Genomic DNA, 57,671 nt, shown 5'->3' on the forward strand with positions numbered 1-57,671 from the left:
CTCATCACAAGAATAGCTTTGCTCCGATCTACCGACGTATGGATGTCAATAACGTCTGGGACTTCATCTATGACCATTTCACTAAAGGTTTTCTTTTGAATATCATAAACCTTCATGTTGTGCTGACCATAATATGCGCTTTCATTGCCTTTAAATACGCCTAAAAGTACTTTGTGATTGTTTAAGAATCTTCCCGACCAAAATTGTTCATTAAGGCCGCTCAGCTCTGCACTCTCAATTTCTTCATAAGTCACAGCGTCGGCAAACGTTACTTTATTATCGCGAATTATCAAGAGTTGCTCGCCATCGGGGGATATATCTAAACCAATTGCCTGAGCGTAGGGAAAGTCTGGCATCGCTAACCATTCGCCATCTTTAAATTGTACAGGTAACCACTTACCATCATTTCGAATATACAAAATAGTATTTCTATTGTCGTAAATAGAAGGCCCAAAGTCAGCGTCAAATACATCTGACTCGTTAACATAGGATTCAAAAACTTGAGGCTCTATGACGGTTAGCGTTTTATCTAAAGCGAGTGATGCATCTTTTTCTATGGTAAACGTGACATCACCTGCATTGCTTATAGGTTCAGCAATAATTTCAACTTCAAATGGATTGCGATATGTTTGTTTAGTTATAGTTAAACCGTTTAAGGACATTTGTTCGCTTTCAAAGTTTTGTAAACCGCAACCTCGAACGGTGAACTCTGTGGGTTCGTCAACGTATTGAATTGCAGGCATAACGGAGATGCTAGCAAAGGTAGAAGAATTTAATGATAACGTAACAGGGATATGCATTTCGTAGTTCATGCCATTTAGGCGAATAAACAAGTCGGCAGCGTAAACACCACATTGCATATCATCATCAATAACAAAGTCTAATTTGGCTAAATTTGCGTCAGATGTTTCGGTAGTGGCTAACCAATCCTTTGGCGCGTAAACGTAATCAACCTCGAATTCCCATTCTTTATTAGCATAGTTTTCTAAACTAAAGGTAATGGAGATATCAGTGTTAGGATTATCTTTATCGTAGTCTATATCAAGGCTATTGGCAGATATTTCAGGAAGAGGATGAACTGTCAGCTGTTGAGTGTATTCCACAGTGTCAAATTCTAGTGTACAAGCAGAGTCGTAGCACCCTTGAATAGTTATTTTATCTTCATATGTTCCCGCTTCAAGACTAGCAATATCTTTGCTTTCAATCTTTAGCTTCCCGAATACTGTCTCACCCGTGACAATCTCAGTTTCGATTTCAAAAACATCGCCATTGGTATGAGAGACATAAAAGTAAATTGCGCCGTTTGCGACTGCTTTTTCTTGCGCTTCTGAGGATAAATATACATTTACTTCCTGATACGTTCGAAAATCTTGACCAACGATTCGTTCTTGTTGTCCCCTAGCTTTTTCTAATGTTAAGTACTCTAAAGAAATAGGTTCAGTAGAGGTTTTAGAGCCCGCACTAGTGGAACCGCCTCCACCGCCTCCGCCACAAGCGGAAAATATAAAAATCGAGATCATCGCTATTAGCAATGCCCCACGTCGAGAGCGTGATAAATTCATCCTTTTAATACCTTTTTTATTATTATGTATTCGTTGCTTTTATTATCCTAGGAGCGGCATGATTAACCCTTTGTTAACCAAAACCATTTGGCGCCTATGTTAACACAAGAAGTCAATCAGGCACTCACTTTGTTACAACGACGTAAACTTATACGATATACAATGCATCCTCATCGAGATCACAGTCACTCGCAGCAATACTTCCCAAGCCCTTTATCGGCAATTTGGCAAAGCCTAGCCTGTAACATACATTTAACCAGCCCGTTACTGATAGTCCTCTAATTTTAACTTCTCTTTTTCACAGACCTTGATAATTGCGTCGCGTTTAGCCAAGTTTTTAAGGTAACGAGATAAGTTACTAAATGACAAAGGTGGCCTTTTAAATTCATCGGCCCATATCGCCAGCATAAACAAGAAGAAGTCGCAGGCGCTGATAGAGTTTCCAACGAGATAATCTTTATCTTGTAGCTCGTTATCTAATAACTCAAGCATCGCCGTCACCCGCTCTTCTTGTGCTTGCACAATTAATTCAGCACTTTCACCATTTTTAATGTGCTTTTCAGGATAAAAGTAAACCATCAATTCAGCCTGAACAGTATTGGTTAAGTACATCATCCATTGAAAAAACAATGGTCGGTTTGGCGAACCTATTTCAGGTATTAAGTTGGACGACGGATTTGATTCAGCTAAATGAATACAAATCGCGGGGCTTTCAAATATAGGCACACCATTATCAACAAGTGTTGGAATTCTGCCTGCTGGGTTTAACGCTAAATACTCTTGAGATTTTTGTGCATCACTCTTTCGATCAACTAAGACTAATTCAAAATCAACTTTCAACTCTTCCAAGATGAAGTGCGGTGCCATGCTGGCATTTAATGGGTAATAATATAGTTGGTACAACGCTGAATCCTTTTTACATTTTGTAGAAACATTCATTTAAAGAACCAGATTGTTTATTCAGCAATAACTGACGGGGTAATTAGGCGACTAAGCTTTAGACGCTTCCTAAAATTCCCATGCAATTTGGTTTCTTAACTTTTCAACTAATTTTACGTCAGAACCAGCCACTGCGATATAGATAAATGAATTTTCAGACATTTTTACACACTTTAGCGCAGCCCTATTGTCAATATAGTTGCCATAGGCATACAGGCCATTTTTAACGACTGAATTAAAGCCTAGACTTTCCAGCGTTAACATCGCTTTATTCGAGCATTGCTCAGCGCTCATTTTTAATAATTTGTGATGCGACCAAAGTTGCGGAGGCGAAACTATGCTTTGCGCTGTATCTAAAGAGTCTAACGTTTCATCAGGCCCTGTTTCTTGGTAAATGTAATCTAAGATCAGCGTGCTAATAATCGTGATAACAATGCCTGCAATAATAGCTGAAATTATCTCTTTACTGTGATTAATAACTATTTTCAATGTCGCCTACTCCTTTGGCAAAGGCTCTCGTAAGTAGCTGATGTATTGTTGTTCAAAAATGTAAAGCTAATCGAACAAAGCCACTAACCAACTGTCGAGCCTAGAGCGAATTAAGCTGTTAGTTAAGCGTTTCATTGTAACTTTAAGAAAGATATAAATGCATCAGCTGTATCTTCAGGACTTTCTATCATGGGTAAATGACCGATATCATTCATTATAGAAAGTTTTGCACGAGGGATAACCTGCTTTAGACCATCAGCCCCTGAAACATGTAAAACCCTATCTTTATCCCCCCACGAGACAATAAGCGGTCCATTGTAACTTTTTAAAGCTACATCTAATGGTGACTCGGGTTGTGGCTTTCCATTTTTCATCCTATGTATTTGATGAAATATTTTTGTGTTTAAATCTACTCTTTCTTCAGCCCTCAATGCCAAAAATTTGATGATAGCACCCGGTACATAAGGAGGCTCAGCAAACAAGAAGTCAAAAAGCTGTTTAAACTCTGATTCAGCTCTTGGCAAAACCATTGGGTTTGCACCTTTCATAACTGCTGAAAACATTTCACTAGTTTCTGAATTTTTGATACCAAATGGACTAATGAGCCACAAGCTTTCAATTTTCGAAGGAAATTGTGCAGCATAGTTTCCAGCAATGTAACCCCCCATAGAGCTACCAGCTAAATGAAAGGTATCAATTTCTAGTGCAGATATTATTCTATTCAGCCTAGTTACCTGAGAAAACACATCATAGTCTAGGTTAATATTACTCGTACTGTTGCCAAAACCGGGTAAGTCAATCGCGACTACATCAAAATGTTCAGTTAAGTGCCTTGAAATTCTATTCCAGTTATCTTTATCAGCACCAAAACCATGTAACAATACTAATGTAGTGCCACTACCACCTCGAAGATACTCAACGGTTAAATCTTCGGTTTTTAGCTGCTGTACCTTTAAGCCTGCAATACTTCTCTCTGCACTTATCATATACTTAAATAGTGTTGAGGTTGGTATAGCCGCATAAGCTAATAAGCACAAAACAATCACCCCAAGAAAAGCGAACGACAATTTCTTCTTCATGCACATTCCTATTGTTTTGGCTTTTGTTTAATATTTTTAGTACGTTAGCAGTAATTCATACAATCTTCAACGTCATATTGGCTCCGAGAAATCGAGCCATCTATCGCACTTTTGTTAATATTTATTTATACCCAAAACCACGACAATTTTCCGAATAGCTTTTGCTCGCAAATGGTCGAAAACTATTGTAACCACACCAGTAAATAAACTCTGCCAATTCAAGTAAACTTTATTTTCATTTAACGTCGGTAAACCATAGAAAACTCACTTGTTTAAAGATACACTAGCCCGCCTTAAAACAAGGCGTAAACATTAGGTTGTTGTAGTGAAATTTGCAGATAAAGAAGTATTAATATTTGATTTGGATGGAACGCTTATTGATAGCGTGCCAGATTTAGCCTTGAGTATTAATCAAATGTTGTCCAAGTTAGGCATGGCAACCTTTTCTGTTGATGAAATTAGAAGCTGGGTAGGAAATGGCGCTTTGGTGTTAACTCAAAGAGCGTTGTCAGGTAGCATCAATATAAGCCCAAGTCTTGATCCTATTTTTGTAGAAAATGCACTTTCGATCTTCTTAGAGTTTTACGAGCAAAATGTTTGCGTCGATACCAGCGTATACCCTAATGTAGCAAGCACGTTAGAAACGCTGCACAGCCAAGGTTATCGCTTGGTAATCGTAACCAATAAGCCAGAGCAATTTGTACGTCCTATCCTAACTAAACTAGGTTTAAATCATCTATTTGAAATGGTGGTTGGCGGCGACAGCTTACCTAAGCGAAAACCTGATCCTATGCAATTAGAGTACGTTTGTGAAAAACTTGCAGTTAGTCCTGGCAAGTGCATCATGATAGGCGATTCCAAAAATGACATTTTTGCAGCAACTGCGGCAAAAATGGAAAGTATTGGGCTAACCTACGGCTATAACCATGGTGAAGACATCAACAGCCACGGCGCTACAATAGTGTTTGACGACTTTGCCGATATTCTTGGGTCGCTAGCAGCTATACCTAGTGTTGTGAGCTAAACGGCTTCATAAATCGTACAAACATATTTCGTTTTTTAGAATTCTCACTTACTCATTAGAATATGCATTTTCAACATTCTGAACCTGTTAAAACACGTATAGGTATTATCGGCGGTGGTGTTGGTGGCGCTACTATCGCATTACAATTGAGCCAACAAGGTACCGAAGTTTATTTATTCGAAAAGGAATCAAGCTTAGTAAACGGTCCTCCTATGTGTCACCTACACGCTGGTGGTAATTTGTATCGCGAAATCTCTGACGAACAATGTGTAGACTTATTAAAGCAATCAGTTAAAACAGCACGACTTTATCGAGATGCAATCGACTATCGACCGACTATAGTTGCAGTTCCACAAAAAGATAACGGGCATCCCGACGATGTAATTACGAGACTAAACATTCTTCAGCAAGAATATGCAAAGCTAATTGAGGCAGACCCTCGAAATCAAGTATTAGGCCCTGCCTCACAATACTTTACATTATTTCAACGTGAAGACATCGAGCAATTAGCAAAAGAGCCCACACCAAAGAAACCAGAAACGCCAGCCCAATGGATGATCGCTTTTGCTAAAGCCGCCGATTTAAATCAGTTAAAGTTCCCGTTAATTTTAGTGCAAGAATACGGTATCAGTGTTTTTAGGCTTGCCGCAATTTCTAGTCTCACGTTGGAAAAAAGCGAAAATTGTCAGCTTCTAACTAACACACAAGTAACCGCTGTTACTCATAATAATTCTAATGATCATAAACAAGGTACTTGGACAATAAATGCTGCACATGAAAGCACTAATAAAGAGTATGAAGTAGACTATCTAATCAACGCCTGTGGCTTTAGAACAGGTACTATCGATGACATGATAGGCCTATTACCAAAGCGAATGGTGGAGTTTAAAGCGGCTTATATTAGCCAGTGGTCGAACGACAATAGCTATTGGCCGGAAATTATTTTTTATGGCACACGCGGCACGAAAAATGGCATGACTCAGCTAACCCCGTACCCTAATGGTTACTTTCAAATTCATGCAATGACGCCAGACATCACCTTATTTGAAGACGGTTTAGTATCAAGCCAACAAAAAAGCGCACAGCCTCAGTTACCCACCAAGTTTTTAGCGAAAGTAAATCACAACTGGGACCCGCTCGTTATTAGCAAGAGAACAGTAAAAGCGATAGACAAAGTCGCTGGCTTTATTCCTACTTTTGGAAGTGCGACTTTAGGCGGGCCACCTATGTATGGCGCTCAACAAATTCCTGGAGTAGATTCTACTTTACGTGTTGCAGATGTTTCTTTTCATCAAGGTAACTATGCACGATGCGAAATCGTTAAAGCGTCATCAGCTTTACCTGCCGCAGAAACTATTATTGATAAATTAGTAGAACAAGGAATGCTATCTAAAACAGCAGCCGTAAGCAGTGACTCACACGATACAATCGTTTCTGTATCTGAACACCTGACAAAAACAGAGATTAGTGAACGAGCAGAACAGCTTGCGATAGCAAGGAAGTTTCCAAAAGATTTAGCCGGACTTACAAACGCTAAAAACCATTAAGTTTTGCTTGAAGTATTAGATACAAAGATTTGTCCTTTAGCATAAATAATTCGTCTAATAGCCATTAGAAAAACTACGAGCAAAAAACTGTTAGGTTCATTAATGGCTATAACCTCGATTGGTTGATAATCATTGTTAAAAGCAAAACTTAAAATATCATGATCGCCACCTGCTGCACCTGTCCCTGAACTAAACCCAACATACGCATAGTCAGTGCCCAAGGTATCGCTTAAATCTACGCTGGCACTAACAATGGGATCATCTGGCCTATCGCTTCCTTGAGACAACCGAACTTCGACCACTTCAAGCAAACCGTCATAGTCAACCCAAGCGGTCCAAACGGCACCATTATTCATTCGCGCTTCGACAGGTGTCATAGCAATTGAATGCAAACTGCCGTTGACGTCGATGCCAACGTGATTTCCATCAGCACCATCAAAAGCGCCATTTCGCCACGTATCAAATTCTATTGCTAAGCTGTTGCTAACGCCGCCATAACCAATTGCACCGCCTAATCCACCAACAGTGTTCGAATTGGATTGCACGACAAAGGAAATACCGTCAGCCCCTTGCCCATCATTGTCTGAAATTCCTTGAGGATCGGTAATTTGAAATTCAAAGGCGGCACTAAAAGAGGCAAGATTTTGTAGTGTAATTGGGTTCATTAAATAAGCGCTACTCGATTGCCATAAATCATCAGTCAGGCGCAGAACATCATTAGAGTTAGGGTTTAATGTAGCAGCCTCTCCATTTAGCTGAATATTGGTTAGATCTGAAAAGTCATAAAAGACAAAGGAATCTTGCGCTCTGGATAAAGATGAGAAAAAAACCACGGCAAGCAATACGAAATACTTCATGTCGAAAACTCCTCTTTAAGTACTTAAACAACTGCATTAAATGCTCAAAGACCGGCGATTTACGTCGTATTGGTCCAACTTGCCGCTTTATAATGCTAACGTCCAAGTTAGCTCTACTTACAGGCTTGAGAACCTATTAAAGCGAATATAGTGCCGACAACTACCCTTTCAAAACAAAAACATAACCATATGATTATATTGAAATAAAATAGTTAAAGTAGATAACATTACGTTGTGAGATATGGCGAGAAATTGTAGAACGCGATGCATATTGCAAGAATTTTGCAAAATGCATCGCGTAACGTTTTACGAAAAAAGCGGGTAGTAAAATAAATGAACGACTATTCAGACAAGACTTTAAATTGCGGCTCTAATTCGCTATACCCTAGCCCACTTTTCTTAAACACTTTCAGTTGCACTGGAATACGTTCTTTTAAGGTTTCAATGTGACTAATAACACCAATCATTTTGCCACTAGCATTTAAGTTGTCTAATGCATCAAGAGCAATTTCCAATGTTTCACTGTCAAGAGTGCCAAAGCCTTCGTCTAAAAACAGTGAATCTATTTGCGTTTTAGCACTGGCAAGTTCAGACAGCGCCAGCGCCAACGCTAAACTCACCAAAAAGCTTTCACCACCAGATAAGGTTTTGCTATCGCGTATGGTGTCGGCTTGCCAGGTGTCGATAACGGAAATAGCCAGACTTTCTTGGCTGTCACACGTAAGTTGATATCGAGCGTGCAACCTCACAAGCTGATTGTTTGCTAAGTGTACAAGGTGCTGTAACGTTAAACTTTGCGCAAAGCGTCTAAATTTGTCACCTGTAGCCGAACCAATCAAGCCGTTTAGTATCGACAAATCTTCGACATACTGTTGTTTCGCCTCAGCTTGCTCTATCAGTTTAGCTTGCTGTTTTTCTTGCTCTTGATGGTTCTCAAGCTTTTGCGTCAACTGACCAATGCCAATTTGAGTGGTTTGTATACTCGTGTTGAGTGACTCGAGTCGCTCATTTAACAGCGCTAACGACGCTTGGTTATCTAAAGTCGAATCCGTAAATATTTGCTCTAATTGCTGTCGAAGCTGCTCTTGCTGTTTTTTGTATTCTGACTGTTGCGTATTTAGCGCCACTAAGCTCTGTTCTAACGCCTGCTGTTGCTGCCTTAACTGTTGCTGCGTTTCAAGTGGCATGAGCGCCGATATAAATTGCTCATGTTCGTTAAAGGTACTGTTGTTAAACGCCTGCTGCCAAACATCTTTTGCTTCAACTAAAGGCTCATTTAATGCTTCCAGCTGTTTATTTACGCTGGCTATTTGCATTTGAGATGCATCAAATGCTTGTTTAACGTCTAAATGCTTTTTAGCTAACTGTTGATGAGCCGCCTCTGCGTTTTGCTGCTCACCTTTAAGTTGAGCAAGCAACTCGGTTGACGATTGCGATTGAGCGATATCAGCTTTCTTCGTTAACAACTCAGCTTGTTTATTATTTAACTGAGTAAGGTGTTCCTTCATCTCAGTAAGCGTATGCCCTTGTTGCGTTAATTCAAATTCAGCTTGTTCGATTAACTTTGTTACTTCTTGTTGCTGACTCTCCATTAATGTGCGTTTATCCATCAACGCCTGTAACGAAGCTAATGCATGTAATTGTTGGGAGCACCAATCAACAAGTTCATTCGCAAGCCAGTTCTCGTTGGAAAGCGCTGCAATAGGTTCAGCATTGAACACCTGGCTAATTTGACTGTGTAATTCAGTTCGCAGCCCGCTGACCTGTTGCTGCAATTGCTCAAACTTTTGTTGTGATTGCTGTAGCTGTTCTTGTGCTGTTTGTATGCTTGAATTGAGTAATTGCTGTTCATGACCCACTTGTTGCCACTGAGATTGCAAAGTAGTCAATTCTTGCTGCTGCTGCTGTAAAGTCAGTTTAAATTCAGAAGTTTTCTGTTGCAGTGTTTCAACTTGCTGCTGCCTTTGCTGCAAGTTATTAATTAAAGATGTAACATCTTCGAGTGTCGATAAATGACCATACACTGAAAGGCGTTGAATTAGCTCGTTAATTGTAGCTTGTTGCTCATTGTTTTGGCTCGTCAACTCTGCTAGCTTTTCTTGAATACCATCAATTTCCAGTTTTAGCTTTTCACTTTGTTGGCGTTGCTGGTCACCTTCTCGTTTAATACTTTCTAGCTGTTCTTGTTGCTCGTTAAGTCGCTGTTGATGCGGCCCCACACTGGGCTCAGAATATTCAGCTACTAACGGGTGCTCTGAAGAGCCACATAACGGACACGGACTGTTTGGCTGCAGTTTTTGTCTGTGCTCTGTCAGCGAAGCAATCGCTTGTTGCTGCTCTACGATTAAGCTTAAATCTTTAACTTGTTGCAGACAGTGCTTATAGCGCTCTCGGGTAGAATTTAACGTATTCTCAACGGCTAATAACTGTGAATTTTTTTCGCTTAAAAGCTGCTTTTGCTCCGAGGACTTGTGCAACACGTTTGAATTTTCATGTTGTAACTTACTTAGCTCTTGCGCTTGCTGTAAATGCTCAGTATTGGTTTGCATAAGAGCAAAAACACCGTTTTCGTCTTGAATGTTCCAGTGTTGAAATAGTGCATTTTGCTCAACCGTTATGCTGTCTATTAACTGTTGCTTATCTTTAACTTGCTGATCACTTGCCGCAAGCTGCTGCACTTTGGCTTGTTGTTCCTGTACAGACTGCACCAGCTTTTGATCAAGTTGCTGAATAAATGTTTGCTGCTGAGCAAGTTCTTCTTCGTTGGTTACTATAGTTTGAGATTGATGAGCCCAAACGTTCCAGAATTCCGCCCCAACTTGCGCGACTTTGTATTGTGCTTGTTCTTGGTCTATTACCTGAAGTTGTTGCTGTAGCTCTTGAAGTTGTACTTTCTGTTTATGTACGGCATCATTTGCAGAATCAAGGTGTGTCTGCTTTTGCGACAATTGTTGTTGCCGCTCCGCTAGCTCTTTAAGAACAAGCTCCTGTTCATTTTCTAACGGGATCAATACTTGAATTATTTGTTCATTTTTCGCCTGCCATTGTTCACGATCTTTACTCAGCTTTTCTGCACTTTGCAACTCAACCTCTCTCGCTTCAGCTAGGTGAGCGGCTAGCGTTTTCTGGCTTGACTCTAATGCTGAAAGTTCCGCGATAAGTTTTTCATGCTGGCTTTCTTTTTGCTGAAAGTCTTGATGCAACGCACGTAAAGGTTCGGCTTTTTCGGCTAAGGTAAGTCGTTCTATTTTCGGTAAAAAATCGGTTTTCTCTTGCTCTGATTGATTAAGCTTTTGTTGATTGTGATTAATCGCAGTTTCAATTTTGTTTAGTTCAGTCGTCGCATTGACTTGCGCTTGCAACTGACTTTGCTCTTGTTGCAGCGCTTTTACTTGTACTTGCTGCTCAACAATTTCCGTTGTTAACTTGCTTAATTCATCTTCCGAAAGTAGCTGAACCATACTTAACTTTTCATTAATTGTTCTTAAGCTTTGCTCTTCTTCTTTATGAGTTTGATAAACCTTTTGCGAAACAAGGCTGTAAATCTCAGTGCCAGTCAGTTGTTCTAACAATTCAGCTCTATCTTTATCCTTGGCGTGTAGAAAGGCTGCAAACTGCCCTTGAGACAGCATCATAGATTTAGTGAAGCGTTCGAAGTTAAGCCCAGTTAACTCCTTGATTAAATCTCTAACATCCGACAATTTAGACGCTAGAATTTTGCCCGACAAAGTTGCGAGTTCAACGGTAGGTTTTTGTAGCTTTCCGTCTAACTTCATTTTGGCACGACGTTGATGCCAAAACGCGCGATAGCCTTCCCCTTTAACGGCAAACTCAACTTCCGCTAAGCATTCTGGCGTATGACGTGTCATTAAATGATTTTGCGTTTCAGAGACAATCACACGGGGTGTTTGGTGATAAAGTGCCAAGCAAATCGCATCCAGAATCGTGGTTTTACCCGCCCCAGTTGCCCCTGTTATGGCAAACAAACTGTTATCAGCAAATGGTTGTTCGCGAAAATCAATTTTCCACTCACCTTTTAGTGAGTTGAGGTTTTTAAAACGTAAAGAGAGAATTTTCATTGATTATTCGCTGTCATTTAACTGATTTGAAAGTTGTTCTTCGCTAGGCACTTCCACCTCAGCAATCATTTGTTCAAACAAGGAAGATACTCTTGCAACTTGCTCTGAAGGCAAGTGAGATAAACCGTCCTCACGTTCAACTCGTGCCTGAAATACTTGGTCTACCGTTAGCTCTTCCAATGTTTGATTAGCAAAATATTCACTGGTATTGCTTCGTGACTTTTTCACTCGTCTCACTAACAGAACTTCTACTGGAAATTCAGCGCAAATAGCTTCCACTTTCGCCGTTAAGTCATGTAAATAGTCAGCGCTTTCAAGCTCTACGTCTAGCCAAGTACTGACATCTTCGCCATGCTCATCTTGCACTGTTTTTTGGCCTGCAAAATGTTGGGTTAGTTTTTCAGCTAAATCGTCTAACTGACAACTCACCGTTAACATGGGTTGAACACAAGGAACAGCAAGTTGTTTTATCTCAGCCAATTTACCTTGCTCAAAGGTCACTAAATTAACACTTTTATTGGCTTGCTTTTCATCAAAACTCAATGCAATAGGCGAACCTGAATATTGAATATGCTCGGTACCACCAACCTTTTGCTGACGATGAATATGACCTAAGGCTAAGTAATCAACTTCTGGAAATAAAGCTGCAGGAAAGGCTTCTAATGTGCCAATATAAATGTCGCGAACCGACTCCGATACACTCGCACCAACGGTTGTTAAATGTCCGGTGGCGATAATCGCGGTGTTTTCATTTGCGCCTTCTTTTGCGTGCTCTACCAATGATTGGTAATGGTTGGCAATCGCTTGACTAAGGGCTTGTTGTTTCTCCTGAGCCGATTGCCCTCCCACGCTTTCTAGCACATCTCGTGGACGCAAAAATGGAATGGCGCATATAACGGCTTGTTCACCCTGCTCGGTATTAATGGCAATTAATTGATGTTGCTCATTAATAGTGGGAGCAGTGATCACGTGACTATCAAGTTTTTCAAGAATGCTCGCAGATTCACCTAGCATAGCGACAGAATCGTGATTGCCTGCAACTACAACCAGTGTGCAATTTAGCGCCTGCAGGCCCACAATAAAATTGAAATAAAGTTCTCTCGCATAACTAGGTGGTGTACCCGTGTCAAAAATATCGCCTGCGACTATAAGAGCGTCTACTTGTTGTTGTTCTACTTGTTCAAGCAACCAACGTAAAAATGCTTGGTGCTCCTGCGCTCTGCTCTTTCCATAAAAGTGTTGGCCCAGATGCCAATCAGAGGTGTGTATTAGTCGAAGGCTCATAAAGAAAAACGAGTTAACCTTTTTTATTATTGTGAAAGCAATTACGCCCGATTTTAGCACGGCATTTGCAAAAATAGACCTTAGATCGCATAGTTAACCCGATATTTCTGAAAAATAACATGAAGAAAGGACACAAGATGAGCAACTCCCCTGTTGATAACCAAATCGTTTGGGTAGATATTCCTGTCACTGATTTAGATCGCGCGATTACTTTTTACTCGGCTGTATTAGCGAGCGAAGTAAAAAAGGAAGTTTTTGACCAGTTTAGGTTCGGCTTATTACCTTACGCTGACACCAATGTATCGGGGTGCTTAATTGAATCACCTGCTGAGCACATCGCCGATGTTGGCCCTCTTATCTATTTTAATGTTGAAGGTCGATTAGATGAGGCTGTTGAGCAAGCTAGAAAATTCGATGTTGAAATTATCGAAGCTAAATTTCAAATGGGCGAACATGGTTTTCGTTCCGTGCTAAGAGACAGCGAAGGAAATCGAATCGCCTTACATAGCTCGGTTGGTTAACACAACTTTTCTAGGCTAACAGGGCAATATTGATAATTGTTAGAAATACCAGAATTAATAACATGACACCTGCAATAAAATACCTTGAGAAAAACAAGATAGAGTTTTCAACGCATCAGTATCAACACGATCCTAATACGGCAAACTATGGCCAAGAAGCTGTAGAAAAAATGGCAGTAGCTGCATCTCGCGTGTTTAAAACCCTTGTTGCTCAAACGGATAAGGGCCAGCTTATTGTTAATATTGTACCTGTAGAACAACAATTAAGTTTAAAAGCCGTTGCGAAGCAATTGAAAACAAAGAAGGCCCAAATGGCTGCTCACGAAACTGTTGTTGCCACTACAGGTTATATACTTGGCGGTGTGAGCCCTTTTGGACAAAAGAAAAGGCTCACTACCTTGATTGATAGCTCTGCACTTTCTCACGACACTATTTTTGTTAGTGGTGGCAAACGAGGCTTAGAAATTGAAATAGCGCCCGAACAGCTAATATATCTGCTGGATGCGCATTCAATTGAGCTTGCCGCTTAGGTATTCAACATACTTATTACGCTTTATGAGGCAGTAAAATCACCTTGCCATCGCTTTTGTTGTCAGCGTAATGATCAAGAGCTTCAGCAAATTCGTTAAAACTTACTTGCTTATAGATATCTGTTTTAAAGATGCCTTGAGCAAACAGCGATTGGACTTTCTTACTCAAACGTATTGCCTTAAGCGGGTTAGCGTCTTTAAAGTACTTAGCTAACCAAAAGCCTTCAATTTTCATGTTTCTAAAAATAACATCGCTAACCGAAAAAACACCACCTAAAGGATCATGGGTTTCAGTTAAACGCCCATAAACGATTGCTGTAGAGTTATTTGGCATGGCTTTTAACGAAAGCGCAGTTTCTTCTGCGGCAACAGAGTCTAGCAACACGCTAGCTCGCCATTGATGACAAATATCTTTCAATTGTGCTTTATAATTTTGGTCAGTTGTTACGAGTACTTTATCGGCGCCAAGCGCTTCTAATACTTGTTTGTTTTTGTCACTTCTTACAGTAGCTATCGTTTTGATGTTCAATTGCTTCGCATAACGAATAACACCTTTGCCAACTTGGCTAGCAGCGGCGTTTACCACTAGAGCTTTTGCGCCGAGTTCTTTGGCTCGTTCAACTAAACATACTGATGTACACGGGTTAACAATTAACGTAGCCGCCTGCTCATCTGCGATATCATCTCGCAGTGGTAAACAAAATCCAGCCTTGGTGACTGCATATTTTGCCCAAACACCGTTTTCGCCAGGTTGAGCAGAAACAGCTACCCGCTTTCCTAGCAAATACTTACCGTATAACCCTGCATTAGCTTCAACAACAACGCCACATCCTTCAAACCCTACATAAGCACCCTCATTAGGTGGTAATCCATACTTTCCTAACAAAAAGACCAAATCTGAAGGATTAACTGGCGTGGCTAACATCTTTACCCGTACTTGCCCCTTTTTAAGCGCTTGGTGTGGCATTTCTTGCAAAGAAATTCTGGCACTAGATGGCAGCTCGATATCTTCTTGCATGTTAAGGCTAAAGCCTAAGTTCTTAGTCGATGTAAACTGATTCGTTGCCATAAGGGATCCTACAATTTCTATAAATTATTGTTCTATTGTTATTTTCACCAACAGGTATGACCTGTACAAGTAAAAACAATGATAGGCTAGCTATACTGATGAATCAACCTAGCGACAACTTCATGCAACACAAAACAATTGAATGCTCACCCAAAAAATCTATCGCCTTAGTTGCTCACGATAATATGAAAACTAGGTTAATTGATTGGTGCATCAAGCATAAAGAAAGTTTAATCGCCCATGATTTATTTGCCACAGGCACTACAGGCTTACATATCGAAAAACAAACAGGGTTAACCATAGACAAACTTATCAGTGGTCCTTTAGGTGGCGATCAGCAAATTGGTGCATTAATTACCGAACAAAAGTTAGACATGATGATTTTTCTATGGGATCCATTACAAGCACAGCCTCACGACCCTGACGTTAAGGCGTTATTACGCTTAGCCGCTGTTTGGAATATTCCTGTTGCATGTAACATCGCAAGTGCCGACTTTCTTATTCATTCAGAATTATTTGATAAAAGCTATCAACGTGAAATCCCTGATTACCAAGCCTATTTAGAAGGTAGAAAAGTTTAACTTCCTCATAAGTAATCAGTTAAATCAGGTTGTGAAAATCACAATGTTTTTACAACCTTTTTTTCTGGCACTTTTCTCTAATTCATTCAAGCTAAACTCGTTGTCGCCCTTTTAACAGGCTGTTTTATTGGAAAAGCAGGACAACATTTTTTTGAAATTTATTAAGGAAGATACCCATGAAAAAAACATTACTTTCACTGTTAACCATCAGTTCATTTGCACTTTCTGGCTCAAGCTTAGCCATGGAAAATACCCAATCAAACAAAGCAGAAAGTTCAGTAAGTACGTCACAATCTGCTGACACTAAGCAAGTTATCGAATCTGTGAATATTAACTCTGCTGATGTTGAACTGTTAACTCAACTTTCTGGTGTAGGTAAAAAGAAAGCCGAAGCAATTGTTGAGTACCGAGAATTTTACGGTAAATTCACTTCTGCTGAAGACTTATTAAATGTGAAAGGTATTGGTGAAAAGATCTTAAAGCAAAACGAAAACCGTATTTCGTTATAGAGACTGTTACTCGCTGTTCTCTGTTCACAATAAAGGACATAGGCTAGTTCAAAAGTCTTTGTCCTTATACACCGCCCTGCTATACTTGCGCTTTTTTAGCGTAATATAGTTTTATTAATGTCACATATCCCTCTTGAACAATTTAAGTACGCATGGATTTTTAGGCATCAAAGTATGCCTGTACCTGCTGAATTGATGCCTCAAATCAAGCCGATGTCAGAAGAACGTTCAAGCACCTTGTGGGATACTTTTATAAGTAAAGAAGCTAATTTTTCAGATCAATTCACCAAACATGACTGGCCATTGCAAGAGCAAAGTTGGTTAGTAGAACTAGCATGGGAAAGTCGTTGGGAAGGTGATGAGCCAACCTTACCAAAAGCTATTACCGATCATATTAATTGGGAAGATAATACAACTGTATATTACGTAATCAACCGCAAAATGGCGATAGAAACCACGTGGAAAGTATTTAAAGCCCATTGGAAAAATTTTCTATTCGTAGATGATGGTTGTTTTTTATTAGGTAAAAAACGTAAGGAAGTCGTGCAATTTTTCTCAACAGGTCAATGCAAAACAGGTGTTAAACCAAACTAAACTAGCTTTCTGTTAACACCTGCTATCTCTATAAACCTGCTCAATTGAAGGCGAGCTTAATTAGCTCGCTTTTTCTTTATCATCTAAATCTTCTTCGCCGGATAACAATACAGCTAACCAACGACCTTCTGCTGAGTTTTCTAGCGCTATTTTTATGATCATCGTTAGTGGTACAGAAAGTAACATGCCAACTGTGCCTAACAACCAGCCCCAGAAAATCAAAGATAAGAAAACGACTAGCGTGGAAAGGCCTAATCCTCTGCCCATATAGCGAGGCTCTACCATATTACCCATCACGGTATTAATGACAAGATAACCCAAGCCAATTAAACCTGCTTGTGGCGCGCCTAGTTGTAAAATAGCCAGTGACATAGCAGGAACCGCCGCAATAATAGAACCGATGTTAGGAATGTAATTAAGTAAAAAGGCTAGTACCCCCCATAACAGTGGAAAGTCCAACCCAAATGCCCAAAGCATGATTGACACAATAGCACCTGTCGCAATACTCACTAAGGTTTTGATGGCTAGGTAATTATTTACCGACGATAAAAACTTATCGATTTGGCGCAAACGCATTTCAGGATCGTCCATGGCCACATGAAGCTTTTTCGGCAAACTTGACGCTTCGAACAGCATAAAAACGACTGTTAGAATAATAAGAAACAGATTCGCCATCATATTACCTAAACCACTTAACATATCAGCCGCTAAGCCCATAGCTGCTGATGGATCAAAGTGCTCGGTTATTAACGCAGAAGATAAAACAATATTATAAGAAGCCAGTTTTTCCACCGCCCAAGCAAACTGCTCTTTTAATTGCTCTCGATATTCAGGCATTAACGCAGAAAGCTCTGTTAAGCTTTTACCTACCAAGCCAGCAAGTGATAGAACCACGGTTAGAAACAGAATAATTACCGCTAAAACAGCAACCCCTTTAGGAATTCGGTACTGCCCCATTTTAGTCACCAACGGATTACAAATAATGGCAATAAAAGTGGCAAGGAGAAAAGGAACGAGAATGTTAGCAGCGGTTTTTACACCTGCTAACACAATAAACAACGAAGCTGTCACCACAAGTGCCTTTAAAACACCGGTAGCATTTTGATTAATACCCATAGAAATTAATACCTACAGTAATAGTTTTCTTATTATCTAGATAGTTAAAGGATATCTAAAAATAGAAAAAAAGTATTGATATTTATGAAATAAAAAACGCCCGAACCTTAAAGGAAACGAGCGTTTTATATCACATTTGATAAAAACTACATGGTGCGTCTGATCAAAGTAACACTGGTTAAGTTAAGTAAACGCCAGCAGCTAAGCATGCCAATAGTGCCGACAAAGGCTGCACCAGAAAGAATGCCCACTAACCAATAGCTAAAGTGGAAACTGCCTTCCATTTTAAAACTTTGTGTTTGCAGAATATAAACACCGATTTCCATACCAATACTCGCCATTAAGCCTGCTATTGCGCCAAGCGCAACAAATTCAAACAAGATACTATTTCTCAGTAAGCTACCTTTCGCTCCAAGTGTACGTAAAATGGCGAGCTCTCGTTCGCGCTCTTCCATACTTGCTTGTACTTGAGCAACCAAAACTAAACTACCCGCTAAAACGACTAGGATAAGAATAAGTTCTATAGCAACCGTTACTTGCTCTATCATGTCCTTTAACTGATTCATTATCGCTTCAAAGTCGATAAAAGAAATCGTTGGAAAACGCGCTAACAATTGATAGAAGTCATCTTTGCTTTCAGGGCCCACATTCCACGCTGATATCGACGTTGAAGGAAAGTCATTTAGCGCGCCTTCGTTAAATATCATAATAAAGTTCAACTGACGAGTCTGCCAATTCACTTTACGAATACTAGTCACCGGCACTGTAACTTCTCGTCCACCGATATTAAAGGTTAGTGTATCACCAAGTTTAATTTCTAACCTTTCAGCAACACCTTTAGAAACCGATACTTGTGGTTCTCTATCTTCCGGTGTCCACCAGCTACCTTCTACGATTTCATTTTCATTAGGAATTTCATTGCGCCACGTTAAGCCAAGTTCTCGGCCCATACCTCGACGACCTTCTTTCTTCTCTTCGCCATTTTCATCTTCAGTAACGCTTTCTTTGGCAGAACTTTCTTCTTCACCTTCATCATCGCGATCATCCATATCAATGGTAATCTCGCCATTAATTGCCGCCAAACGACCATTTAACACAGGATAAAAACCACGGTTAGGAATATTGAACTCTTCAGTAAATTTTTGTAGCTCAGGCACTTGTTCTTTAGTGATATTGACTAAGTACTGATTTGGCGTGTCTTCAGGAAACTGCCCTTCCCACTCTGAAATTAATGAAGACTTCATTACCGTAATTAGCAGTAATAATTTAATCGCGATAGTAAAGCTAACAAGCTGTACGCTGTTTTCACTTGCCCGTCTTTTTAAGTTGGCAATAGCTAGCATCCAAGATTGGCCTGCTTTACTACCTACAGAGCGACCTGCACTCATGATCAAACGACCAATCACTAATAAAATGGCAGACACTAAAAGGCCACCCGCTAATAATGCCAAGCTCATTTTTAAGTCTTGCGAGAACATATACAGCAATGAGAACAAAGCAACTAAAGGCACAACTTGATGCCAACCGAACTTGCCCCACTCTTTGTTAGTAAAACCACGGATAACTGAAAGAGGTGAGGTATTAACTAGCTCTTTAATTGGGTATATAGCAAACGCTATCGCACAAATTAAGCCCGTAGCAACTGCCGTTAAAAACGGGGTAATTGTTAGAGGAGCATTAGCCAACGAAAGGTACTGTTTAATTGCTGTCTCCCCAGCTAAAAGAAGCAGGTAACCTAACAACAAACCCACTGAAATACTGATAACACTTAGCAGTGTCCAATGTAAACAATACAGCTTTCTAACATGAGATAACGTTGCACCCAAAGCTCTAAACACTGCGACAACTGATTGATGACGTTGACCATATCGACGACTTGCAACCGCTACAGCAACAGCTGCTAACACAATGCCCAACATACTCGCTAATGACAAAAAGCGTTCTGCACTGTCTAACGTTGACGATAAGCGATTTTGCGCACGCTTTGCGTCATACCAATATTGGCTGTCGTTAAGTTGTGGTTCAAGCCACTCTTCAAACGCTTCTATATCGCTCGTGTCACCCGCAAAAAGGTATTTATAGCCTAAGCGACTACCTGGTTGAACAAGCTCTGTTGCAGGAATATCAGCGACGTTCATTAGGATAGACGGGCCAGCCACTAATACACGATAACTTCTATCAGGAATATCGACGGAAATACCGGCTATTTTAAGCGTTGCCATGCCGACATCGATAGAGTCACCAATATTAACATTCAAACGACTTAACACGCTGCGCTCTACCCAAACGGTTCCCGGCTCAGGCGCATTTGCTAACTCAGGGGTAGCTTGCTCTATAGAGCGTTTAACTGTTAATTCTCCGCGAAGCGGATATTTTTCAGACACCGCATCAAGTTCGCTTAACAACATTCTGTCGCCAGCAAATACCATAGAATCCGTTTGGATTTTTTCCACCATGTCCAACGACATTTCTGCAGCTTTATCAGAAATGTTTTGATCTATAGGTTTGTAAAGGCTTAGTACCCTGTCAGCGGCAATGGTATTAGTACTATTAGCAATAATGACGTGCTTAATCTGCCCTGAAAAGCCAGATAAGGAAAAAACCGTAGCTACCGCTAATACGATAGCGAGAAATATTATTGTCAGTTCACCACGCCTAAGCTCATGATCAAGCAAACGCAGCGACTGTTTAAACCATGTATTCGAAGTCACTATATTTACCCCATGCTCGCCACTGGCTCAGGGTCGTGAGCAACAAAGTCGCTTGTTTCACTTGCCGTAGCTAACACACCGCTGTCCATTTCTAATTGCCTTTGACATTTGGCAGCAAGTTTTGGATCGTGTGTCACTAATACCAATGTAGTTCCTGACTCTTCATTTAATTGAAACAGTAGCTCAGTAACATGTTGGCCAGTACGTGTATCTAAGTTGCCCGTTGGTTCATCGGCAAACAATATGTCTGGTTTTGTAATAAAGGCGCGTGCTATTGCCACCCTTTGTTGTTCACCGCCAGATAATTGCGATGGGTAGTGATCTAAGCGATCACCAAGTCCTACTTGCTCTAATAGTTGTTTGCCTCGTTCTAAGGCATCTGGGGTGTTAGCAAGTTCCGCTGGCAGCATTACATTTTCTAATGCAGTCAAACTGTTAACTAATAGAAACTGTTGAAAGATAAATCCAACATGTTGCGCGCGAACTTGGCTGCGTTGTTCTTCGTTTAACTGGTGCAAAGCGTGGGTTTTGAGATACACTTCACCTGACGTTGGAATGTCCAAGCCTGCTAAAATAGAAAGCAACGTTGTTTTTCCTGAGCCGGAAGAACCAACAATCGCTAACGTCTCGCCAGCATGAACTGTTAGGTCAGTAGGTTGAAGCAGCGCTAAGGACTTATCTTCTAACTTAACTGATTTGGTCAGTGATTTTACCGTTAATATAGTGTCGGAATTTAACTTCATGAAGAAATACCCATATATCGCATTGTTAATGTTTTTGATGATAACTTTTAGCCAACAAGCGTTAGCACAAAAGTCCATTTTACTCTTAGGTGATAGCATAAGCGCTGCATATCGTATGACGCAAGAGCAAGGCTGGGTATCTATTTTAAATAAACAACTCGCCTCGACCAAAGCTAATTTCACTATCATTAATGCTAGCGTCAGCGGAGAAACCACCAGTGGCGGCCTAGCCCGCTTACCTGGCTTACTCGCTGAGAAAAAAGTGGATCACCTTATCATCGAGCTTGGTGGTAATGATGGACTAAGGGGCTACAATCCGAAAGCCATAAAACATAATTTGTTACAAATGATAGAGATAGCTAATACGCATAACATCCCAGTCTCGATCATGCAGATAAAAATCACACCTAATTACGGGCCTCGCTATAACAAAATGTTTGAGCAAGTTTTCCAAGATGTCGCAAAAGAAACCAGCGCGACACTGTTACCGTTTTTTATGGAACAAGTAGCACTCGATCCGGAACTGATGATGAAAGACGGTATTCACCCTAATGAAAAAGCGCAACCAATCATCGCTGAATATATGCTTGAACATGTAAAATCTGTTTGGCAAAAACAAGCGGGAGAATAAAGTAGCTCATGGATTTTATCTGGATTTTATCTGCCTTCATATTCGGGCTGTTGTTAAAGTCGGTAAATTTACCACCTTCAATAGGTTACTTAGCGGCTGGTTTTATATTGCATTTTGCTGGATACCAATCTGACAGTGCCATCACCACGTTAGCCGATTTAGGTATTACTTTGATGCTTTTTACCATAGGTTTAAAGCTAAACATTAAAGACATTACCAAGAAGGAAGTTTGGATAGGAAGCTTATCTCATACGTCGATTTGGCTATTGGTAGGTGTTGTTGCTTTTAAAGTGATAGCAGCGATTGGTATTTATAAGTTTTCATCTTTATCACTAGAAACAACGCTATTAATCGTTTTCGCCCTGTCTTTTAGTAGCACCGTATGTGTTGTTAAGCTGTTGGAAGATCATGGTGAAATGCGAACTCGCCACGGTAAACTCGCCATTGGTATTTTAGTTATGCAAGATATCGTTGCTGTTTGTTTCTTAGTTGCAGCAACAGGCAAGTTACCAAGCCCTTGGGCATTATTATTACTGGGTTTTATTCCATTAAAACCTATCTTGTTTTCTGCTATTACCCGAGCTGGTCACGGCGAGTTAATACCTCTTGCCGGTTTTTTTGTCGCCTTTGGCGCTTATGAATTGTTCGAGCTTGTTAATATTAAAGGTGATTTAGGTGCCCTGTTAGCTGGAATGTATTTTGCCAGCCATACCAAGGCGAGCGAAATTACCAAGTCATTGTTGAGCTTTAAAGACATATTCTTGATTGGCTTTTTCTTGTCGATCGGTTTAGAAGCTTTACCAACTCTAGACATGTTATTTATCGCTGTTTTAATTACTCTGTTACTACCGATTAAGTTCTTAATGTTCTTTTTCCTATTTATTGCGTTAAAACTAAGGGCAAGAACGGCTTTTCTAGCGTCTTTAGGGTTAGCTAATTTTAGTGAATTTGGTTTAATCGTTGCATCTTTGAGTGTTAAGTCAGGTTGGCTAAGTACCGATTGGCTAGTCATTCTTGCCATTAGTGTTTCGCTGTCGTTTGTTATGACAAACATACTATATAACAACGCTCATGCTTTTTATTCAAAGCACAAGGAATACTTGAAAAAGTTCCAGAACGAAACCAAGCTAGCAGAAGATGTGTTTACTCAGCCTTGCAACGCGCCTATTGTTATTATTGGTATGGGACGCGTTGGCATGGGTGCCTATAATGCTCTAGACAATCAATTACCTAACCAGGCCTGGGGATTAGATACCGACCGAAACAAAATCAACTGGCTACAAGAACAAGGTGTTCAAGCTTATTATGGTGACGCAGAAGATGCCGATTTTTGGGAAAATATCGATGTATCAAAAATTGAACTTGCCATGCTTGCCCTACCTTCTGTCCAAGATATTATGAGTATTACCGATCAATTGAAACATTCTAAATACCAAGGAAAAATAGCGGCAATTGCACGGTTTGATGATGATAGAGAAGCACTAGAAGCTTACGGTGTCGACAAAGTATTTAACTTTTATAACGAAGCTGGTGTTGGTTTTGCAGAGGAAAGCGCCGAACTCTTTGCTAAAAAAGCGTCTTAATGACGCTTTTCCAAAGAATCTATTGAAAAAGCAAGACTGGTCAGGTTTGGTTATTTTTGCGCTGTTATATTCATTACACAAACCATAACTTATACCAGTTGCATTAAATTGGTTTTAGCTAAAGCATGCAAGAAAAACTCGACAATTTACTCATCTATATACTAGAAAATCTAGATCAGCCATTAACGCTAGACAGTTTAAGTAAAGTTTCGGGCATATCTCCGTTTTATTTACATCGACTTTTCAAAAAGCATTTTGGCCAACCTATCAAACAGTTTGTCCAGCAGTGCCGTTTGGAAAAAGCGGCTGTGTCTCTTGCAACACGCCCATTCAAAAGTGTTATTAATATTGCCTTTGATAGCGGCTATGAATACCCTGAGTCTTTAGCTCGCGCATTAGTGAAAGCTTATGGTTTGTCACCTAAAAAACTACAAAAAGATCGAGAAAAGTTACTCGCTCTTGTTCACGAGATTTATCAAAAAGGGACACCCGTAATGAATAATTCAACTAACGAATATAAATACCAAGTTACCGTTTCAGAATTAGCTGCGGTAAAAGTTGCATGCTATCGCCACAAAGGGCCTGCACAAGGACTAATGCGAAGTGTGCAACACTTTATTAACTGGCGACAAGCTAATCACACGCCACCTAGCGTTTCGCGAACTTTTAACTTTTTATATCAAGATCCACGAGATTGCGAACCGGTCGACTTTCAATTTGATATTGGCGCAAGTACCAACGTAGAAGTTAACAACGCAGATTTTAATATATTCACCCAAGACATTCCTGCGGGTCTTTACGCATCAATTGAAGTAGAAGGCTCTGAGCAATCCATGTCAGAAGCTATTGATTTTATTTATTCAGAATGGCTACCTGAATCAAATTATCAGCCGCTAGACTTCCCTTGTATTGTGGAACGATTGCGCTTTTATCCCGAAGTTGCCATGCACCAACAGCAATTTAACATTTTAGTCGCACTTAAATAGGCGCCTATATATCCACCTATTGACTACTGATTGCTTCAATTATTTTTAACTAGGCCAAGCAAAAGCGTGAATAACAACTATAGTTAAGTTGTACTAGCTGCAAGGAATTTAACATGTTGTATTGGTTGAGTTTTGGAGCAATCAGAAAGCTTTCTGACGATATTGCTGAGGTAATCGTAGATAACGATGTAGTAATGACTCTTGAAATGGTAGAAGAATATGAGTCGTTTTTACAGGCCCACTTCCCTAGGCCATTTGGCCTATTAATAAATAGAATTAACAATTACTCATATACTTACGAGGCACAACTAAGTATTGGCTCTTTAGAAAACATAAAGGCGTTGGCGGTGGTTAATTACCATCCATCGGCACAATTGTCGACGCAAAGAATCGCTACTATTCGAACCGTAGATAACTGGAATATCAAACAATTCTCAGGTTTAATGCTAGGCTACCAAAAAGCAAAAATCTGGCTCGAGCATCAATTACAACTAGCTCATTAGCACAAACTAAAGGTTATCGAACGAGGCGCGATTCACCATGGTAAACGCTAAAGCTGTTATCACGTGAAAAAGCGATTAAGGTAAGCTGGTGTGCTTGAGCTAATTGAATCGCTAGCTGAGAAGGTGAACCAATGGCAATTAACACATTGATATTTGCCATAAGGGCTTTTTGTACCATTTCAAAGCTTATTCGACTTGATAAAACCGCTAAACGGTTTTCATTAGTTGTGTTCAGTATTTTATCGCTATATAGCTGCCCTATCGCTTTATCAAAAGCATTGTGTCTACCAATATCTTCAGCGAAGCTAAGTAACTTAGTTGTGGCATCGAAAATAGCAACGCCATGCAAGCCACCGGTTACCTTAAACTGAGCTTGATATTCAGAAAGCTTCTCTGTTATTGATACAACCGTTTCCGGCTTGAGCCATTCTTTTTCTTGATTAAGTGGCTGCTGAGGTGAAATTGCTAAGCGATTCGCGTTAGTGGTGCCACACACACCGCAACTACTTAAGTTTAAGTGTGCTTTTGTACCAGTCTCTATTCTTTGAAAAGACGCTTGAGATAAAGTGAAGTAACAAGTGCTGCTGTCATCACTTAGTTCACTCGACACTAAGTCATGGTCATCAATTAAAACCCCTAGATAGACTAAATAGCCAGTGGCAAGAGAAATAGTATCACTAGGCGTATGCATAGTGATTGCAAGCACTTGAAAGTCAACGGTTCCTTCTTGAGTAACTTTAATAGTTAGCGCTTGTTCAACTGACACGGAATCAGTTAACAGCTGACGCTGGTTACCATTAAATTTAATGCGCGGAACTGATTTGATAACTTTTCTTGTCATTGTCCTAATATATCACAGGTTAACTAAAAATAGCGTATCGCCTAATACGCGTTAATATTGACTTGCACTTGCGTATTCTTTGCTATAATTAGCTCGTTCAAAGCAGTTACAGCAAGGAAGCAGTATATGAAAACCTACCCTCTTTCCCTTATTCAAACTTGGTTATTTTTAGCCAGTAGTACTGACCCCAAATTAGCAAAGTCCAAAAAGCTTGCTACCTCACAGCTAGAACGTAATTTTGGTTCAGTGGAAATGGCGGCGATTTGGGTTGAAAAAGAGTTAGACAAGTCTATCGAAGTCGTATTGATTTAGCACTATTCAATTTTAGCTGACAAAAAAAATCCGACACATCAGCGTCGGATTTTATTAACTTTTTTTAATGCTGTCTTTGCGATTCAAAGACGTGCACCAAAATTAAAGCTGTTCAGCGTTATCAGTAAGGTAAGAAGCAACGCCGTCTGGAGAAGCTGTCATACCTTTGTCACCTTTGTTCCAACCAGCTGGACATACTTCGCCGTGCTCTTGGTGGAAAGAAAGTGCATCTACCATACGTAACATTTCATCAACGTTACGACCTAATGGTAAGTCGTTAACTACTTGGTGACGAACGTTACCTTCTTCATCAATTAAGAAAGAACCACGGAAAGCAACACCAGCTTCTGGGTGCTCAACGTCGTATGCTTGACAGATTTCATGTTTAACGTCAGCAACTAGAGTGTATTGAACTGGACCAATACCACCTTCGTTTACTGGCGTGTTACGCCATGCGTTGTGAGAGAATTGAGAATCGATAGAAACACCAATTACTTCAACGCCACGGCTCTTGAATTCTTCCATACGGTGATCAAAAGCAATAAGCTCTGATGGACAAACAAATGTAAAGTCTAAAGGATAGAAAAATACAACCGCTTTTTTGCCTTTAATTGCTTCAGATAACGTGAAGCTATCTACGATTTCACCACTACCAAGTACTGCTGCAGCTGTAAAGTCCGGTGCCGGACGGCCCACTAATACACTCATTTTATTCTCCAAATGTTTTATATGTGTGTTGGTAATACCCCAATAATTATTGAGGCACTACGGGTAATTTCAACTCAAGGTTTAAATTATTTTTCAGAATCTTCGTTCGCAGCCGCTCTTTCTGCTGCTTCTTTTACTAATGGCTGAAGTTCACCTTGCTGGAACATTTCTAAAATAATGTCACAACCACCGATTAACTCACCTTCAACCCATAACTGAGGAAAAGTCGGCCAGTCTGCGTAAATTGGCAGCTCAGCACGTATGTCTGGGTTTTGCAGAATATCTACATAGGCAAATTTTTCACCGCACGACATTAACGCTTGAGACGCCTGTGCCGAAAAACCACAATTAGGTAGCTTCGGTGAACCTTTCATATATAAAAGAATACTATTTTCTGCGATTTGCTGTTTGATACGTTCAACAGTTTCCATTTTTACCTCAATAATAAGTCGCTACATTGCCCTTTAATGGGGACGTGTACTTTATTATTCAATGCTGGCACATCTAATAATAAAAAATATTTAAATAAAAGAGCTTAGCCTTGATAAATGGGCTAGCAATACCTATAAATTCGAGTACACTATGCATAGTTTTAAAATACCTGAGTAGTTTACTCGGATTATTAAAAATTCAAAACATCAAATTTGTTTTAGGGCAAAATAAATTTATCTAATCAATTCCTGGAGAATATAAATGGCTATTGAATTACCAGCTTTACCATATGCGATGGATGCACTTGCACCACATATTTCACAAGAAACTTTAGAATTTCACTACGGCAAGCATCACAACACTTATGTTGTTAAGCTAAATGGTTTAATCGAAGGTACAGACTTTGAAGGTAAATCTTTAGAAGATATCATCAAAAGCTCAGACGGCGGTGTTTTCAACAACGCAGCGCAAATTTGGAACCACACGTTCTACTGGAACAGCTTAAGCCCAAATGGTGGTGGTGAGCCTTCAGGTGCGTTAGCTGATGCTATCAACGCAAAATTCGGTTCATTTGCTGACTTTAAAGCGGCTTTCAACGACAAAGCAGTAAACAACTTTGGTTCAAGCTGGACTTGGTTAGTAAAAACAGCTGATGGCGGTGTAGACATTGTAAACACTTCTAACGCTGCAACTCCACTTACTGAAGATGGCGTAACTCCTTTAATGACTGTTGATTTATGGGAACACGCGTACTACATCGATTACCGTAACTTACGCCCAAGCTACATGGAAGCTTTCTGGGCTTTGATTAACTGGGAATTTGCATCTGCAAACTTCGCTTAATCAATAAGTAATTGAAGAAAACCAGAGCTAAGCTCTGGTTTTTTTATGCCTTAAGTTGATGCCGGTAGCACTATCTCATAACGAACACCAAGCGGAGATGGCATTAAAGAAATTTTTCCATGCAAAACATTGTTTAAAAGATTAACGACCATGGTTAGCCCTAACCCTAAATTTTTCTTCGCTCTTTTATTGGTATAAAAAGGCTCAAATAACTTTTGTTGTCCCTCTTCATCTAAACCAATGCCATCATCTTGATAATCAATGTAAAGTGAGTTGTCCTTAACCATAGCGGTAATTTGGATGGTGCCGCAATCAATCGTTTTAAAGCCATGAATAACTGAGTTTTCAATAAGTTGATATAATACCTGCCATAAACTTTCTTTAATCACCTTAATGTTGATATTTGGCGCAACATCAATTGAAAGCTGATGACTGCCCAGCACTCCACTTACACTATTTTTCACTTCCTGCATAAATTCGGCTAAATCGATAGATTCGACAGGATTATTAACTAACTGTGAATCGACACTTTTAAATTGATTTAGCAAAGACTCTGCTTTATCCAGTCCTTCTTGATTCAACTTTACGAGTTGTGATACGTCGTTCAAATATTGTTGAAATACCTTTTTCGACAAAGATCCTTCATTAAATTTCTCAGATAAAATTGCCATTTTTTCACGAATGGTGCTAACAGCCATTTTCGCTGTACCAATAGGTGTGCTTATTTCGTGTGCAAATCCACAAAGTAGCGCATTAGTGGTCATTGATTTCTCGCTGTTTAAGCTATTGACGTAGCTCTCTTCTTGCGTTTTTATCAACAATTCGAGTTCTTTGTTAGCGGCAGCTAACTCTAGGTTTCTTTCATCTATGGTCAGGTTTAGCTGATTATTTGCTTCTAAAAGACGAGTTCTCGTTAAATCATTTTCAAAGACAACAGCAGCTAAGTTTGCACTCAACTCAATAAATTTAAGATCTTCCTCATCTGGCGCTTTAGGCTCGCCGTAATAGATAGCAAAGGTGCCAAATACTTTTCCGTGTTTACCAATAATAGGCTCAGACCAGCACGCTTGTAAGCCCGCTTGTAGTGCGAGCCCTTTATATTGCGCCCAATAGGGATGCGTATTGATATCTTCAACAATTACACGCTTTTTGGTAAAAGCAGATGTGCCACAAGAACCAACCCCTAATCCTGCAACAACTCCATCTAGCGCTTGGCAGTAAAAATCGGGCAACGAGACAGATGCTATTGGGTGAAGTGTATTTTCAAGGTCGTTGAATAAAAGAATGGAGCAAAATAATTCAGGATTATAAATTTGCGCTTTTTGACATAGGGTATTTAATACATCTTGCAATGGTTCACCAGAGGCAACCATTTTCAATACTTGGTTTCGTCCTTCTTCTAAGGCGCTCAATTTCTGCCAATAATCAACTTGGGCTTGAATATCGTTTGGCGCTTTTAGAGAGTCTTTCATCTTAGTATCTGGTCTTTGATCTTTTACCGCTCATATATACGTATAACAATTTATTAGAAATTGTCCACTATACGATAGTCGAATATGCATTATTCAATTGATGTGTTCGAAGGAATTTTATCAATTTATTTAAAGAGATAATGTAAAAATTTATTGATAAATATCACGCAAATCTAAAATACCAACTAAGCTTATAAATAAGATGGTCAGTTTCTCGGTCTATATACAAAGTATTAAAGTTGCGTAACTCGTCTTTTGTCGACTTCATCTCAGCTTAATACGGTGTTTCTGTTTTAAGGAGGCGGTTATGAGTATTTTTCAGCACTACCAATCTCGATACGATCAGTCACAAGAAGAGTCTTGCACTGTTCAAGAGTTTCTCGATTTATGTAAAACGGATAAATTTGCGTATGCAAGTGCATCTGAGCGGCTCCTAAAAGCGATAGGCGAACCAGAAATGGTTGATACCGCCAGCGACCCAAGGCTTAGCCGGATTTTCTCTAACCGAGTAATCGCCCGCTACCCTGCGTTTGATGAATTTTATGGCATGGAAGAAGCTATTGAACAAATTGTTTCTTACTTAACCCATGCGTCTCAAGGGTTAGAAGAGCAGAAGCAAATATTGTATTTACTGGGCCCCGTAGGTGGCGGTAAATCATCGTTAGCAGAAAAGCTTAAAGCCTTAATGCAACAAGAACCCATTTTTGTGCTAAGTGCAAATGGCGAAAGAAGCCCAGTAAATGATCATCCATTTTGTCTATTCGATAAGAATGCCGACGGCAAGATTCTACACGAAGAATACGGCATTCCTGAGCGATACCTCAAAACCATTATGTCTCCATGGGCTGCCAAGCGCCTGCATGAATTTAAAGGTGACATTAGTAAATTTGAAGTGGTTAAAGTCTACCCTTCAATACTAGATCAACTAGCAATTGCGAAAACAGAGCCTGGTGACGATAACAACCAAGATATTTCTTCGCTAGTGGGTAAAGTGGATATCCGTCAACTAGAACACTTTGCACAGAACGATCCGGACGCTTATAGCTATTCAGGCGCTCTTTGTCGAGCTAACCAAGGTGTTATGGAATTCGTGGAAATGTTCAAAGCGCCGATTAAAGTGTTGCACCCACTATTAACGGCTACTCAAGAAGGTAACTATAACCCGACAGAGGGTCTATCGGCATTGCCTTTTGATGGCATTTTACTAGCTCACTCTAATGAGTCTGAATGGCAAACGTTTAGAAACAATAAAAACAACGAAGCCTTTTTAGATCGTGTATACATCGTTAAAGTGCCCTACTGTATGCGAACGTCCGAAGAAGTACGTATTTATGAAAAATTACTCAACAACAGCGAACTGGCTGAAGCACAATGTGCACCTGACACATTAAAAATACTTGCTCAATTTTCAGTATTATCGCGGTTAAAAGCCCCTGAAAATTCTAGTATTTACTCCAAAATGCGGGTGTATGACGGTGAAAGCTTAAAGGATACCGATCCTAAAGCGAAGTCGTTCCAGGAGTATCGTGACTATGCAGGAATAGATGAAGGAATGTCAGGGTTATCTACTCGATTTGCCTTTAAGATTCTGTCACGAGTTTTCAATTTTGATCATATGGAGGTTGCAGCCAATCCAGTGCACCTATTCTATGTATTGGAACAGCAAATAGAACGTGAGCAATTGCCTCAAGAAACGTCTGATAGATATCTGCAGTTTATTAAAGAGTACCTCACTCCTCAATATATCGACTTTATTGGCAAGGAAATTCAAACAGCTTACCTAGAGTCATATTCTGAATACGGTCAAAATATTTTTGATAGGTACGTTACTTATGCAGATTTCTGGATTCAAGATCAAGAGTATCGCGATGCAGAAACCGGTCAATTATTCGACCGAGAAGCATTAAACAACGAGCTTGAAAAAATCGAAAAACCTGCGGGTATTAGTAACCCTAAAGATTTTCGTAATGAAATCGTTAATTTTGTTTTACGAGCAAAAGCGAATAACAACGGTAAAAATCCGAATTGGACAAGCTACGAGAAGCTTAGAACCGTAATCGAGAAGAAAATGTTCTCTAACACTGAAGATCTGCTTCCTGTTATTTCGTTTAACACCAAAACTTCCACAGACGATCAACAAAAACATGATGATTTTGTCGAACGTATGATGAGTAAAGGCTACACGCAAAAACAAGTGAGGCTTTTATCTGAGTGGTATTTGCGTGTGCGTAAATCCTCCTAGGCAGTAACTAACATGGAGGCAGTAATATATGGCAAATTTTATCGACAGAAGGCTAAACAGCAAGAATAAAAGTACGGTTAATCGCCAACGCTTTATTCGACGTTATAAGTCGCAAATCAAAAAGTCAGTGGAAGGTGCAATTAATAAGCGTGCGGTCACTGATACTGAAACGGGCGAAAATGTTTCTATCGCCCGTAAGGATATGTCTGAACCTGTATTTCATCAAGGAAAAGGAGGAATTCGCGATCGCGTTCACCCTGGCAATGATCAATACAGTGCCGGTGACAAAATAAAGCGCCCTCCTCAACAAGGAGGTCAAGGTAGCGGCGAAGGGCAAGCAAGTAATTCTGGTGAAGGAGAAGATGACTTTGTTTTCTCAATTTCTAAAGACGAGTACTTAAACCTTTTATTTGAAGATTTAGAACTCCCTAACTTAGAAAAAAACCAGCTTGATAAGCTCATTGACTACAAAACGGTTAGAGCAGGTTATTGCGCTGAGGGGGTTCCTGCCAATATTGATATCGTTAAATCTCTGCAAGGCTCGGTGGCGCGTAGAATAGCGATGACGGCATCAAAACGTCGAAATTTAAAAGAATTACAGCAAGCTATTGAAGAGCTTGAAAGTTCACCACATGATCACGCGCAAAAGAAAAAGAAATTATTAGCTGAAATAGAAGAGCTACAAGGGAAAATAGCCAAAGTCCCCTTTATAGATACCTTTGATTTACGCTTTAGAAATTATGCTAAGCAGCCAGTACCAACTTCGAAAGCTGTCATGTTTTGTCTAATGGACGTGTCTGGCTCAATGGATCAGGCCACTAAAGACATGGCCAAGCGCTTCTATATTTTGTTGTATTTATTCTTAACTCGAACTTATAAAACCATAGATGTTGTTTACATACGACACCATACACAAGCGAAAGAAGTCGATGAGCAAGAGTTTTTCTACTCTCAAGAAACTGGTGGCACTATTGCATCCAGTGCGCTTGAACTTATGGTAGATATTGTAAACGACAGATATAACCCGAGAGATTGGAATATCTATGGTGCACAAGCTTCAGACGGTGACAATTGGGCAGACGATTCGCCCTACTGTTACCAATTAATGATGGAAAAAATTATGCCTGTTAGTCGTTTTTTTTCCTACATTGAAATCACGCAAAGGCCCCATCAAACCCTTTGGCATCAATATCAAAACGTGGCTAAAGCCAATGCGCATTTTGCCATGCAGCATATTAAGACAGTCGAAGACATTTATCCTGTTTTCCGAGAGCTGTTCAAGAAAGATCCAGCGAAAGTTGCTTAACCTAGAAGGATATATGCATGACAACACGTTCTCCTTTATCTGATGGCCCTGATTGGACATTTGACTTATTAGAAAAATATCAAACAGAAATTGCTCGTGTCGCAGAGAGCTATCGACTAGATACATACAAAAATCAAATTGAAGTAATTACAGCAGAGCAAATGATGGACGCCTATGCCAGTGTTGGTATGCCTATCGGATATCACCATTGGACCTTTGGGAAGAAGTTTATTCAAACAGAGCAAACCTACAAAAGAGGCCAAATGGGTTTGGCCTATGAAATAGTTATAAATTCAGATCCTTGTATTTCATACTTAATGGAAGAAAACTCTATAACAATGCAAGCCCTGGTGATGGCACATGCATGCTATGGCCATAACAGTTTTTTCAAAGGCAATTATTTATTTAAATCATGGACTGACGCTAGTTCAATTATCGACTATTTATTGTTTGCTAAAAATTATATTGCAGAATGTGAACATAAATACGGTATTGATGAAGTCGAGTCTTGCCTCGATGCCTGTCATGCTCTTATGAATCACGGCGTTGACCGATATAAACGGCCACAAAAGATCTCGCTAACTGAAGAGCTAAAAAGACAAAAATCGCGCGAAGAGTACCTTCAATCACAAGTGAATATGCTGTGGCGAACTTTGCCTGAGGATAAGCAATCAACGAAAGCAACAGGCTCTGTTTTCCCGTCAGAGCCACAAGAAAACATTCTTTATTTCATAGAGAAAAATGCGCCTTTGTTAAAACCTTGGCAGAGAGAAATTGTTAGAATTGTACGAAAAATCTCTCAATATTTTTATCCTCAAAAACAAACACAAGTAATGAACGAAGGCTGGGCTTGTTTTTGGCACTATACCATTTTGAATCACTTATATGACGAAGGGTTGCTAACCGATCAGTTTATGTTGGAGTTTCTCCACAATCACACGAATGTGGTGGCGCAACCTGATTATAACAGCCCATACTATTCCGGCATTAACCCATATGCTTTAGGGTTTAATATGTTTATGGACATTAAACGGATTTGCGAGGAGCCAACTGAAGAAGATAAAATTTGGTTTCCGGAAATTGCCGGCAGTAACTGGTTAGATACAGTGCATTTTGCGATGGAAAATTTTAAAGACGAAAGCTTTATCAGCCAGTTTTTGTCACCAAAGTTAATGCGGGACTTCAAATTATTCCAAGTACATGACGATAGCAGCAAGAGCTTTATTAATGTTGAAGCTATTCACAATGAACAAGGTTACCAAACCATTCGCAGTGCATTATCTAATCAATATAATTTGAGTAATTTAGAGCCAAATATTCAAATAATAAATGCAGATATACAAGGTGACCGTTCGTTAACATTAAAATATACAAGGCATAATGAAATCCCACTAGCGGACAGTAAAGACGAAGTACTTAAACACCTGTATTCGCTATGGCAGTTTGATATCAAATTAGTTGAAGAAGATGGAAATGGCGAAGATAAAATAATTGCGCAGTGCCCTATTCCGGATGAAAAAAAAGAGGCTGCTAGTAATTAGCAGCCTCTCTTCTAAGACATTAAAACGAAAATATTGCTTACTTAGCGAGCTCTTTTAATACATCGTCTTTTAATTCAGCCCAAAGCTTTCCAGATTCTAAGCCATACTTACGAACATACAGTACGGAATCATCAAATTGACCATCTTTTGCTAACTCAATTAGCTTATCGTAATACTGACGAGAAATTTCACGCCCTTTAGGATGTGCAAAATACAAACTACCTAAGCGTGAATACAAGCCTTTAAAGCCATTTAAAATTAATAAATAAATAGGGTTACCTGACGCTACAACCAATTCTTTGTTTAGTTGATAATCAAATTCGGCAAAGGCATCACCAGTATCTTCAATTTCTTTGTACTTCTCTAGCAGCTCAATGGTTTTTTCGGGGTTATTCCTAATGGCACCACGAACATAAATAGCACTAATATTAGTTCTAGCTGACATAAGGTTGTCTACTAGATCAGGAATACCATCTTGGTCTAACTGAGCCAGAGTTTCGAGAATATTTAAGCTTGATGTATCCCAAAAATTGTTAACTTTTGTTGGTTTGCCGTGTTTTATCGTTAACCAACCATCGCGTGCTAAACGCTGTAAAACCTCACGTAGCGTGGTTCTCGTAACACCGATTAACTCAGACAATTCTCTTTCAGCAGGTAAAATAGACCCTGGAGGAAAGCCACCATTCCAAATAGATTCAACAATATACTGCTCAGCAAACCCTGCTGGACTATGTGCTTTTATAACCATATTAGGTCCATTACCAACTAACTAAATTTCAAACTGATTGTACCAGAAGATTTTTTTGGCACAAGCAGCTTCTAAAAAAGTAGATTTTATTCTATTTTACAAGGGCATTGTTAATGCTTACACTAAGTATCTGAACTGATAAATGATAATAACAATGGATAGTACGCATCCTGCTAACTAACCACTATTTGCGAAAAGGTTTACTATGCAACAAACATTTGCAAGCGCAATCTATAAGAATTTTCTGGGCAATTCGCCTGAATGGTACAAATTAGCCATTATTGCTTTCCTAGTCATTAATCCAATCCTCTTTTTCTTTGTCAGCCCTTATGTCGCGGGCTGGGTTTTAGTATTAGAGTTTATATTTACGCTTGCAATGGCACTTAAGTGTTATCCTTTGCAACCGGGTGGTCTATTAGCTATTGAAGCCGTAGCAATTGGTATGACGACACCATATAAAGTTCTTCACGAGCTTGAGGTTAATATTGAAGTAATATTGCTATTGATATTCATGGTAGCTGGTATCTACTTCATGAAGAATTTACTCTTATTTCTCTTCACCAAAATAGTCACTAAGGTAAAATCTAAAACAGTTGTTTCACTATTGTTTTGTTTTGCAAGTGCCTTTTTGTCGGCATTTTTAGATGCGCTAACCGTAATTGCGGTAATAATAAGTGTATCGGTTGGCTTTTATTCTGTTTATCACAAAGTCGCTTCTGGTAAAGAAGTCCATCATGATCACGATCATACTACCGATTCAGAAGTCACTGAATATTCTCGTGAAGACCTTCAAAGTTTCCGTGCTTATTTAAGAAACCTTTTAATGCACGCTGGTGTAGGTACAGCATTAGGCGGTGTTTGTACTATTGTTGGTGAACCACAAAACCTTATTATTGGCGATCAAGCGGGTTGGCAATTTATGGAATTTGCGATTCGAATGTCACCAGTTACTTTCCCAGTTTTAATCGCTGGTTTAATTACTTGTGCGCTGTTAGAAAAACTGAAATGGTTTGGTTACGGCGCTCCACTCCCTGAAAAAGTAAAACAGATTCTTATCGATTTTGATGCAAACGAGAGCCGTAATCGCACTAAGAGAGACAATGCTAAATTAGTTATGCAAGGCGTTATCGGCATTTGGTTAATTGTTGCTTTAGCACTACATTTAGCTGCTGTTGGCTTAATTGGTTTAACTATTATTATTCTTGCAACTTCTTTTACAGGTGTTACCGAAGAACACCAAATCGGACATGCATTTGAAGAAGCCTTACCGTTTACCGCTTTATTGGCCGTATTTTTTGCTGTCGTTGCGGTAATTATTGATCAGCAACTTTTTGCACCAGTAACCAACTGGGTACTGACCTTTGAAGGCAGTCAACAGCTCGTCATGTTCTATTTAGCTAACGGCTTCCTGTCTATGGTAAGTGATAACGTGTTTGTTGGTACTGTGTATATTACTGAAGTTAAAAAAGCGCTGTTAGACGGTGTTATTACTCGAGATCAGTTTGACTTATTAGCAGTTGCCATTAACACGGGTACTAACTTACCAAGTGTTGCAACACCAAATGGTCAAGCTGCGTTCTTATTCTTGTTAACGTCAGCTTTAGCCCCTCTCATCAGGCTATCGTATGGCAGAATGGTTGTAATGGCGTTCCCTTATACTATCGTACTAACTATTGTTGGTTTAATCATGATCCAATCAGGATTCTTAGAATCTAAAACTCAAGATTTTTACGACAGTGGCATGATTTCTCATCATCAGGTGACGGATGGCAAAGGAAATGATTTAGTCGGCCACTAGCCTTGAAATAAAATAAAAAAAGCGCTTTAACAAGCGCTTTTTTTATTTCTGTTACAAATTGCTGATGAAATATTTGGTAATTTATTGTTTACTATAAAAAGTTTAAGTTTATTAAGGTGATTAAGTGAAGTTTTTAAGTGATTTAGCTTCTAATAAAAAAGCGTGGCAATTATTAGCCATTAGTGCCCTAGTGTTTGAACTAGTTGCGCTGTTTTTCCAATACGGTATGGATTTAAAGCCCTGTATTATGTGTATATATCAACGCGTAGCAGTTTGGGCGCTTTTCCTCGCTGGTGTCATTGGGAGCATAGGCAGTAAAAATATAGTCGCTAGAATTGTAGCTTTTGGGCTTTGGGGAACAGGAGCTATTTGGGGATTAATCATTGCGCAAGAACATGTGCAAACACAAACAGCTAAGTTTTCATTTTTATTTAGTTGCGAATTTGAACCTAACTTTCCAACTTGGGCCCCTTTACATGAATGGATTCCTGCTTTATTCGCAGCAACTGGCGATTGTGGAGAAATAAGTTGGCAGTTTTTAGGCTTTAGCATGCCACAGTGGATGGTCTTTATTTTCCTTGTGTATACTGCTTTGTTTGGTGTTGTTTTACTTGCAAGAATAGCGTCTACCAAGTCTATCTAATCTAATGCCTACCATAGTCTTGCTTGTCTTTCACATCAAACAACAAGCAAGACTATCAACTAAGCACTTTAAAGTTGAAGCGCTTTAAACACCTCTTCATTAGGAAAACCGTCTGCAATTAATGATTCTTTCATTTGAAATGCACGGATCGCTTTTCGGCTATTTGGCCCCCAAATACCATCAGGCTTACCACTGTTAAAACCTAAATCATTGAGCTTAGATTGCAATGCAGTTAATTGCGTTCGACTAAATGGCAATGGTTTCGGAGAAGTAATTTTGCTTACGCCTTGAGCTCCTTTAAGTTTGTCCGCCAAAATCCCCACCGATAGCGCATAGTTCTTCGATAAATTCCATTTCATCACTATGTCAAAATTGCGATACACTAAAAATGCATGTCCTTGGTGGCCATTAGGTAATACTAATTCAGCCTGCATAGTAGATTGAGGCAACGCATTACCATTTGTTTGACGTACACCAGCTTTAGCAAAGTCACTCAACGGATATTTCTTATCGTATTCGAATGCTGAGAAATCAAAACCGTCAGGCAGAACAACCTCTCTCCCCCACCGTTCACCGCGTTGCCAGCCTATTTTTGATAGATAATGTGCAGCGCTAGTAAGCGCATCTACTTCGCTTTGCCAAACATCTATCTTGCCGTCACCATCACCATCGATAGCGTACTTACGCATTGCAGAAGGCATAAACTGCATATGACCCATTGCGCCAGCCCAAGAGCCTTTGAGTTGCTCAGTAGCAACTGTTTGATTATCGATTAAGTGTAATAAATCAAACAGTTCATCCGTAAAGTACTCACTTCGTCTATTGTCACATGCTAAGGTAGCTATCGCGTTAAGAATTTCAATCTTGCCTTTATGGCGACCAAAAACGGTTTCAAGACCCCAAAAAGAAACTAAATATTGAGGTGCGACACCGTATTTTGCATGAAGATTGTCTAAAAGCTCTTTATGCTCTTGTAGTAATCTTTTCCCATTCGTTATGTGATAGTTACTCACTCGTTTATCAACATACTGGGCAAAGCTTTGCGCAAATTCAGGCTGGTTTTTATCTAGCTTTATCACTCGTTCGATAGGTGTAAGCTTATTGATAACTGCAACGGTAGAATCAGTTAACTGCTCATTCTTAGCTCGCACTAAAAAGTCACTCTGACATTGTGTAAATGTTCTTACCTCTTGAGCAATGTTGTTCTCTATATCTTTAGTTTGTTCGATTGCTGCGTATACAGGAGCTACTGCGCACGATAATGGCAGAGCGATTGAAAAAGCTTTGAAAATTTTTTGACGCATTGAAGACCTTAACTGTGAAAACGTTGGAGAAAATATTCGTCTAACAGCAAGGTAAACAATTATCTTTTAAAAGGCAATAAACTTAGGTTTCAATCAAGATACTGGAATAATATCTTTCAATGCTGTCATCAAATTTAGTGCACTGTCACCGGACATTTCATAAGGCTCAAATTCTTCAGACATGGAATACTGCAGTATGGTATCTTTGGTACTTTCCGTGAATGGAAGAAACCCCATATTCCACTGAGAAAACGCCCTAGAATTTACCTCTTGATATTGCAAAATCTCTATTTTTTCGTGGCGAGGATCATTTAAAATACGATGAAACGTAGCGTTAACATCTTCTCGAGAGCCTTCCAAGCACTGCAGAAAATATTTTCTATTAAAATACAAAATACCCGTTATCGCCGAGTGCTTATTTCTTGACTTAGCTGTCTCTAAAATATCGATAAGATCTTTTTCTTCAAAAGAAGAAGAAATTGAGCTTACATACAGTAACCTTACCATAAACATATCAAAGACCCTCAATCAAAGTAGCCCAATAAAACAGTACGCCCCAAGTTTAAAACTAGATCAGAGTTAATCTTGAATCAATTGGTCGTACATTCTCTTTACTTGTAGATCACCAAAGCTGTAGATACCAGAAATTGAGTAAAATTCTCTAAAGACCTCTGGAAAACCGATACCTAAATTATCTTCTTTTCTCTTGTTTATTATATCAAGTAGCATGCGTTCAGGCTTACCAAAGCCACTTTTATCTGGTGCTCTCGCCATCTCCGCAGCAATGGCGTTATTGATAAAAGCGAGTTTTGGCGATAACTGGTGCCCCGTTTCCTTAAGTTTAATTAAGTCGTTCAACGCGTAACAGCGCCAAAGTTCAGCAAGAAGCTTAATATCTTCAGCCTGTAGTTGAATTCGGTCATTAAATGCCTGCTGCAATTTTTTATCTGACATACCAGAAAAATTATATTCACACCCTTTACACGGCCTTATTAGGTATATCTCTTTATTTACTTGAGCCATATCGAGTAAGTAAGTAACAAACCATAAATTAACTTGGCAAAAGAGGTCTTCTTCAAACCAAAGAGTAATATCTTCATTCTTAGCTAAGCTCAGTATTTTTCTAAATTCTGGGATGGAATCACGAATATAGTCTTCTTTAGTACAAGGAGGGTAACTTCCAATAAACTCAGCACGTTTATCTAAAAAAATTTCTAAATCTTCAAGAGAACGGTAGCCGTCGACTAGACACTCTCGAGCAACAATTCTTTCGCCGCTAATAAATTCTGGAAAGCGGTTTAAAAGCGCGTCGCCATTCAAAATATGCACTGACATTTCAATTTTTCATCCATAAATCTTTAACCAATTGAATCATAATAGAATACTTCAAGAAAAATAATAAGGCTTGGCGATTTTTAAAGGCTTTAGTTAACGCCAGAGAGAAGCTGTTTGCAAAGTGAATCAACATGTTGTGGTTCTAAGCGAAAAGGCTCCTACACACTCACATCAATATTTTGGCCACGATTACTTTCATTCCTATTCTCTTGCTGAGCACGTTGTTGCTCTTCTTGAGATTCTCTTAGTTGATTTTGTCTCTCAATATCTTGTAAACGTTGCTTCTCTTGCTCTTGATTAACTTTATTTTGCTCTTGAATCACCTGAGCAATAGAAGAATTTGAGCCTTGAATACTTTCAACCATTATACTTCTCCATTGCTTAAACCTTATCAATAATTATAGCAGTGACTAATTGCTTTCGCTAAAGTCATCGCGGTAAGAAAAAGGGTTAAAATTGGAACTACTCTTCATGATATAACGCTTCTTTAACTACTTTAATTTTTTGACTGCTTTCGAACTTTTTCTTATTCGGTTCTACCACTTATGAATGCTACTAAAGGCGAATTCAGCAGCGCTGGTCTATAATTTGGGTTAAGTTAAATAAACTCTGGAGCCTGCGATGATAACCTCTAAACGCTCACTGGCTTGTTTGTTTTCCCAGCTAGGAATTGATAGTAGTTCCGCAAATATAGATAGATTCATTGACAATAACGCTGGTATTCCTGCTGATATTGCATTAGCTGAGGCGACTGCCAATGGAACAACTCACACAGAGTTTTTACAACAAATACTCACTGAGAATTCCGATTGGTCGGAAGTAATAAGAGGGTTAAATCTGCTACTAAGGTAAATATCGATATCTAAGCTAAAAGAAAAAGCGCTACAGTATTCAACCATAGCGCTCACTTTGCTATAAGTATTCAATCTTAAGCTGCGTTTTCCGCAGGTTTTGCCGACGTTTTACCATAAGTTAGTCGTCTTAAAACCCACTCCATAGGACCAAATTGATGCCCTTTCATCCAATACATTGTAAAGCTAATCAAAATCACCCAGACTCCCACTACAATAGAAGCCTGACCTACTCGACTTACTTCACCGAAATAGCCCAATCCCCATCCATGGAAAATAAAACAACATATTAATGTCTGTAAAAGGTAATTAGTTAATGCCATTTTACCTACATTGGCAAGTACAGCTTTCACCTGTAAAAGTACAGAAGAACGGCAAAACACAATTAAAAACGCCATATACGCAATAGCAGAGAAAATACTCCCCCAGTAATTATATAGACCAGCTGAAATCATTGAAGTTAAAGGGAATTCAGAAGCGAAATTCAAATGCGAACCGTAAGCAGATAAGCCTGTGCCTAAGATAAATAATACTAAGCCCACACTAATCAAAGCTTTAGACGAGTACCTATCACCAAAGAAATTCATTTTATACAAAGCCATGCCTATAGCCATTAATCCGATAATGCGAAACTCATAGAAAAGAATATTTCCAACAGCATGCCCAAACATGGTGTTTCGATACTCTGTCGCATCTACCCAAGAAGACTGTACTGAAGCTACTTCTTTGGCAACGATTTCCGCAGATGGCTTCCATAAGTTTTGCATTTCCTGAAGCTCTGGGCCTTGCAACATTGGCAGAACAAAAGAGAAGGCCCACATGAGCAACGCCATAGTAGTAATTAAGCAAATTCCCATAATGATGAGAAATCGAGGCGACTTTTCATACATTAAATACGCCAAAGCGCCACCGATAGCGTACCCAAGTAAAATATCCCCGTACCAAAAAACTAAGGCATGAATCAAACCAAATATGGCCAAAAAGAACATTCGCTTATAATGAACTCGGGCCGAATTTCCACCTTTACTTTCGACATTTTTTGCTAAAAGCACAATACCAGCGCCAAACAACATAGCAAAAATAGTCATAAACTTTTGGTCAGCAAATATGTGTCCTAAGTAATAAACCCAAAAATTGGCGCCTGTTAAATCACCATACGCCATAGGGTTAACATAGGCAGAAAATATCATAGAAAATGCCTGGATATTCATAATAAGAATACCCAAAATAGCAACTCCTCTTATAATGTCTAAAGTTACAATTCGCTCTTTTTTGTCTATCGGAGCTGAGTAATTTTGATCCGTCATACGTCCTCTTCCAAAACTTCTAAATCTTTATAAATTTTATTAGTCTTATTCTTAACGCGTTTATTACAATCTATTTTGGACATCGAAACAAGTAGACGTTCCCTGTGGTTGATCTCATACCTAAATCGAATAGACAAACGGCTAAATCCAATGAATGAAGCTTTTCGAAGAAGTTATAAGTAAAACAATTTTTAAGTGAAGAAATATAGAGGTAAATAAATCTGCTACAGTTTGGTAGAGCAGCCTAATACATAGGAGGCGAGAAATTAATAGCCACATAAATCCAGATAACTTTGCGAGCAGTTTATATCTATGTGGCTTTGTTATTTATTTAGATGCTAACAATGGCGCAGAGGTGACATCTACTTTGTAAGTTTTAACTTCAATTAAGTTTTTATCTGCATGAAGTGAAATACTAGCTAGAGCATCTCGTTGTAACGGGTACTCTTTACTAGCGAGCTTGTTAAAGAAGCTTTCTTGTTTGCTATGTCTCTTAAAAGTTTTATTTACACAAGATTGCTCAAATTGCATATTCTGTGCGTCAACACATTTAAGCACTTCAGATTTATCTGCCGCTAACGTAACTTGACTAAAACTTAAAACGGTTACCGCTGTCAGTATAGCTCTATACATAATTACCCCCTTTAAGTGATTTCAAAATAAGTCTAGCAAAACAGGCTTCAAAGTACCTAGCATATTTTTATTACATGTTTATGACAAAATGTGACAGCAAACATTTTTTTTGAATTTTAAAGCTATATCATTGAAATTAAATAAAATTTAAATTCAATTTTTATTTTCTTTAAAAGTGAATGCAAAGTAAGAAAGGTATTCAGGGGAAATTGAGGCCACGAAAAACAAATCGACGCCTCGATGAATCACTTTAAAGAAGTGATTTTCTACTGTTGAGATTTAAGCTCTTGTTTGGCTTTTTCTAACGCATCTTTATCTAAACCAAGCTCCTCTACAGCATCATTAATTAATGATGGATTAGTCATCACTTGCATCATTACTGGCTGAAGTTTCTCAGGAGCAATTCCTAACGAACTAATCGTTGACATTGCGGCAATTGGATTTTGCGTGAGCTCATTAAAAATACTTTTAATTTTTTCATCGCTTAGCTGTGCTTCTTTAAGCAATAGAATAATTGGGTTCATAAAACATTCCTACTCAAGTTTAGAGACGCATTATAAACATAATCATTCATAGGACAAATGGGTTAACATTCATTAAAAATAAAAAACCTCTATAAGAATAGAGGTTGATTAATTAAGTGCCGGTATGTTCATACTAGTTATACCCTAGAATGAAATTCTCGTTCTCTTCAAAGTCTTCTAGTTCATGCTGACAATTTTTTTCATCTAGATAACGCTTGTTATGTTTCTGACGTCGCTCTGAACTATAAAAGTTAGCAATTTGCTCAGCCGACATTATGATTGGTCTTTGGATTGATTGATAACTGTCTCTCATCTTATGCTCCTTAACTTCCCGCTTCACAATTTAAGAAGCATATTTGGCGCCACAAATAATTAACTGTAAAATCAATCAGTTTACTTAATACAACTGTCTCTTAGCCTAAAAAATTTGCAATTTGCATTGAACATTTAGGCGAATTGCAACTTAACTAAAGTGAAGTCTGATTAATTATAACCAAGAACGTAGTTAACGTTGTCTTCTATGTCATTAGGTGAAATTTTTTCATTGAAATTACAATGATTCGATACTGACTTTAAACCGATGTTCACTTTCTTTTGCACTGACTTACCAAAAGAACGTATTTGGTCATTAGGAATTAATGAGCTGTTTTCATAGGTCTTTTTTGACGTTGTCATTGATATATGCTCCTTACGGTTATAAAGAAAGTGCAAAACTTTATCTTAAAGATGTAAAACCTAACCACCCGAAAGATTGTATACAATATAAATTAATCAAAAATTCATCTAATTGCAACAAAAAACATTAAAAAATTACTAATTACTTTTTCGGTTGTTTAATTTGATTACTTTTTAGGTTTGATAAAGAGAACTAGATAAAAAAAAGCTGCTTTTAAAGCAGCTTTTTTTATTCGTGAATGAATAGAGGTTACTTAACTTTTAACGTTATTTCACCGTTTGATACTTCACCACTTTTAGTTTCAATAATGTAGTTAAACGTAACAGAATTTTCATTACCTTCTACGTCATCTGATAAATACTCATTAATTGAAAACAAATGATATTTACCATTTTCTACACTGGTTCCTCTAGAAACATCATAAGAGCCAATGCCATCGTAAAGAATCTCTTCATTTTGACTCGTTGAAACTAAAGATTTCAACGAAGACGAATAGAAATAGCCATCTTTAACTAAGTAGTAGAACTGAGACTCGTCAGACGCAGTATTATTTGTCACAACTTTGGTTTTTAATAAAGTAAGTGTTTCTAAATCATCAAGGCTGCCATATGGGATCAACAAGTAAACCGAAGAAGATGAGTTATAAGCAGAGCTTGCTTCCCCAGCACTATTTGTCGCCAAAATAACATTACCAGAAGTAGTGTAGTTATTGTTATCAAGCACTATATTTTCGATAGAGAATGGCACTTCTGATGTAACGTAAAAATTGGAGTTATGGTCACCGTGTGGGTTAACTAACATATCTGCAATACTATCTTTTATAGTGCCAACATTATATCTATAACTGCCACTTGCAAGCATTTGTTTAGGCGTGACTGTTAGTTTGGTGTTGTTTAGAGATAAACTACTTTCTACATCAACAGCTTCATCTTGCTCTGAAATTAATGTTATACCATCAGGTACGATATCATCACCCGACTCGTTACCCACGATAACGGAAAGTTTATCTCGCATTATTAATTCAACGCTGTCGTCTAATAGTTCAATAGCATTAGAATAAAAGACTTCATAACGGTAGTTTTCATTTTCTTTAACTTCGCTCAGCACCACTTCCAAATCTGAATACAAATTCGTTGCGTTTATCACTGTCACTGCATCAATAACCTCTGTGGTGTTCGGGACGTAATAACTATTACTATTGTTGCCACCAACTACAACGTAAAAGTGCTCATTGTAACTAGAGCTTGTTGACCTTCTCACTTTAAAGTAACTACTTTGGTAAGTTACATTATCAATTGCAAAAGAAGGAATAGATACTAAAACTTCCTCGGTAAACTTAACATCAAGTACAAATTGTTGTGTCTCACTATCAAACACCGCTTGCTTTTGACCATTTAGTTCATCATCAACAACCACTTCAATATTTTCGAAAACTTCACCGTCGGTGTCCAAGATTGACATTCTTAGTTGAGTTTCGTAAACCACTGGTACTTCTTCAGTAACAGTTTTTAAGCGTAAATCGTTTTCTTCTAAATTAGCTTTGTTTGTATAGAGAGAACCATTGCTAAAATAATAAGTCGCTTCATAATTTAGCTCGCCATCGCCATCTGTATCTAGTGGGAAATAAATTACAGCATCATCGCGGTTATCAACACTTATTGAATAGATGCCAGTTTCTTCATCGTAAGTAGCTTGAGTCGCATACTCTTCAGGACTCAATACATTGCCGATTCGACCGTCTAAATAATTAAACGAATAACTGAAAGGCTTAAGATCATCAATAAACTGATCCGTTTCATCATCAACAACAGAAAATGTTAAGGTTTCATTTTCGTATACCGTTAATGAGCCAATCTCCTGATAAACGACACCAGAGGCATCGTCACTTGCTCTAGAGGTGCCATAGAAGGCTTTACTTCTCAACGTACCATCTTCGTTTGTAATCACTAATTGATAGTCAGAAGAAAACGGAACATCACCTATTTCGAAAGTACCGTCAGCAGCAATATCAATATCATTTACTACGACAGAGCCATATTTAAAGATTGCCGTTGCACTATCTATATCGAGTCCGTCATTAGGAGAAGTTACTTTACCAACTAATGTAACTGAAGCTTCAACCGTTTCTCCCTGGTTGTTATTTCCCTCTTGGATTATCTTATTTTGTTCCTCAATAGCTTTTACTAATGCATCATTAGAATTGTTGTCTTCTACTTCTAAACACCCAGCTAGAGCAAGCAACGAAATGCACGCAAAGCTTGATTTTTTGTTAAACGTCACTGTTTATGTCCTTATTTTTTAATAAAATCGCGGCATTGTATACAATGAAGGTATAAGAACAAACGAAAAAATTAACTTTTTCTAAACAATTTTGTTATACATAAGTCCTAATAAAACAAATAAAAGTTCAAATAAACAGTTATGCTAGGCTAAATACACGCTTGACAGCGATATGTTAATTTTGAATATAGTAACTAACGAAAAAGGCTTTCAATTAAACACCTATGATTTTTGACTTTTCTCAATACACTCCAACCCAACGCTACCATTTAATGACACAAACTGTCATTCCTCGACCGATTGCTTGGGCATTAACACAATTCGATAATGAGGATGAACAGCCCAGCTTTAATTTGGCGCCATTTTCTTACTTTTCGGCGGTATCAAGTGCACCTCCCCTGCTTATGCTTTCTGTAGGAAAAAAGCCTACAGGAGAAGCGAAAGACACATTAACTAATGTGCTTGCTAACGAAAAAATGGTAATTCATATTGCTAACGAACAACAAGCAGATCTGGTGACAGCTACCGCTGCAACTCTTCCGTTAGGCCAATCAGAGTTAAAGTTGGGAGAAAGTAATGAATTAGCAACTGTTCCGTTCGAAGATTTCGAATTACCCCGATTAAAGCATTGTGATATTGCTTTTGGCTGCAAATTATATGAAATAAAAGAGTTAGGTGATGTTCCTCAATCTTTAATATTCGTAGAAGTAGAAAAGCTTTACATCAGCGAACAGGTATCATCCACCCATAATGGGCGAACAAAGATTCACGCAGACAAAGTAAACCCTTTAGCTAGATTAGGAGCTAGTGAATATTCAGGTATTACATCACCATTCAAAAAACAGCGTCCAGAATAAACGAGAGAAAAACAAAAAGTTTAAAGTTTTAAGAGTGATGGTCGATAAGGATATATCGATCATCAACTAACGCGTTCAATGAATCTATCCTTTAGCATTACTAGCAAAGCGGCTTATTCAATTACTACCGCTGACACTACGCATCTAGATTTGCCACAAACACAAGAAAAGGCAAATACTAAGTACGCGCTCTCGAACGAAAATTCAACCGTTAATATCTCAACGCAAGCTCGAGAAAAATTACGTGATGAAATGAAAAACGCATTAAACGAGCAAACAGAAAAAAAACAAGAGACCCAAGCTAAAAATTCGCCAGAAAATACCGAGAATAAAGAGCTTGAACAGTTAGATAAGTTAATCGAAAAGACCAAAGAGCAAATTAAAGAAATCCAACAGCAACTGTCAGAATTAAGAAATGATAAATCTGAGCAGGCTGAACAGCAAATCAAGGCACTTGAGTCTCAACTCGGTTCGTTAAATGCCACTTTATTAGGATTAATGGGTAAAAAGCTCAAACTTGTAGAAGAATCAGCTTAATAACAACCTATAGCCCGAGGGTTGAAGCGCAGGTATTTCATCAAGCACCTTAACAGTTCCGATTTCAGTCCAAGCATAGTTGTAATATAATCTCGCCACTTTCAGGAGAGACCAGGAATAGATGTGAACAGTACAAATTTAAAGTTTTACTTTTGTATTTTTGTCTTACTTTGCCAATTAAAAGCACATAGCCAAGAGATTACTGCCTATACCGAAATTCTAGTTCCTTACCAAGTCTACAGTGAAGAAGGTACAGTATCGGGTTTATCCATTGATATCGTAAATGCCTTATCAGCTATTACTGGCGATTCAATTAATGTTCAAGTGATGCCTTGGGCACGTTCTTATTCTCTCGTTCAACAATCTAAGAATACCCTAATCTTTTCTCTAGCTAGAACGCCTGAACGAGAAAACAAGTTTCATTGGGTTGGTAGTGTAGCTCAACACCAATCTCATATTTGGGGGCTGAAAAAAAACTATGAAAAGCATTCACTATCAAAAGAGCAACTTGAACATGTAAGCTATGCGGTATCAAGGGGCTCACATGGCCATAGGATTCTAAAAGAAAGAAACCATAAACACATAGTGACTGCAGTTTATGAACGGCAAGTGGTAGAACTTGTTCATAAAGAAAGAGCTGATGTATTGATGATGAGCGAATACACATTAAAATCTTTAGCAAAAGATTTAGGAATTAACCCTGAAGACTTTATTCCTGTACATAAAAGAGCAAAAACAACATCTAACTTGTATATCGCGTTCAGTCATAATTCTGAGCCACAATTAATAAAAGCGTACCAAAACGCCTACCAAAAGTTGAAAGATACAGGGCAACTAAAAAAAATAAGAAGAGAATGGGGCCTGAATTAGTCAGTAAATTGTCGGCGATGGTGTTTGATTTGTTGAAGCCCCTAGCCCGATTAACATGGTGACAAAGGGACTTCTCGGCAATCTATTTTGGTGTTAAAGCTGAAGAATCAAAATTAATTCCAGCCCACCCTGATTTTATAAAGTTGCGAATATTTGCATGATCCGTGTTTTCAGGGTTGAGTATCACATCTTGATGATAGTAATTCCCGAAACAGTTTAATGTTGCTTGTTCAGATAGATGGTGTAATAACGCAAAGGCAAAAATTTTACACGACCCCTCATTGCTTCCAGCTTCATTGACAACCTCACCATTACTAAACCTTGTAGGTGAATAACTATAGTAAGATTCTATATGTGAAATAACGTCTTTAAACTCAACTCTACATTGAGGTTCATTGAGTTTTTTAATCAATTCTTGCGCAGTTAGGCTCATGCTACATTCCTTTAATACAAACTGACAACGTTTTGTGATAAACCCCAAAAAATGGACAGATAAAAAATGCAATGGGTTAGTGTGTTTTTGTCTGGTTTATAGAAAACTTATCTAATGCATAATTTTCGAGCACTTACATTGACTTTTATATCTATTAAGACGGGCATTCACTATACTTACCAAATTAACAAACACTCAAAGCAAACTATGACTGACAACAACCCTTACCTCAATAATCCGTTACACGGAAAAAGCCTAAATACGATATTGACTGAGATCGTTGAACATTACGGTTTTGAGCTGCTATACGCCTATTTAAATCTCAATTGCTTTAACAAAAACCCTAGTATTGCTTCAAGTAACAAATTTCTAAAGAAAACAGATTGGGCTAGAGAAAAAGTAGAATCTTTTTATTTGTATCAGTTTAAGAATCTGCCACGCGCGAGTGATAGTGAATTTGAAAAGCCACCACGTGAACGAATTATTCCTCCGCAGCAGCAACCTAAAGAGCCTGCAGAGCTAAGCTTTGAAGACGCTGAGCAGCTAAGGTTAAAAAGAGCTGAAAAAGCGAGAGCAAGAAACTCGAATAAAAATAACTCACCTTGGGGAAACATGTAATTGCCAATAATTAGATTGGCAATTTAGTTATCATGGTTGCCAGTCTTGATAGGGTCGATGAATATTAGCAGTAATTTTTGTTAGCTCGTTAGTTTGCTTAACCTCTTTTAACAATTGACTTAAACGGCGAGAAACTTCTTTTCCTTTAGCTGATTTGGGCACGATAATTGAAGAATCAAAGGTCGCAAAATACTGCCTTTTTAGCGAAGTTAATTTGTTTTCTTTAATATATTTATCGACCGCCTCTTGTTCGAAAACAAAGCCATCTATTCTGCCGTTTAGCAGCTTTTTAATCCCCATAGCTATGCTGCTTACTTCCCCTGTAGGAAATGCAAACATTTCTTGATGACCACGATGGGTATCTATGCTGAATTCGTTAGCATTCTTCGCGGTTAATTCACGATTACTCTTTAAGGTGTATAAAACAAAAGTGACTTGGCAAATGGGTTCTTCTACATAATAGAATTCAACATTATCCTCAACTTCCGAGTTTGGGCGAATAAGAGGTAAATGAAAATCCGCCTTATGATTTTTAACGTTTGCGATTGATCGTGCAAACGGGAATATTTGAAATCGAATTTCCCCAAACTGATAGTTACTATCTAACAACTTTACCACGTCAACAAAGCCACCTTGAGCTTTACCGTTAATGACTTCAGAATGGATTGGAATATTAGCAACACTCGCCGTTAGGTCTTCGGTATTTGCGCTCACATTACTTTGAAAAGTCAGCATGAAGAAACAACAACAGAATATTTTTAAATCTATTTTAATTTTCAAAAAGAAATTATTTTTCATATCGCAATTTTTAACGAGTTAGTTAAAACTTGTACTTTATACTATTTTAGTAAAACTTATTGTTTTATCTAAGATTTATTTTTTAGTCCTTTAATAACTCATTTAAGACCAATTATTTTTATTTCCTTTAGCCCAGAAAGCTTGCACTTATTATCGTCATCTCTAAAATAGCGCCCTTTTAAGCAACTTCACTAAGGCAGTACAGATGTTAAAGATATTACGTTGGATAATCGGCAGAATTATCTTATTGTTCAACTTCATTTTTTCACCTAAATCAACCAAACACTCTTCTGAAGTCCAATACAACATCGATACTAATAGTAAGGCGCTTGCCTTATATCAATTAAATGCGTGCCCATTTTGTGTCAAAGTAAGAAGAGCAGCAAAGAGACTAAACATCCCTCTTCAAACAATTGATATTAAGGAAGAGAAAAACCTTCAGAAGTTAGTAAATGAAGGTGGAAAGCGCACAGTTCCATGCTTGTTTATCAACGAAGAAAACGATAGTACTTGGTTATACGAATCTAAAGATATCGTTGCTTATTTGGAAAACTGGGTAAAAAATCAAGAAGTAAACGCGTAAACACTCTTACACAGAATCCAATAAAAAACGCTAGCTTGATAACAAGGCTAGCGTTTTTTAATATCCGTTAAAGAATTATAAATTAGCTATTAGCTTTACGTTCTTCGATAACCGCTAAAGCCATATCAATTCTTTCTAACACTTTATTTTTATCCATAATTTCTAAGGTAACATCAAGCGAAGGAGAGTTCCCTGCGCCTGTAGCAGCCACACGTAACGGCATGCCAACTTTACCCATACCAACAGATAATTCTTCTGCTGTAGCATTAATTGCTGCATGAATATCTGCTGCTACCCAGTTATCCAATTCAGCTAATTTACCTTTTATGACTTTAAGCGGCTCTTCAGCAACAGGTCTTAAATGCTTCTTAGCGGCAGTTGCATCAAACTCAGTAAAGTCTTGATAAAAGTATGAAGAAATTTGTGCCATTTCTTTTAGCGTTTTAACACGATCAGCTTGAACTTTAACAATCTCAGCTAGTGCTGGCCCGCTTTCAGTATTGATTCCCTGATCGGCCATATGCCAGGCAAGATGTTCTGCAACATATTCAGGATCAAGTGTTTTAATGTAATGTTGATTCACCCAAATTAGCTTTTCTGTATTAAAAGCAGACGGCGCGCGGTTACAACCAGACAAATCAAATAACTCTATCATCTCTTCGCGTGAAAAGATCTCTTGGTCGCCATGTGACCAACCTAGTCGCACTAAATAATTTAATAGTGCTTCAGGTAAATAACCGTCATCACGATATTGCATGACAGAAACAGCACCATGCCTTTTAGATAAACGTTTGCCATCATCACCCAAAATCATAGGAATATGAGCATACTCAGGTAAAGGAGCATCGAGTGCTTTTAATATATTGATTTGGCGCGGCGTGTTGTTTACGTGATCATCACCACGAACTACATGTGTAACTCCCATATCCCAATCGTCGACAACAACTGTTAAGTTATACGTTGGTGAGCCATCAGATCGAGCGATAATAAGATCATCTAACTCTTCGTTAGAAATAGTGATATCACCTTTTACTAAGTCGTTAATAACGACATTACCGTCTAGTGGGTTTTTAAAGCGGATAACAAACGGCTTATCTTCAGGGTAATCTGTGCGCTCTCGCCACATACCGTTATATTTTTCTTTTTCACCTTTTTCACGCGCTTCTTCACGCATAGCTTCCACTTCTTCAGGTGTACAGTAACAACGATATGCATTACCAGATTCGATTAGCTGAGCAATGACCTCTTTATAACGATCAAAGCGCTGTGTTTGAAAATATGGTCCCTTTGTCCACGAAAGGTTTAACCAATTCATACCGTCCATAATGGCATCCACAGATTCTTGTGTAGATCTTTCTAAATCGGTGTCTTCTATACGTAAAATAAAGTCACCGCCATTCTTTTGGGCGTATAACCAGCTATATAATGCAGTTCTAGCACCACCAACATGCAAATAGCCTGTTGGGCTTGGAGCAAATCGAGTTGTTAAGCTCATAAAGGTCTCACTATTTATAATTAACAGTTTATTAGCCAGCTTTAAGATATCCGGCTATTTTGCCGCGTATTTTAACAGGCTATTCTGGGGATTACACCATTGCCTCTTTAATGTAATGGTAAAAAGCCGATTAAGTGACCATCTTGGGTAAATTATCTTCACTTAATTCAAATTTAAGAAAAAAATGCAATATTTTGGAAAAATCGTGTTGACAGTATTTTAGTTCCCCCTATAATACGCCCCCAACAGAGACGGACGGTTAGCTCAGTTGGGAGAGCACCGCCCTTACAAGGCGGGGGTCACTGGTTCAAGCCCAGTACCGTCCACCACTTCTGATTGAAGTAGACGTTTCTGTAGATATAACCCGGACGGTTAGCTCAGTTGGGAGAGCACCGCCCTTACAAGGCGGGGGTCACTGGTTCAAGCCCAGTACCGTCCACCAATTCTTCTAGGTTATATCATTCACGACCCGGACGGTTAGCTCAGTTGGGAGAGCACCGCCCTTACAAGGCGGGGGTCACTGGTTCAAGCCCAGTACCGTCCACCAATTCTTCATAAGAATCTTGTTTATCCGATTTAAACCATCAAAAACGTAGAATAATTTTTGCGGTGCAAGCACCTTCTACTCTTTACAATGCCTGAGCCAACCTAGTGTTCAATGACACCTTACTCCACATCAGTAATGTTGTTCTCTCATACTTAAACTTTGCCAGCTTGTTAAATTGATAGCCGGTTCCAGGAAAATTATCTTGTATACATAAAAAAGGCCCCTTACAGGAGCCTTTATGAATATTAAAGAGAGTTAAACTTTAAACCTTTCAACTAATTCTTTTAGATGGTTAGTTTTAGTTTCTAGCTCGTTACTCACGTATTGCAAGCTTTGCGCTTCATTACTTGTTTCATCACCAAGACGATTCACCTGCTGCATAACACGTGTAATTTGCTGAGCAACATCATCTTGTTCATTAGTAATATTAACAATACTTTGCATATTCTCTTTGTTTTCTTCTACAACGTGGCCAATTTCTGTTAGTTGCTCATTGACCAGCTCACTTTCTTCCATATATTTTGAAACTTGGCTACGTGTTTCAGCCATCTGGCTTTCAGCTGCATTTGCTTTGTGTTGAAGATCTTCAATACTAGACTGAATACTTGCAGTAGATTCTTGAGTTCGTTGTGCCAATTGACGAACTTCATCTGCTACAACAGCAAAGCCACGTCCATGTTCACCAGCTCTCGCAGATTCAATTGCAGCGTTAAGGGCTAACAAGTTAGTTTGATCTGCAATTGTACGAATAACGTCCATTACCTCTCCAATTGATTGACTGCTTTCTTTCAACTCTTCGATGGTATGAACGGCACTATCAAAATTACTGTTTAGGCTATCTAACCCTGCCATAGAACTTGCGATAACCTCCTGTCCTCGTTTAGAGCTTTTACTTGCTGTATCAGTAGCTGATTGAGCGATAGATATTTGCTCTTTAATGACATGAGCTGTTTCAGCCATTTGCGTGACCGTATCAGCCGCGCTATGTATTTCTAGTTGTGCCTCTCCAGTTTTCGCCGCCGTAACTTCACTCACATGACTTACTTGAGCCGTAGTTTGTTTTAACTCGTCACTAGTAAGTTGAACTCGTTTTACAATATTTTGGATCTGCTCGATAAACTTATTAAATGATTCAGATAACTGGCCTACTTCGTCTTCACTTTTAACGTGAATACGTTGTGACAAATCACCAGCTCCATCTGCTATTTCTACAAGAGTATGTTTTACTGTCAATAATGGTCGTAGTAACTTCGAGGTTGCTACAAATATAATTACCAAAGAAATTAACAAGATTAAAAAGCTAAAAAATATAGCAGACAGAGCCGCATTTTCTGCCGGCTCAGATAAGTAATGTTCTGGAACTATTATAGCTAACTTCCAATTTAGGCCTAATTTTTCAACTTTAACGCCCTTAAATTGAACGTAGTAATTATCATTTTTCCAAGTAATATCAGAAACGCCCACATCTTGGTTGGACATTTTATTATAAAGGTTAGCAAAGCCTTGGTTCCCTTCTTTGTTGTCAAGAGTTGCTATTTTGATGTTATGAGTTTCTCTATTAACTACATCAACATCTGCTAATTTTTCGCCTGGAAATACGATTATATCGCCATTATGATCGATTAAAATGGCTTGACCTTGGCCATTATAATTAATGTTTGATACTAAATCGTCGATAGAGTGTAAGAATATATCCAACCCTCCTACACCTATAAATTCATTTGAAAAGTTATAGATGGGCATATTTAAAGCAACATAAAAGGCTTCTATTTGGGGCTCATATCCGACCCCTCCCACATTCCATTGCTTAGAATCTTTAACTTTGTTCCACCAAGGCCTTGAAAGCACATTATAATCTGGTAATGCAGATATACCCTTTTCTAAGAAATACTCTCCCGTAAATGCTGAACCAAAAAATACAGAAGATATATCTTTTCTATCTTCAACCTCTCTGGTTAAAACTTCTTTAACGACTTCAAACCCTCGACCATCTAGGCTACTTCCTCTAACTTTTCTTTCAGTAAACCAATCAATCAATGACGGATTTCTAAATAATACAGAGGCCCTAGTTATATGGTCGGTGAAGTAATTTTCTATATTAGAACTATTAAGTTCTAATGCATTACGAATGTCCTTATTCAAGTTATCATTTGCTGTTTCACTGACCTTATTCACTACAAATAACGTGGTAAGTAAAAGCACCAAAAAAATCCCTAATGCTGTAGCACTTATGAGTTTTGCAATAACTGAATTTCTAATATTCATAAACGAATCTTTTTACTCGACTGGATGTTAACGTATACATTATATTCGCAATGGAAACTAACAAAAAAACTACAGAATCGCCATGAGCAGAAACAAAAAACAATCAATCATTACAAAGATATAACAGTTCATACTCATCGATTTTACTTTTAGCCACTTTCCTAGCTAACTTTTCTCTTTTGTCACTCAAACTTTGGAATTCTAAATGAGGAACAATTAGTTCGTTTGTATCTCTGCTCTATGAACTTTCCTCGTTACCTGCAACCAATTTGTTAGAAAAATTTAACAAACTAGCCATTTTCACAGAGTATTTAAGATTAATTTTAATAGTTTATTTGACATTTGCACTGTGAAATCGTAGATTGCTTACGATACAAATCGTAGAATTTAAAAAACTTATATTTCGGGCAAGACATGAGCAGAAGAAGCAGATTTTCAGAGAATGACGAAAGCGCAGTAGATATGACACCAATGTTGGACATCGTTTTCATTCTATTAATATTCTTTATCGTAACTACCTCTTTCGTTAAAGAAGAAGGCTTAATGATTAATAGACCAAAGTCTCAAAGTACTCCTCCTGATCAAAGCAACCCTACCGTTGTAGTGCAAATTAGCGACTCAGGTCATGTTAAGCTAAACGGTAAGCGTGTTGATATTGAGCGTTTATCAGCTCGTATAGAAAACTTTTTAGCAGAAAACCAAACGTCTGCTGCAGTAGTGTTAGCTGATAAAGAGGCTACTCATGAAATGGTAGTTAAAGTAATTGACCAAATTAAGGCATTTGATCAACTATCAATTTCTATTGGTGGTAAAGCCGACTAGGATACCAATACTTGTAAAAAAACCAGCGTTAACGCTGGTTTTTTTATGTCTGAATTTCATCTATTAGTTAAGGTTTTCGACCTATGGTAGCGAAAGAATAGGACGATACTTAATAACCAAAACGATCTCACTTTTTTAATGTTTATTAAAAGCCATCAAAAGGCCCCTAAACAATACTTTAACAACCCTGCCCCCATTCCCATAAGCGCATAAGAAAAAGCGTCAATAACAGCCTCTATAATCCACTTTTGTTCTTGCTTAGAGTTAAGTCCTTTTCTCATTATCTTGCAATAAGCCCATGGAGTTAAACTTTGCCTATTACGAATCGCTAGGTAAATACTTAATGGCAGAAAATAAATACAACGAATTAGAATCCGAGCTGCTTAGACTCTCTTTAGCCTCTTACAGATGTAAGTTTAATACACATCTATAAAGATAAGGCTTAGTAAGAAATGTGCATGAATGTACTAATGCCGCTTTACCAGAGATGGCATAGAGCGGTGTCCAGATCTGATTCTTACTTTAGGTCTTAAAACGAAGTACCCTTTAGTCTCTTCTCTTTAAACTAGCCACTTGCTAAGTTTGAATAAAAGAATATAAAACCCTTATTGTAAAACCCCGTAGCGTTAACTGCGGGGCTTATGAACATGGATTTAGCGCACTAGAGTAATGCAGGAGTAATTACCGAAAAGAATATTTTTATCGACCTCTAAATGCTAGATATAAAAAAAGCCGCTCATCGAGCGGCTTTTCTTTCTAAATAGGTGCCTAGCAATGACGTGCATGGATGCACTAATGCCGCGATGCCAGGGATGGCATAGAGCGGTGTCATTCTTTAGCTTCGTAAAACAGAATACTCGTTAGTCTTTTCTCGATAAATTGATTACATACAAAGCTCAAGTCAAAGACTTAAACCCCAAATAGCAAAAAACCCGTAGCGTCAGCTACGGGTTTCTCTAAATAGGTGCTTAGCAATGACGTGCATGGATGCACTAATGCCGCGATGCCAGGGATGGCATAGAGCGGTGTCCTACTCTGACTCTTACTTTAGGTCTGCAAAACGGAATGCCCTTTAGTTTCTTCAAGATAAATTGGTTACATACAAAGCTCAAG

The 57,671-nt window shown here is 38.6% G+C and carries 55 protein-coding genes and 3 tRNA genes (1 of these 58 only partly in view); 28 read left to right on the top strand and 30 right to left on the bottom strand.

Annotated features, from left to right (window positions below):
* The 4 genes from ACOB80_RS07965 to ACOB80_RS07980 form a co-directional block, all read right to left on the bottom strand.
* Positions 1–1,562 carry the 5' portion of a hypothetical protein gene (locus ACOB80_RS07965; protein WP_473165278.1) on the bottom strand. Its footprint begins 433 nt before the window's first position, so 1,562 of the gene's 1,995 nt are visible here — the first part of the coding sequence; the start codon lies at positions 1,560–1,562; its stop codon lies beyond the left edge, outside the window.
* Positions 1,563–1,826: 264 nt separating this feature from the next.
* A complete protein-coding gene (locus ACOB80_RS07970) occupies positions 1,827–2,465 on the bottom strand; it encodes a glutathione S-transferase family protein (RefSeq protein WP_473165279.1) in 639 nt (212 codons plus the stop codon).
* A 105-nt stretch (positions 2,466–2,570) separates the two neighbouring features.
* On the bottom strand, positions 2,571–2,990 hold the full coding sequence (locus ACOB80_RS07975) for a hypothetical protein (RefSeq protein ID WP_473165280.1): 420 nt from the start codon (positions 2,988–2,990) through the stop codon (positions 2,571–2,573).
* Positions 2,991–3,121: 131 nt separating this feature from the next.
* Complete coding sequence (locus ACOB80_RS07980) at positions 3,122–4,069, bottom strand: alpha/beta fold hydrolase (protein WP_473165281.1); 948 nt, start codon at positions 4,067–4,069, stop codon at positions 3,122–3,124.
* Between the two features lie 325 nt (positions 4,070–4,394).
* Between ACOB80_RS07980 and ACOB80_RS07985 the strand changes: the two genes are divergently transcribed.
* Together ACOB80_RS07985 and ACOB80_RS07990 are read left to right on the top strand one after the other, a co-directional pair.
* On the top strand, positions 4,395–5,093 hold the full coding sequence (locus ACOB80_RS07985; protein ID WP_473165282.1) for a phosphoglycolate phosphatase: 699 nt from the start codon (positions 4,395–4,397) through the stop codon (positions 5,091–5,093).
* Positions 5,094–5,155: 62 nt separating this feature from the next.
* Entirely contained in the window at positions 5,156–6,640 is a 1,485-nt protein-coding gene (locus ACOB80_RS07990; protein ID WP_473165283.1) for an NAD(P)-binding protein, read from the top strand.
* On the opposite strand, the gene ACOB80_RS07995 is transcribed toward ACOB80_RS07990, so the two are convergent.
* From ACOB80_RS07995 to sbcD, 3 genes are all read right to left on the bottom strand, one after another.
* Positions 6,637–7,497: an L-type lectin family protein gene (locus ACOB80_RS07995; RefSeq protein WP_473165284.1), complete on the bottom strand. Its 861-nt coding sequence runs from the start codon at positions 7,495–7,497 to the stop codon at positions 6,637–6,639. The genes ACOB80_RS07990 and ACOB80_RS07995 overlap by 4 nt on opposite strands.
* A gap of 341 nt (positions 7,498–7,838) precedes the next feature.
* Positions 7,839–11,576 (bottom strand): SbcC/MukB-like Walker B domain-containing protein, encoded by a 3,738-nt coding sequence (locus tag ACOB80_RS08000; protein WP_473165285.1) that lies wholly within the window; start codon positions 11,574–11,576, stop codon positions 7,839–7,841.
* Between the two features lie 3 nt (positions 11,577–11,579).
* Positions 11,580–12,860, bottom strand: a complete 1,281-nt coding sequence (gene sbcD / locus ACOB80_RS08005; RefSeq protein ID WP_473165286.1) for an exonuclease subunit SbcD — start codon at positions 12,858–12,860, stop codon at positions 11,580–11,582.
* Positions 12,861–12,997: 137 nt separating this feature from the next.
* Between sbcD and ACOB80_RS08010 the strand changes: the two genes are divergently transcribed.
* Together ACOB80_RS08010 and ybaK are read left to right on the top strand one after the other, a co-directional pair.
* Positions 12,998–13,381, top strand: a complete 384-nt coding sequence (locus tag ACOB80_RS08010) for a VOC family protein (protein ID WP_473165287.1) — start codon at positions 12,998–13,000, stop codon at positions 13,379–13,381.
* A 62-nt stretch (positions 13,382–13,443) separates the two neighbouring features.
* Complete coding sequence (ybaK, locus tag ACOB80_RS08015) at positions 13,444–13,911, top strand: Cys-tRNA(Pro) deacylase (RefSeq protein WP_473165288.1); 468 nt, start codon at positions 13,444–13,446, stop codon at positions 13,909–13,911.
* Between the two features lie 16 nt (positions 13,912–13,927).
* On the opposite strand, the gene ACOB80_RS08020 is transcribed toward ybaK, so the two are convergent.
* Entirely contained in the window at positions 13,928–14,980 is a 1,053-nt protein-coding gene (locus ACOB80_RS08020) for a zinc-binding dehydrogenase (RefSeq protein ID WP_473165289.1), read from the bottom strand.
* A gap of 122 nt (positions 14,981–15,102) precedes the next feature.
* Here ACOB80_RS08020 and ACOB80_RS08025 point away from each other — a divergent pair, with 122 nt between their 5' ends.
* From ACOB80_RS08025 to ACOB80_RS08035, 3 genes are all read left to right on the top strand, one after another.
* A complete protein-coding gene (locus ACOB80_RS08025; RefSeq protein WP_473165290.1) occupies positions 15,103–15,561 on the top strand; it encodes a methylglyoxal synthase in 459 nt (152 codons plus the stop codon).
* A 176-nt stretch (positions 15,562–15,737) separates the two neighbouring features.
* Positions 15,738–16,070, top strand: coding sequence for a ComEA family DNA-binding protein (locus ACOB80_RS08030; protein WP_473165291.1), 333 nt, complete (start codon positions 15,738–15,740; stop codon positions 16,068–16,070).
* 117 nt (positions 16,071–16,187) lie between these two features.
* Positions 16,188–16,664 carry a DUF2947 family protein gene (locus tag ACOB80_RS08035; protein ID WP_473165292.1) on the top strand — a complete coding sequence of 159 codons (477 nt, stop codon included), beginning with the start codon at positions 16,188–16,190 and terminating at the stop codon, positions 16,662–16,664.
* A gap of 60 nt (positions 16,665–16,724) precedes the next feature.
* Here the strand turns inward: ACOB80_RS08035 and ACOB80_RS08040 are convergent, their stop codons facing one another.
* The 3 genes from ACOB80_RS08040 to ACOB80_RS08050 all read right to left on the bottom strand — a co-directional run bounded on the left by ACOB80_RS08040 (position 16,725) and on the right by ACOB80_RS08050 (position 21,234).
* Positions 16,725–17,780, bottom strand: coding sequence for an AI-2E family transporter (locus ACOB80_RS08040; RefSeq protein WP_473165293.1), 1,056 nt, complete (start codon positions 17,778–17,780; stop codon positions 16,725–16,727).
* A gap of 146 nt (positions 17,781–17,926) precedes the next feature.
* Positions 17,927–20,491 carry an ABC transporter permease gene (locus ACOB80_RS08045; protein WP_473165294.1) on the bottom strand — a complete coding sequence of 855 codons (2,565 nt, stop codon included), beginning with the start codon at positions 20,489–20,491 and terminating at the stop codon, positions 17,927–17,929.
* Positions 20,492–20,496: 5 nt separating this feature from the next.
* Positions 20,497–21,234, bottom strand: a complete 738-nt coding sequence (locus ACOB80_RS08050) for an ABC transporter ATP-binding protein (protein WP_473165295.1) — start codon at positions 21,232–21,234, stop codon at positions 20,497–20,499.
* On the opposite strand from ACOB80_RS08050, the gene ACOB80_RS08055 reads away from it, so the two are divergent.
* From ACOB80_RS08055 to ACOB80_RS08070, 4 genes are all read left to right on the top strand, one after another.
* A complete protein-coding gene (locus ACOB80_RS08055) occupies positions 21,233–21,865 on the top strand; it encodes an arylesterase (RefSeq protein WP_473165296.1) in 633 nt (210 codons plus the stop codon). The genes ACOB80_RS08050 and ACOB80_RS08055 overlap by 2 nt on opposite strands.
* An 8-nt stretch (positions 21,866–21,873) precedes the next feature.
* Positions 21,874–23,448 carry a cation:proton antiporter domain-containing protein gene (locus tag ACOB80_RS08060; protein WP_473165297.1) on the top strand — a complete coding sequence of 525 codons (1,575 nt, stop codon included), beginning with the start codon at positions 21,874–21,876 and terminating at the stop codon, positions 23,446–23,448.
* Between the two features lie 125 nt (positions 23,449–23,573).
* Entirely contained in the window at positions 23,574–24,434 is an 861-nt protein-coding gene (locus tag ACOB80_RS08065; RefSeq protein WP_473165298.1) for an AraC family transcriptional regulator, read from the top strand.
* Positions 24,435–24,547: 113 nt separating this feature from the next.
* A complete protein-coding gene (locus ACOB80_RS08070; RefSeq protein WP_473165299.1) occupies positions 24,548–24,937 on the top strand; it encodes a hypothetical protein in 390 nt (129 codons plus the stop codon).
* A gap of 13 nt (positions 24,938–24,950) precedes the next feature.
* Here ACOB80_RS08070 and ACOB80_RS08075 read toward each other — a convergent pair whose 3' ends face one another.
* Entirely contained in the window at positions 24,951–25,778 is an 828-nt protein-coding gene (locus tag ACOB80_RS08075; protein WP_473165300.1) for a formate dehydrogenase accessory sulfurtransferase FdhD, read from the bottom strand.
* A 126-nt stretch (positions 25,779–25,904) separates the two neighbouring features.
* On the opposite strand from ACOB80_RS08075, the gene ACOB80_RS08080 reads away from it, so the two are divergent.
* On the top strand, positions 25,905–26,090 hold the full coding sequence (locus ACOB80_RS08080; RefSeq protein ID WP_473165301.1) for a hypothetical protein: 186 nt from the start codon (positions 25,905–25,907) through the stop codon (positions 26,088–26,090).
* Positions 26,091–26,192: 102 nt separating this feature from the next.
* On the opposite strand, the gene ACOB80_RS08085 is transcribed toward ACOB80_RS08080, so the two are convergent.
* Positions 26,193–26,798, bottom strand: a complete 606-nt coding sequence (locus ACOB80_RS08085) for a peroxiredoxin (RefSeq protein WP_473165302.1) — start codon at positions 26,796–26,798, stop codon at positions 26,193–26,195.
* An 86-nt stretch (positions 26,799–26,884) separates the two neighbouring features.
* Positions 26,885–27,229: a Grx4 family monothiol glutaredoxin gene (locus ACOB80_RS08090; RefSeq protein WP_473165303.1), complete on the bottom strand. Its 345-nt coding sequence runs from the start codon at positions 27,227–27,229 to the stop codon at positions 26,885–26,887.
* A 262-nt stretch (positions 27,230–27,491) separates the two neighbouring features.
* On the opposite strand from ACOB80_RS08090, the gene sodB reads away from it, so the two are divergent.
* On the top strand, positions 27,492–28,073 hold the full coding sequence (sodB, locus tag ACOB80_RS08095) for a superoxide dismutase [Fe] (RefSeq protein ID WP_473165304.1): 582 nt from the start codon (positions 27,492–27,494) through the stop codon (positions 28,071–28,073).
* A gap of 50 nt (positions 28,074–28,123) precedes the next feature.
* On the opposite strand, the gene ACOB80_RS08100 is transcribed toward sodB, so the two are convergent.
* Positions 28,124–29,545, bottom strand: coding sequence for a GAF domain-containing sensor histidine kinase (locus tag ACOB80_RS08100; RefSeq protein ID WP_473165305.1), 1,422 nt, complete (start codon positions 29,543–29,545; stop codon positions 28,124–28,126).
* A 307-nt stretch (positions 29,546–29,852) separates the two neighbouring features.
* Here ACOB80_RS08100 and ACOB80_RS08105 point away from each other — a divergent pair, with 307 nt between their 5' ends.
* The 3 genes from ACOB80_RS08105 to ACOB80_RS08115 are packed head-to-tail and all read left to right on the top strand — an operon-like array spanning position 29,853 to position 34,634.
* On the top strand, positions 29,853–31,787 hold the full coding sequence (locus tag ACOB80_RS08105; RefSeq protein ID WP_473165306.1) for a PrkA family serine protein kinase: 1,935 nt from the start codon (positions 29,853–29,855) through the stop codon (positions 31,785–31,787).
* Positions 31,788–31,815: 28 nt separating this feature from the next.
* Positions 31,816–33,093 (top strand): YeaH/YhbH family protein, encoded by a 1,278-nt coding sequence (locus ACOB80_RS08110; RefSeq protein ID WP_473165307.1) that lies wholly within the window; start codon positions 31,816–31,818, stop codon positions 33,091–33,093.
* Between the two features lie 17 nt (positions 33,094–33,110).
* On the top strand, positions 33,111–34,634 hold the full coding sequence (locus ACOB80_RS08115) for a SpoVR family protein (protein WP_473165308.1): 1,524 nt from the start codon (positions 33,111–33,113) through the stop codon (positions 34,632–34,634).
* 37 nt (positions 34,635–34,671) lie between these two features.
* Here the strand turns inward: ACOB80_RS08115 and fadR are convergent, their stop codons facing one another.
* The gene (fadR, locus tag ACOB80_RS08120; protein WP_473165309.1) at positions 34,672–35,382 is read right to left on the bottom strand and encodes a fatty acid metabolism transcriptional regulator FadR; all 711 of its coding nucleotides are present in this window, start codon (positions 35,380–35,382) and stop codon (positions 34,672–34,674) included.
* A gap of 205 nt (positions 35,383–35,587) precedes the next feature.
* Between fadR and nhaB the strand changes: the two genes are divergently transcribed.
* Together nhaB and dsbB are read left to right on the top strand one after the other, a co-directional pair.
* Positions 35,588–37,180 carry a sodium/proton antiporter NhaB gene (nhaB, locus tag ACOB80_RS08125; protein WP_473165310.1) on the top strand — a complete coding sequence of 531 codons (1,593 nt, stop codon included), beginning with the start codon at positions 35,588–35,590 and terminating at the stop codon, positions 37,178–37,180.
* Positions 37,181–37,304: 124 nt separating this feature from the next.
* Positions 37,305–37,823 carry a disulfide bond formation protein DsbB gene (gene dsbB, locus ACOB80_RS08130; RefSeq protein WP_473165311.1) on the top strand — a complete coding sequence of 173 codons (519 nt, stop codon included), beginning with the start codon at positions 37,305–37,307 and terminating at the stop codon, positions 37,821–37,823.
* 68 nt (positions 37,824–37,891) lie between these two features.
* Here dsbB and ACOB80_RS08135 read toward each other — a convergent pair whose 3' ends face one another.
* The 4 genes from ACOB80_RS08135 to ACOB80_RS08150 all read right to left on the bottom strand — a co-directional run bounded on the left by ACOB80_RS08135 (position 37,892) and on the right by ACOB80_RS08150 (position 40,827).
* Positions 37,892–39,127: a lytic murein transglycosylase gene (locus ACOB80_RS08135; RefSeq protein WP_473165312.1), complete on the bottom strand. Its 1,236-nt coding sequence runs from the start codon at positions 39,125–39,127 to the stop codon at positions 37,892–37,894.
* 93 nt (positions 39,128–39,220) lie between these two features.
* A complete protein-coding gene (locus ACOB80_RS08140) occupies positions 39,221–39,640 on the bottom strand; it encodes a BLUF domain-containing protein (protein WP_473165313.1) in 420 nt (139 codons plus the stop codon).
* A 66-nt stretch (positions 39,641–39,706) separates the two neighbouring features.
* A complete protein-coding gene (locus ACOB80_RS08145; RefSeq protein WP_473165314.1) occupies positions 39,707–40,462 on the bottom strand; it encodes a hypothetical protein in 756 nt (251 codons plus the stop codon).
* A 158-nt stretch (positions 40,463–40,620) separates the two neighbouring features.
* Entirely contained in the window at positions 40,621–40,827 is a 207-nt protein-coding gene (locus tag ACOB80_RS08150) for a hypothetical protein (protein WP_473165315.1), read from the bottom strand.
* Between the two features lie 256 nt (positions 40,828–41,083).
* Here ACOB80_RS08150 and ACOB80_RS08155 point away from each other — a divergent pair, with 256 nt between their 5' ends.
* A complete protein-coding gene (locus tag ACOB80_RS08155; RefSeq protein WP_473165316.1) occupies positions 41,084–41,314 on the top strand; it encodes a DUF2789 family protein in 231 nt (76 codons plus the stop codon).
* A 76-nt stretch (positions 41,315–41,390) separates the two neighbouring features.
* Here ACOB80_RS08155 and ACOB80_RS08160 read toward each other — a convergent pair whose 3' ends face one another.
* The 6 genes from ACOB80_RS08160 to ACOB80_RS08185 all read right to left on the bottom strand — a co-directional run bounded on the left by ACOB80_RS08160 (position 41,391) and on the right by ACOB80_RS08185 (position 46,733).
* Positions 41,391–42,620, bottom strand: a complete 1,230-nt coding sequence (locus ACOB80_RS08160; protein WP_473165317.1) for a DUF418 domain-containing protein — start codon at positions 42,618–42,620, stop codon at positions 41,391–41,393.
* A gap of 327 nt (positions 42,621–42,947) precedes the next feature.
* A complete protein-coding gene (locus ACOB80_RS08165) occupies positions 42,948–43,253 on the bottom strand; it encodes a hypothetical protein (protein ID WP_473165318.1) in 306 nt (101 codons plus the stop codon).
* Positions 43,254–43,519: 266 nt separating this feature from the next.
* Positions 43,520–43,777 carry a DUF2999 family protein gene (locus ACOB80_RS08170; RefSeq protein WP_473165319.1) on the bottom strand — a complete coding sequence of 86 codons (258 nt, stop codon included), beginning with the start codon at positions 43,775–43,777 and terminating at the stop codon, positions 43,520–43,522.
* A 133-nt stretch (positions 43,778–43,910) separates the two neighbouring features.
* Positions 43,911–44,090 carry a hypothetical protein gene (locus ACOB80_RS08175; protein ID WP_473165320.1) on the bottom strand — a complete coding sequence of 60 codons (180 nt, stop codon included), beginning with the start codon at positions 44,088–44,090 and terminating at the stop codon, positions 43,911–43,913.
* A 170-nt stretch (positions 44,091–44,260) separates the two neighbouring features.
* Positions 44,261–44,452: a hypothetical protein gene (locus ACOB80_RS08180; protein ID WP_473165321.1), complete on the bottom strand. Its 192-nt coding sequence runs from the start codon at positions 44,450–44,452 to the stop codon at positions 44,261–44,263.
* A 250-nt stretch (positions 44,453–44,702) separates the two neighbouring features.
* Entirely contained in the window at positions 44,703–46,733 is a 2,031-nt protein-coding gene (locus ACOB80_RS08185; RefSeq protein WP_473165322.1) for a hypothetical protein, read from the bottom strand.
* A gap of 272 nt (positions 46,734–47,005) precedes the next feature.
* Between ACOB80_RS08185 and ACOB80_RS08190 the strand changes: the two genes are divergently transcribed.
* The 3 genes from ACOB80_RS08190 to ACOB80_RS08200 all read left to right on the top strand — a co-directional run bounded on the left by ACOB80_RS08190 (position 47,006) and on the right by ACOB80_RS08200 (position 48,997).
* On the top strand, positions 47,006–47,590 hold the full coding sequence (locus tag ACOB80_RS08190) for a flavin reductase family protein (protein ID WP_473165323.1): 585 nt from the start codon (positions 47,006–47,008) through the stop codon (positions 47,588–47,590).
* A gap of 78 nt (positions 47,591–47,668) precedes the next feature.
* The gene (locus ACOB80_RS08195) at positions 47,669–48,127 is read left to right on the top strand and encodes a hypothetical protein (RefSeq protein ID WP_473165324.1); all 459 of its coding nucleotides are present in this window, start codon (positions 47,669–47,671) and stop codon (positions 48,125–48,127) included.
* A 123-nt stretch (positions 48,128–48,250) separates the two neighbouring features.
* Positions 48,251–48,997 carry a substrate-binding periplasmic protein gene (locus ACOB80_RS08200; RefSeq protein WP_473165325.1) on the top strand — a complete coding sequence of 249 codons (747 nt, stop codon included), beginning with the start codon at positions 48,251–48,253 and terminating at the stop codon, positions 48,995–48,997.
* Positions 48,998–49,079: 82 nt separating this feature from the next.
* Here the strand turns inward: ACOB80_RS08200 and ACOB80_RS08205 are convergent, their stop codons facing one another.
* The gene (locus tag ACOB80_RS08205) at positions 49,080–49,430 is read right to left on the bottom strand and encodes a HopJ type III effector protein (protein ID WP_473165326.1); all 351 of its coding nucleotides are present in this window, start codon (positions 49,428–49,430) and stop codon (positions 49,080–49,082) included.
* A 207-nt stretch (positions 49,431–49,637) separates the two neighbouring features.
* Between ACOB80_RS08205 and ACOB80_RS08210 the strand changes: the two genes are divergently transcribed.
* On the top strand, positions 49,638–50,048 hold the full coding sequence (locus tag ACOB80_RS08210; protein ID WP_473165327.1) for a VF530 family protein: 411 nt from the start codon (positions 49,638–49,640) through the stop codon (positions 50,046–50,048).
* Between the two features lie 30 nt (positions 50,049–50,078).
* Here the strand turns inward: ACOB80_RS08210 and ACOB80_RS08215 are convergent, their stop codons facing one another.
* Positions 50,079–50,783 carry a substrate-binding periplasmic protein gene (locus ACOB80_RS08215; RefSeq protein WP_473165328.1) on the bottom strand — a complete coding sequence of 235 codons (705 nt, stop codon included), beginning with the start codon at positions 50,781–50,783 and terminating at the stop codon, positions 50,079–50,081.
* Between the two features lie 268 nt (positions 50,784–51,051).
* On the opposite strand from ACOB80_RS08215, the gene ACOB80_RS08220 reads away from it, so the two are divergent.
* Positions 51,052–51,429, top strand: a complete 378-nt coding sequence (locus ACOB80_RS08220; protein WP_473165329.1) for a glutaredoxin family protein — start codon at positions 51,052–51,054, stop codon at positions 51,427–51,429.
* Positions 51,430–51,511: 82 nt separating this feature from the next.
* On the opposite strand, the gene gltX is transcribed toward ACOB80_RS08220, so the two are convergent.
* The gene (gene gltX, locus ACOB80_RS08225) at positions 51,512–52,924 is read right to left on the bottom strand and encodes a glutamate--tRNA ligase (RefSeq protein WP_473165330.1); all 1,413 of its coding nucleotides are present in this window, start codon (positions 52,922–52,924) and stop codon (positions 51,512–51,514) included.
* 253 nt (positions 52,925–53,177) lie between these two features.
* Between gltX and ACOB80_RS08230 the strand changes: the two genes are divergently transcribed.
* From ACOB80_RS08230 to ACOB80_RS08240, 3 genes are all read left to right on the top strand, one after another.
* Positions 53,178–53,253 (top strand) — tRNA-Val (locus ACOB80_RS08230).
* Positions 53,254–53,290: 37 nt separating this feature from the next.
* Positions 53,291–53,366: transfer RNA gene (locus ACOB80_RS08235), tRNA-Val, on the top strand.
* A 29-nt stretch (positions 53,367–53,395) separates the two neighbouring features.
* Positions 53,396–53,471 (top strand) — tRNA-Val (locus ACOB80_RS08240).
* A gap of 255 nt (positions 53,472–53,726) precedes the next feature.
* Here ACOB80_RS08240 and ACOB80_RS08245 read toward each other — a convergent pair.
* A complete protein-coding gene (locus ACOB80_RS08245) occupies positions 53,727–55,736 on the bottom strand; it encodes a methyl-accepting chemotaxis protein (RefSeq protein ID WP_473165331.1) in 2,010 nt (669 codons plus the stop codon).
* A 414-nt stretch (positions 55,737–56,150) separates the two neighbouring features.
* On the opposite strand from ACOB80_RS08245, the gene ACOB80_RS08250 reads away from it, so the two are divergent.
* Positions 56,151–56,558 carry an ExbD/TolR family protein gene (locus ACOB80_RS08250; RefSeq protein ID WP_473165332.1) on the top strand — a complete coding sequence of 136 codons (408 nt, stop codon included), beginning with the start codon at positions 56,151–56,153 and terminating at the stop codon, positions 56,556–56,558.
* Positions 56,559–57,671 lie beyond the last annotated feature (1,113 nt).

The sequence above is a fragment of the Thalassotalea coralli genome (assembly GCF_055786205.1).

Excerpts from the sequence above, each read along its gene's own strand:
- ACOB80_RS08090 (WP_473165303.1), bottom strand. The coding sequence starts at position 27,229 with ATGGAAACTGTTGAACGTATCAAACAGCAAATCGCAGAAAATAGTATT.
- ACOB80_RS08050 (WP_473165295.1), bottom strand. The coding sequence starts at position 21,234 with ATGAAGTTAAATTCCGACACTATATTAACGGTAAAATCACTGACCAAA.
- ACOB80_RS08165 (WP_473165318.1), bottom strand. The coding sequence starts at position 43,253 with ATGTATAGAGCTATACTGACAGCGGTAACCGTTTTAAGTTTTAGTCAA.
- ACOB80_RS08220 (WP_473165329.1), top strand. The coding sequence starts at position 51,052 with ATGTTAAAGATATTACGTTGGATAATCGGCAGAATTATCTTATTGTTC.
- ACOB80_RS08140 (WP_473165313.1), bottom strand. The coding sequence starts at position 39,640 with ATGTTTATGGTAAGGTTACTGTATGTAAGCTCAATTTCTTCTTCTTTT.
- ACOB80_RS08135 (WP_473165312.1), bottom strand. The coding sequence starts at position 39,127 with ATGCGTCAAAAAATTTTCAAAGCTTTTTCAATCGCTCTGCCATTATCG.
- ACOB80_RS08155 (WP_473165316.1), top strand. The coding sequence starts at position 41,084 with ATGATAACCTCTAAACGCTCACTGGCTTGTTTGTTTTCCCAGCTAGGA.
- ybaK (WP_473165288.1), top strand. The coding sequence starts at position 13,444 with ATGACACCTGCAATAAAATACCTTGAGAAAAACAAGATAGAGTTTTCA.
- fadR (WP_473165309.1), bottom strand. The coding sequence starts at position 35,382 with ATGGTTATAAAAGCACATAGTCCAGCAGGGTTTGCTGAGCAGTATATT.
- ACOB80_RS08245 (WP_473165331.1), bottom strand. The coding sequence starts at position 55,736 with ATGAATATTAGAAATTCAGTTATTGCAAAACTCATAAGTGCTACAGCA.
- ACOB80_RS08105 (WP_473165306.1), top strand. The coding sequence starts at position 29,853 with ATGAGTATTTTTCAGCACTACCAATCTCGATACGATCAGTCACAAGAA.
- ACOB80_RS08100 (WP_473165305.1), bottom strand. The coding sequence starts at position 29,545 with ATGAAAGACTCTCTAAAAGCGCCAAACGATATTCAAGCCCAAGTTGAT.
- ACOB80_RS08000 (WP_473165285.1), bottom strand. The coding sequence starts at position 11,576 with ATGAAAATTCTCTCTTTACGTTTTAAAAACCTCAACTCACTAAAAGGT.
- ACOB80_RS08065 (WP_473165298.1), top strand. The coding sequence starts at position 23,574 with ATGCAAGAAAAACTCGACAATTTACTCATCTATATACTAGAAAATCTA.
- ACOB80_RS08145 (WP_473165314.1), bottom strand. The coding sequence starts at position 40,462 with ATGTCAGTGCATATTTTGAATGGCGACGCGCTTTTAAACCGCTTTCCA.
- ACOB80_RS08195 (WP_473165324.1), top strand. The coding sequence starts at position 47,669 with ATGAATCTATCCTTTAGCATTACTAGCAAAGCGGCTTATTCAATTACT.
- nhaB (WP_473165310.1), top strand. The coding sequence starts at position 35,588 with ATGCAACAAACATTTGCAAGCGCAATCTATAAGAATTTTCTGGGCAAT.
- ACOB80_RS07990 (WP_473165283.1), top strand. The coding sequence starts at position 5,156 with ATGCATTTTCAACATTCTGAACCTGTTAAAACACGTATAGGTATTATC.
- ACOB80_RS07995 (WP_473165284.1), bottom strand. The coding sequence starts at position 7,497 with ATGAAGTATTTCGTATTGCTTGCCGTGGTTTTTTTCTCATCTTTATCC.
- ACOB80_RS07980 (WP_473165281.1), bottom strand. The coding sequence starts at position 4,069 with ATGAAGAAGAAATTGTCGTTCGCTTTTCTTGGGGTGATTGTTTTGTGC.
- ACOB80_RS08110 (WP_473165307.1), top strand. The coding sequence starts at position 31,816 with ATGGCAAATTTTATCGACAGAAGGCTAAACAGCAAGAATAAAAGTACG.
- ACOB80_RS08170 (WP_473165319.1), bottom strand. The coding sequence starts at position 43,777 with ATGAACCCAATTATTCTATTGCTTAAAGAAGCACAGCTAAGCGATGAA.
- ACOB80_RS08215 (WP_473165328.1), bottom strand. The coding sequence starts at position 50,783 with ATGCTGACTTTTCAAAGTAATGTGAGCGCAAATACCGAAGACCTAACG.
- sodB (WP_473165304.1), top strand. The coding sequence starts at position 27,492 with ATGGCTATTGAATTACCAGCTTTACCATATGCGATGGATGCACTTGCA.
- ACOB80_RS08035 (WP_473165292.1), top strand. The coding sequence starts at position 16,188 with ATGTCACATATCCCTCTTGAACAATTTAAGTACGCATGGATTTTTAGG.
- ACOB80_RS08180 (WP_473165321.1), bottom strand. The coding sequence starts at position 44,452 with ATGACAACGTCAAAAAAGACCTATGAAAACAGCTCATTAATTCCTAAT.
- ACOB80_RS08160 (WP_473165317.1), bottom strand. The coding sequence starts at position 42,620 with ATGACGGATCAAAATTACTCAGCTCCGATAGACAAAAAAGAGCGAATT.
- ACOB80_RS08010 (WP_473165287.1), top strand. The coding sequence starts at position 12,998 with ATGAGCAACTCCCCTGTTGATAACCAAATCGTTTGGGTAGATATTCCT.
- gltX (WP_473165330.1), bottom strand. The coding sequence starts at position 52,924 with ATGAGCTTAACAACTCGATTTGCTCCAAGCCCAACAGGCTATTTGCAT.
- ACOB80_RS08075 (WP_473165300.1), bottom strand. The coding sequence starts at position 25,778 with ATGACAAGAAAAGTTATCAAATCAGTTCCGCGCATTAAATTTAATGGT.
- ACOB80_RS08030 (WP_473165291.1), top strand. The coding sequence starts at position 15,738 with ATGAAAAAAACATTACTTTCACTGTTAACCATCAGTTCATTTGCACTT.
- ACOB80_RS08080 (WP_473165301.1), top strand. The coding sequence starts at position 25,905 with ATGAAAACCTACCCTCTTTCCCTTATTCAAACTTGGTTATTTTTAGCC.
- ACOB80_RS08060 (WP_473165297.1), top strand. The coding sequence starts at position 21,874 with ATGGATTTTATCTGGATTTTATCTGCCTTCATATTCGGGCTGTTGTTA.
- ACOB80_RS08040 (WP_473165293.1), bottom strand. The coding sequence starts at position 17,780 with ATGGGTATTAATCAAAATGCTACCGGTGTTTTAAAGGCACTTGTGGTG.
- ACOB80_RS08250 (WP_473165332.1), top strand. The coding sequence starts at position 56,151 with ATGAGCAGAAGAAGCAGATTTTCAGAGAATGACGAAAGCGCAGTAGAT.
- ACOB80_RS08055 (WP_473165296.1), top strand. The coding sequence starts at position 21,233 with ATGAAGAAATACCCATATATCGCATTGTTAATGTTTTTGATGATAACT.
- sbcD (WP_473165286.1), bottom strand. The coding sequence starts at position 12,860 with ATGAGCCTTCGACTAATACACACCTCTGATTGGCATCTGGGCCAACAC.
- ACOB80_RS08205 (WP_473165326.1), bottom strand. The coding sequence starts at position 49,430 with ATGAGCCTAACTGCGCAAGAATTGATTAAAAAACTCAATGAACCTCAA.
- ACOB80_RS08210 (WP_473165327.1), top strand. The coding sequence starts at position 49,638 with ATGACTGACAACAACCCTTACCTCAATAATCCGTTACACGGAAAAAGC.
- ACOB80_RS08070 (WP_473165299.1), top strand. The coding sequence starts at position 24,548 with ATGTTGTATTGGTTGAGTTTTGGAGCAATCAGAAAGCTTTCTGACGAT.
- ACOB80_RS08190 (WP_473165323.1), top strand. The coding sequence starts at position 47,006 with ATGACACAAACTGTCATTCCTCGACCGATTGCTTGGGCATTAACACAA.
- ACOB80_RS08020 (WP_473165289.1), bottom strand. The coding sequence starts at position 14,980 with ATGGCAACGAATCAGTTTACATCGACTAAGAACTTAGGCTTTAGCCTT.
- ACOB80_RS08025 (WP_473165290.1), top strand. The coding sequence starts at position 15,103 with ATGCAACACAAAACAATTGAATGCTCACCCAAAAAATCTATCGCCTTA.
- ACOB80_RS08175 (WP_473165320.1), bottom strand. The coding sequence starts at position 44,090 with ATGAGAGACAGTTATCAATCAATCCAAAGACCAATCATAATGTCGGCT.
- ACOB80_RS08085 (WP_473165302.1), bottom strand. The coding sequence starts at position 26,798 with ATGAGTGTATTAGTGGGCCGTCCGGCACCGGACTTTACAGCTGCAGCA.
- ACOB80_RS08115 (WP_473165308.1), top strand. The coding sequence starts at position 33,111 with ATGACAACACGTTCTCCTTTATCTGATGGCCCTGATTGGACATTTGAC.
- ACOB80_RS08150 (WP_473165315.1), bottom strand. The coding sequence starts at position 40,827 with ATGGTTGAAAGTATTCAAGGCTCAAATTCTTCTATTGCTCAGGTGATT.